Below are 55,574 nucleotides of genomic sequence, written 5' to 3'. Positions count from 1 at the left end.
GTTAGCTTCTAAAATTTCCACACCTTTGTACTCACACAGCTTCCTTAGGATCACTCCTATATCCGCTTTTATTTTTCCATATATCACCTGTCTACGATATTTTGGTGCAAATACTGATATTTGCACCGCCATTTACTATGTGCTAAACTCTTAGTATCATCCATTGGATGCGCCTCCTTTGTTTAGAGTTATGCGGTCGGCAAATCTGCATTTATTCTAACAAAAGAGGCTGTTTTTTTCGACGTATAGCTATAAGCTTTTTGGAACCACATGCATAGCATGTGGTATTCGCTTACGCAAAAGAAAAGAAGTCATTGCAAATGCAATGACTTCTCTGTTTGCATAGATAATTATTTATGTTTTACCGTGAATTTCTTTCTAAGATAATCTCTTACTTCATCAGCATCGTTCATCGCCAAAACTTCGTCAAGAGTTTGTTTGCACTGTTCCGACGAAAGCTTCCGGACGATTTCTTTAACACGTGGTATAGCCGGAGCGCTCATGCTCAATTCATCCATGCCCATAGCTACCAATAAAGCGGTTGCCAGCGGGTCACCAGCCATTTCGCCGCACATGCCGGCCCAAATGCCATGATCATGGGCAGCCTTAATGGTGTTGGCAATCAGTTTTAATACTGCCGGATGGAATTGATTATACAGCGGACTTACCTGCACATTGCCACGGTCAACAGCCAGGGTATATTGAACCAAATCATTGGTACCAATACTGAAGAAGTCGCATTCCTTAGCCAGCAAATCGGCTGTAACAGCCGCTGCGGGAGTTTCAATCATAATGCCCACCGGCACGTTGTCGGCAAACTCTTTGCCTTCTTTTCTCAGCTCTTCCTTGGCTTGTTCAAGAAACGCTTTGGCCTTGCGAATTTCACCGATACCGATAACCATCGGTAACATAATGGCAATCTGACCATATATGGCAGCCCGCAATAAAGCTTTTAGCTGCGGAATAAACACATCAGGACGCTGCAGACTGATACGCAATGCCCGGTAGCCCAGGAACGGATTTTCTTCCTCTTCTACCTGAAGATAGGGCAACGGTTTGTCGCCACCGATATCCATGGTGCGAATAACGCAAATGTGTTCGCCGCATTTTTCAGCAACTTGCTTGTATGCGTTAAATTGTTCTTCTTCGGTCGGAATGTTTTCACGACCCATGAACAGGAACTCAGTACGAAACAAGCCGATCCCTTCACAACCGAATTTCAAGGCGTTATCCATATCAGCCGGACCGCCAATGTTAGCCGCCAACTGTACTTTGACACCATCGGTCGTAACTGCCGGAAGCTTAACATTTTCAAGGTCACGACGCCGTTGTTCCTGCTGTTCTTCCAACATGGTTTTATATTCGGACAGGCGTTCCTGCTCAGGCGAAAGAATAACCTCACCGGAATAGCCGTCAAGAATAATCTGTTCACCATCGGTGATATCACCGAGGAACTCAGCCAAACCTACCACGGTAACCAAGCCGCGGGACTTAGCGATAATAACTGCATGAGAAGTCGTACTGCCTGTGCCTAGAATAACCCCTTGCACTTTCTCAATCGGAATGTCGGCCATAACGGACGGTTCGATTTCGGCGGCACATAAAATAATCGGTTCATCACCGAACTCTACGCCTTTAATCCCGAGAATGTGCCGGACAACCCGCTTGCTGACGTCACGGACATCGGCTGCCCGTTCTTTAAAGTACTCATTATTCATCGACTCAAACATCGATGCGTATTCTTCCCCGGCAGCCAGCATCGCCCGCGGCGCTGACATGGATTTCTCAATCCGGTCAAAAATACTGGTTTCAAACACAGGATCATTCAATATTTGAATATGTGCTTCCATAATAGCGGCTTGGTTTTCCTCGCCGGCTTTATGCGCTTTATCAACAATCTTTTGTATTTCCTCTGTTGCAATTACTATGGAAGCTTTTAATTTTTCAATTTCTTCAGCAGGCGTACCTGCATTATAGCTGTCAAGATAAGCTGTCAAATCCGTTGTTAATATTTTTACTTGACCTACTGCAACGCCCGTTACTACCCCTTTACCATGTAAAACTTTAGCCACAACCAGACCTGCCTTTCAAACATTAATTTAGCATTCCAAGGATGATTATTCGCCGAAATTGCTGTCAACCAATTTCTTCAATGCAGCCAGACATTCTTTTTCATCCGGACCGTCTACCGATACATTGATCGTAGTTCCTTTGGTTACGCCCATAGCCATTACGGACAGAATGCTTTTGCCATCGGCAGTTTTGCTGTTTGCTTCGATTTTTACTTTGCTTTTGAAGCTGGAGGAAGTTTTTACGAATTGTGCAGCTGGTCTTGCATGCAGTCCTGCAGGGTTGTTAATTGTCATTTTTGCTTGTACCATAATGATCATTCTCCTTTTATCTTTTCATTTATTATTAGCGATAAGCATACGGGGAGAATCCTTGGTTACACTTTCCCCAATTCATCACCTCAATATTCATATGCAAAAACCATGCCAATCGCACGACCCCAGTTCTCACAAAGGTTTTGCTGACAGCGCACCGCCCTCTTGGTAAAAAGTATCAACTCTTTTTTCCTTTGTTGATACTTTTTACTAGGTTACCCCTTTTTCTCCCAAAGAATATTCTTTTCAATTCCATATTTTTGGGCTTTAGCGGCTACCGTTTTGTGAGTAAGCCCCAGTGCCTTAGCAGCGGCATTGTAACTTCCATACTTTCTTAAGGCCATTTGAATAATCTGCTTCTCGTATTCCTCCCAGGGAAGTATGCTTTCCTGGGAAAAGGTATGGTCGATTAAAGTTGTGGCTGATGAAACATTTTCCCGCAAATAGATAGGAAGGTCACGGCTTTCTATGTATTTGCCATCGGTTAAGGTTATGGCTCGTTCAATGATATTTTCCAGTTCCCGTACGTTGCCTGGCCATCGATACTGTAGCAACACCTCCAGTGCATCCTGTCTAATTCCTTTTATTTCTTTGTTGATTTCACCATTTATTTTATCAATAAAATGTTCAATCAACATAGGAATATCTTCCTTACGCTCCCGCAGTGACGGCAAAAGAATGGGGATGACGTTCAGGCGGTAATATAAATCTTCCCGGAACTCACCGGCAGCCACCATCTCCTCCAAATTCCGGTTGGTCGCCGCAATAATCCTGACATCCACCTTAAAGATATCTTCGCCACCTACCCGGCCAATTTCCTTCTCCTGAATGACACGCAGCAACTTGGCCTGCATGTTTTTTTCCATTTCACCGATTTCATCCAAAAAGATAGTGCCTTTATGGGCCAGTTCAAACTTCCCAAGTTTCTTTTTTATGGCACCGGTGAAAGCGCCCCGTTCATGACCAAACAGTTCGCTTTCCAGCAAAGTGGCCGGTATAGCCGCACAATTCACCCGGATAAAAGGTCCTCCGGCCCTGATGCTGGCACAATGAATGCCCTCCGCCACGAGTTCCTTACCGGTGCCGCTTTCCCCGCGGATCAACACCGTAGCCAGCCCTTCCGCCGCTTTGGCAGCAACCGCCAGAGCATCGAGGGCTTTGCCGCTGCGGCCAATAAATTTGGCAAAAGCACGGGCCGGTCTTTTAATACGCCATAGCTCCTGTTCCAAATATTCGGCTCTGGCTGAAACGCGATTTAATTTTTCCACCAGCCCCTGTACCTCGGAAACATCCTTAACAATCGAAACAGCACCGTCCACTTCGCCGTCCACGACAATAGGATTTACATTAGCCACAATAGTGACACCATTTTGCTTGGTACTAATGCTGCCCAATACCTGTTCCCCGGTGTTAAGCACCTTGTTGCGGGCCCCCTTGGGCGATATGATTTCAATGCTGTGATTGACAAGATCTTCTCTCGCTTCACCGACAATCCGCAAATAAGACGGGTTGACATAGGTAATATAGCCGTCTTTGTCCAATACGCAGATACCGTCATGCACCGACTCCAGGACCAACTGCAGCTTTTCTTTTAACTGTTTGACTTCCCGCAGCTCTCCCGCCGTCTTTTCCATCGCCGAAATATCTTCAAAAATGGCGACTACACCCTTTGACTGGCCATTGACGATAATCGGGCTGCGGTTGGTCACAATGATGGAATTGCCGATCAATTGGCGACAGCCCAATTCAGGTTCCATCTTTTTATTGACAATATGCATCCGGGAACCGGGTATGATCTCACACACCGAATTGCCGATTGCCTCCACCGCGGCAATTCCCATGATTTTTTCAGCCGCCGGGTTAAAAATAGTGATAATATCGTTTTCATCGGTAACCACCAGACCATTGGCCATGCAGCTAAACACCTGTTCTGCCGTAAAGGTGTTTTCATGAATCAGGTTGTCCACTTGCGTAAACGTGCGAAAATCGGCAATCTGAAAATCGCTCTCCAGAAAACCGACCATTTCATTCACTGCCGCCTCAGCCAAAGCCCCCTCGCCCGATACTTGAACAATATCGCCCACCTTAATCCGCAGCGATACAATCAGCATCAAACTGCTGGCAGTCACTTTCTCCCGGCCTGGGCAGTGCAAATATAACGGTACGTTATATTTGTTCTTTATTTCATAGGATTTTTGCACAACCATCGCGGCAACTCTGGCATGGAGCCCGCTTTTATGCTTAATAACGGCTTTTTTTATAATATACAAACTTCCACCTCCGTCTCCATTCTTATTATCAACCTATTTTGCAAAAATATCGTCGATAATAAGCTGTTTGGAAACAGGTCATTTTCCAGCTAAATAATCGCGGCGCAGCCACCATGAGCTATATATCTTCGACGGCTGCGCTTAATTTCCTCTCATCGGGACGCTTATCCGTCAAAAAGAAAATAAGTGCGGCTTTCGTCGAAGCCGCACCCAAAGGTCTGTTATTTTCTTCTTTTTTGCAGTTCCGCCAATAATTCGCTGGGGCCAATATTGTGATAGCCCAGCAGCACCAGGCAATGGTACCACAAGTCGGCCATCTCGTACAGAATTTCCTCTTTACTGTTATTTTTGGAGGCAATAATGGTTTCCGCGCTCTCTTCGCCGACCTTTTTCAGGATTTTATCCTGCCCTTTAGTGAAAAGATAGTTGGTGTACGAGCCTTCCTTCGGATTTTCTTTCCGGTCCATAATAACCCCGTACAACTCATGCAAAACAGTGGAAACCGATTGTCCGTATACCTTGCTTGCATCAACCAGCGCTTTCATCTCTGCCGTGCCGCCCAGCTTCCGGCTAAAGCAGGAATAGGTTCCCTCATGACAGGCGGCGCCTGTTTGCTCCGCTTTAATCAGCAAGGTATCGGCATCGCAGTCATAATAAATATCCTTAACGGTTTGAATATGCCCCGAAGTTTCCCCCTTTTGCCACAAACGGTTCCGGCTGCGGCTGTAAAACCAGGTGACACCGGTGGCCAGCGTTTTTTCAAGCGCTTCCTGATTCATATAGGCCAGCATCAGAACCTCATTAGTGGCTACATCCTGAATAATAGCCGGCACCAGTCCCTGCTCATTAAAACGAATCATCGTAATGTCGATCATAATCGTACCTCCACACCCCTGGATTTCAAATATTCCTTCACCTGACGCACAGTAAACTGTCCATAGTGAAAAACGGAAGCAGCCAGCACGGCATCGGCCCGCCCGGCGGTAAGCACTTCATAAAAATGCTCCAGCTCGCCGGCGCCGCCGGAAGCGATGACGGGCACATCAACGGCCAGCGACACCGCTCTGGTCAAGGCAATATCATAGCCATCCTTGGTTCCGTCTTTATCCATGCTGGTCAACAGAATTTCTCCGGCTCCCAGTGCGACTGCCTGTTTAACCCATTCCAAAGCATCAATCCCGGTCGGCGTACGCCCGCCGTTGATAAATACTTCCCAGGCATCCGGTCCGGTCTGTCTGGCATCCACCGCCAGCACGATGCACTGGCTGCCGAAACGTTTTGCTCCTTCCTCAATCAAGCCGGGATTTTTAATGGCCGCCGTGTTGAGTGATACTTTGTCGGCGCCGGCCTTCAGCATTCGTCGAATGTCTTCTACCGTTCTGATGCCGCCACCCACAGTAAAGGGGATGAATACCTGCGACGCCGTATTCTCAACGACCTGCACCATGGTGTTACGTTCCTCGTGGGAAGCAGTAATGTCCAGAAATACCAATTCATCGGCTATTTCCTTATCATAAATGCCGGCCAGTTCCACCGGGTCGCCGGCATCGCGCAATTGCACAAAATTGGTTCCTTTAACCACCCGGCCGTCCTTCACATCCAGACAGGGAATGATTCTCTTTGTATACATGCGTTCACTCTCCCCGCGCGACTTTTAACGCTTCCGCCAAGCTCAGCTTGCCTGTGTAAATAGCCTTGCCGACAATGACGCCTTCCACGCCTGCCGCTTCGGCTTCTTTTACGGCAGCAATATCCGCCAGGCCGCTTACGCCGCCGGAAGCAATGACCGGAATCCCCGCCGCCTTAGCCAGCGAGCAGGTCGACGGCACATTCACCCCGGACAGTGTGCCGTCGCGGGATATATCGGTATAAATAATCCGCGCCACGCCAACGGCGGCCATTCGCTTCGCCAGTTCCTCCGCCTGGATGCCGCCGGTAACACCCCAGCCTTCTACAGCTACCTGTCCGTCCCGCGCGTCAATACCAACAACAACACGGTCGCTATATAACCGGCAGGCTTCTTTTACCAGGTCCGGCTGCCGGACGGCAATGGAACCCAAAATTACCCTGGCCACACCTTTATCAAAAAGAGTCTCCATATAATCAAGCGTGCGAATGCCGCCGCCTAACTGCACCGGAATATCCACCGCCTTGACAATCGCCGCAACAAGATCCAGATTTACGGCTTTTCCCTCTAAAGCGCCGTCTAAATCGACTACGTGCAAATATTCCGCTCCTTCGCGTACCCAACGCAGCGCCATATCAACCGGTTGATCGGCAAACACAGTCTCCCGGTCAAACCGCCCCTCCGTTAAACGTACACATTTCCCGCCACGAATATCAATCGCCGGAAAAATAAGCATAAGCATCTCTCCTTTTATCAACAACCCTGTCCGATTCAACCATTGTGGGCAACAAAATTCTGCAATATGCTAAGTCCGGTACGACTGGATTTTTCCGGATGAAACTGAACGGCCTGCACATTGCCACGCCCCACGGCAGCAGTCACCGGACCGCCGTATTCAGTCACCGCGGTAATCAGCGTCGGGTCTGCCGGCACGGCATGGAAACTATGAACAAAATAAGTATAGGAAACCTCGTCAAGACCAGAAAATAAAAAGCTCGGCGTACGGTACGCCAGACTATTCCAGCCCATTTGCGGAATTTTCATGCCCGGAGCCTGTATTTTACGGACCATACCCGGAAAAATCCCCAGACCGGCTACGCCGGGATTTTCTTCACTGCCCTGAAACAATACCTGAAGGCCCAGGCAGATTCCCAGCAGCGGTATGCCGCTGGCAGCCACGGAACGAATCACCTCAACCATGCCATGCTGCTGCAAATTATGCATACAGTCGCCAAAAGCCCCTACACCAGGCAGAACAACCTTATCTGCCGCTGCGATAACCCGGGGATCACCAGACACGGTGACATGGGCGCCCAACTTAACGAATGCTTTTTCCACACTAAAGAGATTTCCCATTCCGTAATCTATGATTGCGATCATCTTCGCGCCTCCTCTTATAGCATCCCTTTGGTGGACATGACTCCTACAATCCGTTCATCCTTCCGGGTTGCCTCATCCAAAGCCCTCCCCAGAGCCTTAAACACAGCTTCTACCATATGATGAGCGTTTTTGCCGTACAAAATCCTTACATGCAAGGTTAAACCGGCATGCACGGCCAAAGCCCTCAGGAATTCTTCCAGCAGTTCGCTGTCAAATTCACCGATTTTAACCGACGGCGGTTCTCCTTCAAAAACCAGGTAAGGCCTGCCGCTGATATCCAGCGAAACCATGGCCAACGCCTCATCCATAGGAACAAACACCGTTCCATAACGCTTGATGCCGGCTCTATCCCCCAGGGCCTTGAGTAAAGCCTGCCCTAATACAATGCCGGCATCTTCTACCGAATGGTGTCCGTCCACATACAAATCTCCCTGCATGCGTACCGTCAAATCAAATAAGCCGTGCCTAGCCCATAGTGTCAGCATATGATCGAAAAAGCCAATGCCTGTGGCAATATCGGTTATACCCGAACCGTCAAGCTGAACACTGACGGTAATATCGGTTTCCAGTGTTTTACGTGATACGGTTGCTGCGCGCTGCATCTGTCCATTCCTCCTAAATAGCTCCCCTGTCTTATGATCGAACCTGAATCGCCCGGGCATGGGCAGTCAGTCCCTCGGCCTCAGCCAGCCGGATAATGTCCGCGCTGACCGCCGCCAGCGCCTCCGGTGTATAGGAAATAATACTGGTTTTTTTCATAAAGGTTTCTACGTTAAGCACCGAATAGAAACGGGCTGTCCCGCCGGTTGGCAACACATGGTTAGGTCCGGCAAAGTAATCCCCCAGCGGTTCCGGTGAATAAGCTCCCAAAAACACCGCGCCAGCATGCCTCACATAAGGCAACAGGCGAAAAGGTTCGGCCGTAATGATCTCCAGGTGCTCCGGCGCCGATAGATTAGCCAAGTCCATCGCTGCCTGGAGCGTATCGGTCACAATAATCAACCCGTTTCGTTCTAGCGCCAGTGCTGCAATTTCCTTGCGCGGCAGCAATTCCAACTGAGCCTCTACGGCCTGCCGCACCGCATCGGCCAGTGTGCGGCTGTCGGTAATGACGATGCTGGAGGCCAGTACATCATGCTCAGCCTGACTGAGCATATCCGCCGCAATATATTGCGGATCAGCCGTCTGATCGGCAACAATCAGAATTTCGCTGGGGCCGGCCAGCATATCAATATCACAGTAGCCATAAACGGCTTTCTTCGCCAGGGTTACAAAAATATTGCCCGGACCGGTAATCTTATCCACCTTGGGTACGGTGGCCGTACCAAAAGCCAGTGCCGCAATAGCCTGTGCTCCGCCGGCTTTAAAAATCCGGGTGACACCGGCCTCCCGGGCGGCTATCAGATACAGAGGGTTAACACTGCCATCCCGGGCAGGCGGCACAACCATGATAATTTCTTTGACTCCGGCCACTGCCGCCGGTACGGCATTCATAACCACCGAAGAAGGATAGGCCGCCGTGCCGCCGGGAACATACACCCCAACCCGTTCCAAAGGGATGCACTTTTGGCCAAGCATCGAACCATATTCGCGGGTAGTCAGCCAGGTTTTCGGCAACTGCTCGGCATGGAACGAGCGAACATTTTCTATGGCTTTGCGCAGGGAAGCCAGAACATCGGCATCCACTTGCCGGTAAGCAGCGTCAATCTCCGCTGCCTTAACTTCCAAATCCTGCGCATCCAGCCTGACTCCGTCAATTTTCTCCGTATAGGCAAGCAGCGCTTGGTCGCCCTTCGCCCGAATATCGCCAACAATTCGTTCCACCACCTGAGCGGCAGTCAGTTCCTCGCCAAAGGCAGCGGCAATCCGCGCCTTGGCTTTTTCACCTAATTCCACCGTATCAAAGGCAGGCTTTTTTAACAATGCCTCCAGCTCTGCGTTACTCAGCTCCCCGGCAAATACAGTTTTCACTTTACGCCACCTCTCGTGACCAGTTCCTGCAAGTCTTTGGTCAATTGATTAATGCGGTCAAATTTCATCTTAAAGCTGACCCGGTTGGCGATAAAGCGCGCCGTTGCCGGTTCGATCTGCGCCACTTCGATCAATTGATTTTCCTTTAACGTACGGCCGGTTTCTACAATGTCAACAATCATTTCCGCCAGCCCGACCATCGGCGCCAGCTCGATTGATCCGTTTAATTTAATAATTTCCACCTGAATTCCCATACTATGAAAAAAGCGTTCCGCAATATTGGGATATTTCGTCGCTACTCGCATATGAGCGTAATCACTGAATTTTTCCTGTTTTAACGCCTGCGGCACAGCCACCATGAGACGGCAATAGCCAAATTTCAAATCAACCAATTCATATACATGCTTTGCTTCTTCGAGCAATACATCTTTCCCGATAATTCCGATATCAGCGGCGCCATATTCCACATAAGTCGGTAAATCAGCCGTTTTGGTGATGATAAACTTTATTTTTTTGGTTTCATTTACGATGACAAGTTTACGTGAGTTTTCGCTTAAGCCTTCCGCCGTATAGCCCAACTCAGCCAGCAATTTAACCGAAGGCTCAAACAGTTTGCCTTTGGGCAAGGCAATCGTTAAGTATTCCATATCACTGGATGTCATATGCAGCCCCTCCAGACGCTTTAGTTATTTAAAGTATTAATATGATAAATATGCTATCACATTAATTTTATTCCGTCAATAAAAAACTGCCGGTTAAGTCAATTTGTTTTACCGGCGACAAAAGCACAGTAGGATTTTGCCAAACCAAACGAGAAGTGTTTTTATATTAAAAATCAGACACAGGAGGTCTTCATTGTGCCATTCAATATTTTAGTCTTAAACCAGCTAAAAGAAAATCATATGGCAGCCATCCAGGATGCCGCGCCAGGCAGTTCAATCATCACGGCCGATCTGGCCACAGCCGGTCAGCATATCGCCAATGCAGACATTCTGGTAGCCTGGGGCAACCAGGATATCCGCCAGCTCTACGCTGCCGCGCCGCAGCTTCGCTGGGTCCACGCGCTGAGTGCCGGTGTGGAGGACTGGCTATTTCCCGAATTGGTCACCAGTTCCACTTTGTTAACCAACTCCAAGGGAATTCACGGTATCCCTATATCTGAGCACGTTCTGGCCCTTATGCTCGCCTTTACCCGCGGACTTAACCTGCTGATTCCCCAGCAGCGCAATAAACAATGGAAACGGGTCCGGGTCGACGAAATACACGAAAAGACCATCGGCATTGTCGGACTCGGCAATATCGGGCGGGAAATTGCCAAAAAGGCAAAAGCGCTGGGCATGCACGTAGTAGCTACCAAACGGGAAGCAACCACCGAATTATTTGTCGATGCGCTGTACACACCCGACTATCTGGCAAAAATGCTGAGCATCTGCGATTTTGTTGTAGTCTCACTTCCCTTAACAGACGAAACTAAGGAAATGTTCAATTTGAACTATTTCTCCGCTATGAAACGAACAGCCTATTTCATTAACATCGCCCGCGGCGGTGTCATTGCCGAAGCCGACCTGATTACCGCCCTGGAACAACAGCTAATTCAAGGTGCCGGCCTGGACGTTTTTGCCGAGGAACCGCTGCCGGATAGTTCGCCGCTTTGGAATATGCCCAACGTCATCATCACACCCCATCTGGCCGGTCTGTCACCCAGCTACTTAGACCGCGCCATCCAGTTGTTTGCCGATAATTTAACCCGGTTTATCGATAAAGATCAAATCCTTAATATAGTAGACAAGCAAAAGGGGTACTAATTGATATTGTCGGCCTCTCGGAGAAAACAAAGCTCCGGCGGATCATCCTTGGCCGGAGCTTTATGATGGCGCCTTACGATTTCAACAATTTCGGGCTCGGTCCCGGCCTGACTCAGTAACGAAGCTCCCCGCTCGGCATGATTAAAATAAATATAAAAGGCATGCCGCAAATTGGCGGGAAAAGCTCCCCGCCCCTGCCTGCCCCAGGCTTCGGCCCAGCCAGGAGCCAGAGAATGAGCCAGCACCGCCATAATTTTACCGGCTGTGTTGATATCACCCTGCCGCTTCCCCACATCGTGCAGCAAAGCGCAGCGAATCAAACGCCGTATGTCAATCGCCGTCTGGCCGGAGAAGCCAAGCGCCGTATAGGTTACATTCAGCGCATGCCGCTGTTCGGCCAGACTCATACCCCAAAACAATGCCTGTTCCCCGGGGTGCAGATAACGGTTCACAAATTCTTCCTCTTGTCTACTGATCCTGGCAGTAAGAGCCGAAATCACTTGTTTCACCCGTGAAAACATGACCGTCTGCTCCCTTAAATTAAATATAGATGAGTTCTTTACAGCCTTTAGCCTTTTGGCTCATGGCAGCTTCCTGGCGCGACTGGGGGAATAGAGCCAGTTCGACGGACTGTCCCTGCATTCTTAGTTCAGAAGCTTTTTGAATCGCTTCCGTCAGCTTGCCGGGTTCCCAGCCCACATACCACTCGCGAAAATCAGCGTCCAGTGAAATACCCTGCCGTTCCAGAGCCAACAATACCCGCTCTATTCCTAAGGCAAAACCGGTGGACGGGCAGTCAACGCCGAAGGACGACACCATCTTATCATAGCGGCCGCCACCGCACAGCGGAAATCCCAGCCCAGGCGTATAGCCCTCAAACACCATGCCGGTATAATACTCAAAATCCCGGATGATCCCTAAGTCAAAATTGACATACTGCTCCACACCGTACCCTTTCAGCAGGCAGTAAATATCGGCCAGATTGTCCAGCGCGGCCCGGCTGACCGGATTGGTAACCATCGCGTAGGCTTGTTCCAGCAATTCCTCTTTGCCGTACAACAGCGGAATCTGCCGCAGCAAAGTCTGAACGTCGGAGCTTAGCCCGCTGGCCGTCAGAATTTCCCCCAGACCGACCACATTGCGGTTTACCATGCATTGTTTAACCTTTTGACGCTGTTCGGCGGTCAGGCGGCTTTCTTCCATGATTCCATTGATAAATTCCACCTGGCCAATATTGACCTGAAAGGTTTGCAAACCGGAATCCTTCATTGCCTGTACGGCCAAAGCAATCACCTCTGCATCGGCCGCCGGTCCCGGAACGCCCAACAGTTCCACTCCCGCCTGATAGAATTCGCATTGCCGCCCGGCCTGCGCCTGCTCATAGCGAAATACATTGGTTAAGTAGAACAAGCGGAGCGGCAAACTGTTTTCTTTAAGCCGGGTAGATGCCACCCTGGCAATGGGAGTAGTCATATCCGGACGCAATGCCAGAATGTGATTTTTTTTATCAAAGAACTTAAACATATTCTGTGCCATCTGCTCGTCACTGCCGGCAGACAAAGTTTCCAGATATTCAAAAGTGGGCGTGACCACCTCGTCATAGCCCCACTTGGCAAATAATCCGGCCAGGGAACCTTCCACAATTCGTTTATATTTTGCTTCCCGCGGCAAAAAATCTCTGGTGCCGTAAGGAATCTGCGGTACAAATTCATTTGTCTTCATTAAATGGTTACACTCCGTTTCAACATGGATTAATAAAAACTTACTCTTTTTTCTTTTCGTCAAGCCGCGAGAGAACTATACCATATCCGTCGGCGCCATAATTCAGGCAGCGTTTGACGCGGCTGATGGTAGCCGTACTAGCGCCTGTTCTTGCCACAATATCATCATAGGTCGCCCCCAACTGCAACATCCGGGCAACCTCCAAGCGCTGCGCTAAAGACTTAAGTTCCCCTATAGTGGAAACATCTTCAAAAAACTGATAACACTCCTCTTCATCCTGCAACAGTAAAATAGCCTGAAACAGTTGATCAATCAACGGATCTTTTAGTTTAGGATTCACCGACATAGCTAGTGTCACTCCTTATTTTCCCATACTGTATATCAATATATTATATATTCGTGCAGTTAGATAGATTTCCTTCTTTATCCCTTTTTTTCTTTAATCTATGAAAACTTTATTAAAATGTCCGTTTAAGAAAGATATTATCCAAACAATCTTCTTGACACATACAAAAAACCGTGATAGGATTTAAAAAATGAATGATATTATTATCATCTAGAGTTGGCTGAGGGACTGGCCCAATGAAGCCGCGGCAACCATCCGGAAGGAACGGTGCCAATTCCTACAGGATTTTATCCTGGCAGATGAGAGAAGCCCAAGAGTATGTGTTGGTCTCTTCGCTGCGAAGAGACCTTTTTATTTGCACGAAAGGAAGGAACCTCATTGATTAGTTTAAACGGGATTGAAAAAATATACCACAGTCAGTCCGGTCAAATCCATGCTTTGCGTGGAATTAATTTGGAAGTCAAGGCCGGTGAAATTTTCGGAGTGATCGGTAAAAGCGGCGCCGGCAAAAGTACGTTGATCCGCTGCATCAACCGTTTAGAACAGCCTACGGCCGGAACAGTGATCGTCGACGGTCAGGACATCACAAAGCTGACGGAAAACGAACTTAGGGAATCGCGGAAAAAAATCGGCATGATTTTTCAGCATTTTAATTTACTCTCCTCCCGCACGGTTTTTGACAACATCGCTTTCCCTCTTGAATTGGCCGGCTACACTAAACATGATGTTGAAGATACGGTGGTCCGTCTCTTAAAACTGGTCGGTTTATCGGACAAACGTGAACAATACCCTTCACAATTAAGCGGTGGTCAAAAACAGCGGGTAGGTATCGCCCGCGCCTTAGCCAATCGTCCCAAGGTACTGTTGTGCGACGAGGCCACTTCGGCTCTTGACCCGCAAACTACCAAGTCCATTCTAGAATTATTAAAAAACATTAACCGGGAGCTTAAATTAACCATCGTCCTTATCACCCACGAAATGCAGGTTATCAAAGAAATCTGCGACCAGGTAGCAGTTATGGAAAATGGCCTGATTATTGAGCAGGGACCAATTCTGGATATCTTTACCCAGCCTCAGGCGGCTATTACCCGGGAATTTATCGGCACCATCATGAATCATGATTTACCGGATCATTTTAAACACATGCCACTTTCACGGACACCGCTTCCCGACAGCAAGCTGCTGCTGCGGCTTTCGTTTATCGGCGATGCTGCCGGCGAGCCAATCATTGCCGGTATGATCCGGCGTTTTGATATCGATGTAAGCATTCTCTATGGAAATATGGATCATATCAAAAATGTCTCCTTCGGTACTTTAATCGTTGAATTATCAGGCAGTCAGGATGCTATTCATAGGGCGCTTGAATACACCAGGGCACACGAAGTGGGAAGCGAGGTGATCGGCTATGTCTCAAGACATGCTTATGCTGCTGTTTGAAGCCCTGCTTGACACAACCTATATGGTTGCTGTCTCCACCTTGATTTCCACCCTCCTCGGGATACCGCTTGGTGTCATTTTGGTTGCTACGGATAAACGAGGAATCCTGGAAAATCTGTACATCAATCGTATTTTAGGCAGTATTGTAAACGCAGCCCGCTCTACTCCCTTTATCATTTTAATGGTGGCTATCATTCCCTTAACCCGCCTGTTAACAGGCACCTCGATCGGCACTAATGCCGCCATCGTCCCGTTAAGTCTGGCGGCCATTCCCTTTGTCGGCCGGGTTGTAGAAGCGGCGCTGAAAGAAGTGGATTACGGAGTGGTCGAAGCCGCACAGGCCATGGGCGCCTCACCATTTGAAATCATCCGCAAAGTATTGATACCGGAATCGCTTCCCTCTATTATATTAGGAATCACCTTAACCATCATCAACCTGATCGGTTACTCCGCCATGGCCGGTGCGATTGGCGGCGGCGGCTTGGGTGATTTGGCCATCCGCTACGGTTATCAGCGATTCCGCGCCGATATTATGCTGGCCACAGTAGCCATTCTGATTGCTCAGGTCCAAATCGTGCAATCCTGCGGCGACTATCTCGCCCGCAAGGTAAACAAAAGATAAGTACTATTGTTTTCCAAGCAAAATCACATATATATTATTTTAGGAGGATTTATTATGAAAAAACTGGTTTTACTCATGGTTTCTCTATTGGCATTGACGGTTCTTTTCGCTGGCTGCGGCAGTAATGATAAAAAAGAACCTAATGCTACCGCTGCCAAAACGGTATTAAAAGTGGCAGCTACCCCCGTACCGCATGCTGAAATTCTGCAAGTAGTCAAACCCATATTGGAAAAAGAAGGAATTGACCTTCAAATTGTGGAAATGAACGACTATGTTCGTCCAAACATTGCCGTTGCCGAAAAAGAATTGGATGCTAACTTCTTTCAGCATACGCCTTATCTGAACAAGTTTGCCGCAGAGCATAACCTGCAATTAAGCAATATTGCCGGCGTACATATTGAACCGATGGGTATCTATTCCAAGAAAGTAAAAACACTGGCTGACGTTGCTGCCGGTTCGCAGGTAGCGATTCCTAACGATCCCACCAATGGAGGCCGCGCACTTGCTTTATTGGAAAAGGCCGGTCTGCTGAAACTGAAACCGGGAGTCGGCATTAACGCAACAGTAGGCGATATTGTTGAAAATCCTAAAAATTTAAAAGTAGCTGAACTGGAAGCGCCTCAACTCCCCCGTGCTTTGGACGATGTAGCCATTGCTGTTATCAATACCAACTATGCTTTGGAAGCAAAGCTGGTGCCGACCAAAGACGCTCTGTTTATTGAACAGAACGACTCGCCGTTTGTTAACATTTTAGTAGTTCGCAAAGGTGATGAAAATCGTCCGGAAATTCAGAAGCTGGCCAAGGCCTTAACGTCTGACGAAGTGAAGAAATTCATCAACGACAAATATCAGGGAGCCGTTGTTCCTGCCTTCTAAGCCCTGTTAAACCGCATGCTTATGAGACACCCCGGAGAAATTCTCCGGGGTGTCTTTAGCTTTGCCACAGAAAAGGAAAAGGGAAAGCCTCCGCCGGCAGCCGGAGCACTTTCCCGCTTTCTCATCCTGCTCTTTATAAGGTTTTTGAACGTTTCCGATGGAATAGCCGCAAAAGAAGATTTTGCAGCGAAGCAAGAAAAGAGTGTTTTTCAAAAAACAGAAAAATAATGGGAATACCGATTAAGGTGAAGAAAGTCGAGGAAGCCAGACCACCGATAACTACCCAGGCCATGCTGACCCTTGTCTCCGCGCCGGCGGTTACGGCCAGAGCGGTGGGCAGCATCCCGGTAATCATCGTCAGTGTAGTCATAAATATCGGCTTTAAACGGGTTTTGCCGGCTTCAATAATAGCGTCCTGCGCGTTCATCCCCCGTTCCATCAACGTCAGCGTATAATCTAAAAGCAAGGTACCGTTTTTAGCCACCACACCATCCATAACCAAAATACCAATCAAAGAGTATAAATTAATGGTATTTCGGGTAATTGCCAAAAAGAGTAGCGATCCGATCAAACCAAAAGGCAGCGAAAACATACGGATAAAGGAGGTTGACAGCGATTCGTACAAGGTGGAAAGCAACATATACACTAAGACCAGAGATAATCCCAGGGCCTGGGCCATTTCGCCAAAGGTAGTGTTCATGTTGTCCGCCTGCCCGGTAAAACGATAGGTTACGTTAGTCCCCAAATCCTCCGGCTTTATCCTTTTGCTGATATCGTTTAGCACTTCCTGCAACGGACGATCTGTGACATTAGCCGCTATGTTAATCGATTCCTGTTTATCTACCCGCCGAAGCATGACCGGTCCGACACCATCCTGCAGGCGAGCCACATCGCTCAGCTTCACCAAACCATTACCGGCTTTTACCGGTATGGAACTTATGTCGGAGGCCTTAAAACCATCACTGTTCTTAAGACGTACATAAATATCCGTATCCTGTGCATCATTAGTCGGATCATTGGCATAATAACCGGCCAGTGTTCCGGCCACCGCACCGGAAAATACGTTGTTGACTTCATTAACCGTCGTATTGAAAAATTTCAACCGTTCCCGGTCTACCGTCAGCCTTAGTTCAGGCATGCCTTCACTATAGGAGCTGCGGACATCCTTAACACCGGGCACCTTGGCAATGATATCCTGTATCCGGTAGGAGGCTTTGATAATATTATCTAAATTGGCTCCCCGGATTTCAATCTGCACCGGCGAATTATTGGGGCCGCCGCCTCCCGTACCGGTCCCACCGGAGACACCGGCGACAGAAGATTGCGTTTCACTGACCTGTGCCGAGGCTTGCGGGAAGTTTTCCTTGAGAAAACGCCGTACTTGTTCGGTCACCTGCCAGACAGTTAAGCTCCTCTCTTTCCGGTCAACCATTTGCACACTCACCCTGCCGTAATTGCCGGCAGGAGTACCCACGCTGGATAGGTAATAGCTAACTTCCGGAATGGTCGTAAGATATTCCTCTATTTTTCTTACTTCCCCGTTTGTTTGATCTATATTCTGCCCTACGGGAAACTGAACAAAAATCTGAAAACTGCCTTCATCGGTTTTAGGCATATATTCAGAGCCGATCACTCCCAAAGGAATAAGTGAAACAGCAACGAAAAAACAAACGGTAATAGCACTGATAATCTTGACCGGATTGATCAGACTCCACCGCAATATTCGTTCATATTTTTCAACAGCCCCCTGTTCCAGGCGATTCATAAAATCCCAAAGCCGTCCCTGCGGTTCCTTGAGACCGTTCTTAAAGAATTTTGAGGCCAGCATGGGAGTTAAAGTAAATGACACCATAAGTGAACACAGGGTAGCAAAAACAATGGTCAGACCAAACTGCCGGAAAAATTGTCCGGTCATGCCAGTCATAAAAGCAACCGGCATAAACACAACTACATCGCACAGCGTAATCGCCAGAGCCGCCATGCCAATCTCATTTCGTCCCTCTTCCGCCGCCGTCTTGGCATCCTTGCCCATCTTCAAATGGCGATGGATATTTTCCAGCACGACTATCGAATCATCGACCAAGGTACCGATACATAACGACATGCCCATCAGTGACATCATATTAAAAGTAAAGCCAGCCATATACATAACAAAAAAGGTAGAGATCAAAGACGTGGGAATAGCAATTAAAACAGCAATCGACGAACGCCAGCCCCGCAGAAAGAGATACAGCACCAGTCCGGTCGTAATCAGCCCTTCAATCAGCGCCTCCAGCGTATTATGCAAGGAGTCCTCGACATATTGAGAAGCATCGGTAATGACCACAAACTGATAATCCGGGTATTCGGCCCGCAAGCTTTCCAACTGCGCTTTAGCCGCCTTGGCCGTATCCACCAGATTGGCATCGCTATTTTTGTAAACTGTCATAGATACAACATCCTGGCCGTTAGTCCGGGCATAGCGGGTAACCCGCTGGTCCTGCTCTTTGACTGTGGCAAGATCGGTCAACGGAATATTAACACCGTTCGAATTGGTAACATGAATGCCGGCTAACTCTTCCGGTGAAGCATATTGAGCAATCAACCGTACATTGGTTTCCTTTTTGTCATCAAATACCGAACCGGCCGGCGTCAGGACATTTTCCTGCTGAATCCGGCTCACAATGGAGCTTAAGGAAATGTTGTAGTAAGACAGCTTATCCTTGTCCACCTCCACGGCCACTTCCTTATCCCGCCCGCCAAACAGCGACACGTCGGACACACCGCTGGCCCTTTGCAAACGCTCGGAAAATACATCGTTAGCCAGGGTATATACCTCTGACAGGGGTTTGCCGGAAACAATAGAAACCTCCAAAATCGGCGAGGCATTAATATCCCGTTTGATAACCGATGGCGTTTTCACACCGGTCGGCAATTTGCTTATAGCCGCATTGACATATTGTGTGGCATCAACGGCTGCCGTGTCCACATTGGCCCAGAATTCAAATTCCAGCGTAATTTGAGCTCTTTCCGGTCTGGCAACCGAAGTGATATGCTTTAAATTGGCTAAGGAAGACAGTGAATTTTCCAGGGGTTTTATGACGTCCTGCTCCACCTGTTCGGTCCCGGCTCCCGGGTAATCAACCGTTACCGTGACATAAGGAATATTGACGGCCGGCAACAGTTCCACACCAATCCGGTAAAAACTGAATAAACCCAGCACAACAAACAACATGACAATCATGGATATGCCGATAGGTTTTTGGATGGAAAAACGAGTTATATTCACGATTGGCCACCTCGGTTAGCCAATGTGACCGGATTGACCTCAATTTGCAGACCCGACCGCAGGCGCGAAAGATTGCTGACAGCCACCCGCTCGCCTTCGTTAAGACCGGCTATGATTTCAACATTTTCATCACCACTGGCACCGACCGTCACTTCCCGCTCTTCTGCCTTATTCTGCGCATCGATAATAAATACATGACTTTTACCGTTCTTTTCGATAATGGCATCTTTGGGTAAAACCAGGGCCTGCGGCCGCAGTATACTGTTTACAACCGTCCTGGCAAACATGCCGCCTCTAATATCCGTTGTCGGATTGTTGAGCTCAATGCGCAGAGAAAAAACCAGATTGGTGCTGTCGCTGGCCGGACTGATATAAATAATAGTGCCCGGCACTTCCTTGCTTAAGGCTTCTAAACTTACGTTAACCGGCATCCCTAAAGTAAAAGCCGGCAAATCCCGCTCGGAGACTTGACAATCAACATAAATCTTGCTGTTATCAACGATGGTTAACAGTTTTTGTCCGGCTGAAACAATGGCTCCAACCTCGGCCTGACGATAACCGACAATGCCGGAAAATGGCGCCCGCAGGAGAAGATCGTTTCTTTGTTTCTCGGCAGCACTTACACTGCTTTTAGCCTTTGACGCTGCCGCCTGAGCCGACTCCACCGTGGCCGGTACAGAATTGGCATTCATCTGATTAACCAAGGCATCCAACGATGCCTTGGCGTCCAGCATTTGCTGTTCGGCGCTCTCCAGCGTATCCTTGGCAATGCCGCCAGCCTCGTAGAGAGTTTTGTAGCGCTGATAACTGGCCAGGGTCCGATCATAGTCAGCCTTGGCCTTATTATAATTTGCCTGGTAAGCCACTCCGCTGTTTACCGCATCCGCCAGGGCCTGCTGATAAGCCGCCCGGTTCTGGGCCACAGCCAATTCGGCATCACCGGTATCCTGTTCAATCAACACCTGTCCAGGAGCAACCGACTGTCCCAATTCAGCATTTACCGCGACCAGCTTCCCTTGATACTTTGCGGCAATATCCACCTGAGCCTTTGGCACAGTCTGACCGGTCAAAACTATGCGTTTTATCAAATCCGTCTTCCCTACCGTTACTACATCCACGGTTGTCTGTGCCACACCATTACCGGTTCGTCCGGCGGAAGAACTGTGCATGACCCGGAAATAAAGAACCAATCCCAGACACAGTATGATAACCGCTCCGGTAGTCAGCAGAAATCTTCCCCGTTTATCGCCTTTTATGAACTGTCGCATGCTGCTTTCCCTTCTTTCCAATATCCCTGAAATTCACTGATGGTCCGTTAACTTTGAAAGTACAAATTAAATTTACGGAAACATCTTCGTAAGGCAAGGCGCAAGTCGACACCAACGAAACCTTGTAAAAAAGATTCGTAAAAAAATTGTGCTTTCAGAGTTGCCGGACCATTCACTTCTCTACGGCCCAGCTGCCGGCAAAGGACAAAAATGCAGTACAGCTAATGATTGAACCAAATGCCTTCATTATATTCCACAGCTATGACAAAACTGTGACAGCCTCCCATTTTCTGTATAAGACCGCAATAGCAGCATCAATTCACGCAGTCCTCCAATACTGCCTTCATTATTCAAAAAAGGCTTGAGTTTATATTGGAATAAACTCAAGCCTAAGGGGTAAAGACCTAACCGAAACACTGAATCACGGATAAATTATTTTTTTCGCGGCGGCAGGCTTTGAATCATGGCGAGTAAGCCTTTCGCCGATTCTTCCGGTCCCTTTTGTTCCCAACCTTTAATACTTAAGCGGGTACGCATCTGCCCCACAAACACATCCTTGGCAAAGAATTGATCAAAATATTTCTGGGCAATAGCCTCATGGGTTTCCCGGTACTGCGGCGGTCCAAATACATTGGCGAAATAGGTATGCACCAATCCGCTCGAAGTTGTCGTTCCTTTGCTCATAACGGCACCTGAACGGAACACATTAATGGCCTCGGGCGCCGACGTAAACCGTTCAATGACCGGATGGTCCTCATCAATTTCCTCAAAGTTATTGCAATATAGCACAAAATCAATCTTATGCCCTTTAATGACATTCTCATAGGAAGTAACCGGCAGGATGGTTCTGGCATTCTTTTGGCTCGGGTTCATAATAATAGCCCGGTCAAGCTGGCCGAACGCATAACCCGGATTCAGATCATCCAATCGTACGTAAGCACCGATTTCCGTACCATAGGCAAGAATATCCCCGTCTTCATCAATAGCCAGTGACCCCATATCATCGGCCACAACCACAATGTCCTGAATAAATTCCTGACCTAGTACCCGAAAGGCCTCCAGAGTTTCCGATTTGCCGGCGCCGGTATCTCCCATGACCAGAATATTAGCCTGCTTATCACCCTTTAACACAATCCTGAACATAGCGCCATGAAAAGGCATCTTGCCAGCCCGCATCATGCGGATGTTATGCAGCGTTAACACCATTTTCTTTAAATAGCCGAAATAACCGAACTGATCCCGGTTGGGAATGGCCGCAACAAACATATCATTCTCTTCATCGTCATAAAATACGGTCGGCAGCGGCGCCAATTCGTCAATGGCATTGCCGGGAACACCACACAAATAAACAGCGTCCGGCTTTTTAGCCAAGTCAGCGTCATTAGCCAATTCAAAGAGATTACACATGGAGAAGCCCAAATCATAAAATTGTTCATGGAAGTAAACATGAATCAGCAAGGGGCCGACTTTAGCCGGAAAGCAAAGCCATTCGTCAGGTTCGATGGTAACAAGATCCAAAGGATTTTTATACACCCGTTCAAATTTACCGGTCCGCTTATTCATCGGCGGATCGAGTACTAACGGGGGATTCAACAGAATTTGACGGATAACGGCAATCTTGTCCAATTTTTTATACAGCTCACCGGTATAGGGAATGGCTTTGCGCTTGCCAATCGCAGCCAATTGTGCCCCGGCTTTAACCTGACGGAATATGTTGGGATGCTTGCCGGCAACATTGTCCTGCAAATCCCGGTATACTTTACGCACCAAATTGGTAAGCTTCTCAACCGTAGCATTAAAGGTCCGGTAAGGACGTTTATCAATATCCTCATTTTCAGAAGTGCATACAACGAATCTGTCAAAATTGCGCCAGTAATTATACAGGTACTGGATAAAGTCATTGAGCAGCATCGGGTTTTTGGCGAACTGCTCCGAACCCTTAACCACATGCGTCACCAGATCAATTTGCATTTTGGTCGCGTAAACTAATGTATCGATAAGAACCTGAACATCCTCATCGGTAATATTGTTTTTATCAGCAAAAATATCCAGCAAAATAGAATTTCGCTTTTTCAGATCACGGATAGCCAGTTTTAAAACCCGGCTAAATAAATCACTGGACAACATTTCTTCACCAGTATCACAAATCCAGTCATTCACTTTAATAATTACTTTCTTCTCCAATATCTTACTAGAAATAACATTCATCCATACATCACTCCTTTTGGTCTTCAGCCTTATCAAATTCCTGCATATTGTAGAGTCAAGCATACATCCCTATTTTTCCAGTGTAGCATATTTTACAATAGTTCTCAATAAGCGAGGTATAAATATACAGTATTATAAGGACGGTCATTCCAGCATATTGTATGCAGCGACAACGCTCGGCATTCAACATAACCGGCCCTTCCTTGAGAACCATTGATTAGGCAAAAGGAAATCCAGCCAAGGCTGGATTGTTTAATAAGCTTGATAAATGCGCTTCCCTTCCGGTAGACATAGCCAATCGCCCTTGGATTGCCTCACTGCTTAGCCACCCCATATAAAAACATATCGGCAATCATTTGGGCGCAAGCCTCCACATCACCGGTTATTTTTTGAAAGGCTAACATGACAATTACGCTAAATAGACCATGAGCACATTTAACGACATCACATTCCCTAAATACACCCTTGCTGACCCCTTCCGCCAGTACCTTCTCCAGCATACCTATCGTATCATGAAAACCTTGGTGATATTTTTCCCGTTGTTCCTGCGTAAAACTCGAAGTCTCATCATCATGGCCAAAGCCGCGCACTTCGTGCATCATGACCCGCCATAAATCGGCATTAACAATATAGAATTCAAGAAACACCTTGATCATTGCCTTGATTTTTTTTATTGGCGGCTCCTGGGAAACAACAATTTCCTCCAAAGCTCGTTCAAAAGGTATACTCCGTTCTTTGATCAGGGTATAAAAAAGCTGCTCTTTATTTACAAAATAATTGTATACCGTACCCTTGCCGGTATCTGCCAAAGCAATAATTTCATCTACTGTTGCCCGGTGGTAGCCGTTGCGTGAAAAAACAATATAAGCGGCTTCCAGAATTTGCTGCCGCTTGCTTCGCGACTCTGAACCTAAGGCGAGCCCATCTCGATTATAACTCATAGTAGCCTCCATGCTATCTGTCAGGTAAGGTATGACCCTGCGGCCGATTGTTCCATTGGTAAAATACATTCTACAAATTTTGCTTTTTTCCTTTTTACCACCAGGCATAAGTAAGACTCCGGGAAGAAAACCGGAGCCTTACCAAACTGTACCGTCTACCTGACAAAACCAGGGAACCGCTGACTTAATGAGCCTGCCAGCCTGGTAAGAGATTTTTTCGGCGGGCAAGAAAGCAAAAACGCAGGAATAGCGATTCCTATTTCAAGGTTTGCTGACGCAGTCAGGGGAAAAGATCAGGCTGCGCGGTGTGAATAAATTGGTGTTTCCTAGCGAATCATTGCCCGATAGGCAATGTCCTTGCGATATTGGACGTCTTTAAAATCAATGTGTTTCACTGCGGCATAAGCTTTCTGTACCGCCGCCGGAATGGTTCCGGCAGTTGCCGTAACCCCCAGAACCCGGCCGCCGCCGGTTACCACCGTACCACCAAGCAACGCTGTGCCGGCATGAAACACATAAGCCCCCTCTTCAGCGGCGGCCCGCAGTCCCCGGATAGGCTCTCCTTTAGCATAGTCTCCCGGATAGCCACCGGCGGCCATAACCACACAGACTGCCGCCTGATCCAGCCAGTCAATGTCGCACTGAGCCAGTCTTCCTTCCACACAGGCTTCCATAATATCCACCAGATCGCTGGACAAAAGCGGTAAAACGACCTGGGTCTCGGGATCACCGAAGCGGGCATTGAACTCAATAACCTTCGGCCCCGTTTCGGTAATCATCAGCCCCGCATATAGACAGCCGCAGTACAGCCGCCCTTCCTGGCGCATAGCATCCACGGCAGGCTGTAAGATATCTTTTACTATATCCGCCTGCAGCGCTGCTGTAACCACCGGAGCAGGAGCATAAGCACCCATACCGCCGGTATTGGGGCCCTGATCGCCATCAAAAATCCGTTTGTGATCCTGAGCCGCCAGCATCGGCACAACCGTCGTGCCGTCGGTAAACGCCAGCAGTGATGCTTCCTCACCCTGCAGGAATTCCTCAATAACCACCTGACTGCCTGCCGCGCCAAAGGCATGATCCCGCATAATGGAATCCACCGCCCGCAGGGCTTCTTCCTCCGTCATGGCTACAATCACACCCTTGCCGGCAGCCAGCCCGTCGGCTTTCACAACAATGGGAGCCTTATGTTCCCGAATATAGGCAGTTGCCTGATCGGGATCACTAAAAACGGCATAGCGGGCGGTAGGAATCCCGTATTTTTGCATTAGCTCTTTGGCAAACGCCTTAGAGCCCTCCAATTCCGCAGCGGCCTGGGAGGGGCCAAACACCTTTAATCCACGGTCGGTAAAATAATCGACAATTCCATTGGCCAAAGGGGCTTCCGGACCCACAACGGTAAGAGAAATTCCCTTTTCCCCGGCAAATTTGGCCAACGCTTCATTATCCCCAATCCCGACATCCACACATTCTGCCAGTTGGGCTATTCCCGGATTTCCCGGAATGGCATAAATTTTTTCAACCCGCGGACTCATCGCCAGTTTCCAAACCAAGGCATGTTCACGACCGCCGTTTCCAATAACCAAAATTCGCACAATGTCACCTCTCAAACTCGCTAGATCGTACTGACCGTCCGGCTGCGCCAAGCAGCCGGCTTAATGTTTAAAGTGCCGCATACCCGTAAAGATCATAGCGATGCCCTGTTCATCGGCGGCCTGAATGGATTCGGCGTCCTTCACCGATCCACCGGGCTGTATAATCGCGGTAATACCGGCGGTCACGGCGGTATCCACCGTATCCCGGAAAGGGAAAAATGCGTCGGAGGCCAAAACGGCGCCCCTAGCCTTTTCACCAGCCTGGGCCAGAGCAATTGCAGCCGCACCGACACGATTCATCTGTCCGGCGCCGACCCCCAGTGTCTGATTGTTCGCTGCCACTACAATAGCATTGGATTTCACATGCTTCACCACACGCCAGGCCAGCATTAACTGCTCCCATTCAGTCTGGGTCGGCGGACGTTTGGTCACAACTTTCATATCTTCAATTTCCGCATCCCTGGTATCCCTGTCCTGCAGCAAAATACCACCGGATACCTTTTTAATGTCAAATTCCGCTACGTCTGCGTCAACCGCGTCGGCCGTCAACAGCCGTATATTCTGTTTCCTGGTGAGAATGGTCAGTGCTTCCGGAGTAAAGGAAGGAGCAATAACGGCTTCAATAAAAATCTTGCTGATCTCTTCCGCCGTAATCGCGTCCACTTCACGGTTTAAACCGACAATGCCGCCATATGCGGAAACCGGATCGGCCTCATAGGCCTTTCCATAGGCTTCGGCCAAAGTCTTGCCAATCCCCGTACCACAGGGATTGGTATGCTTGATGATGGCAGCCGCCGGCTGTTTAAACTCTCCGACAATTCCATAAGCCGCTTCCACATCAACAATGTTATTGAAGGAAAGCTCCTTGCCATGGAGCTGTTTCGCATTGGCAATACCAAAGCCATCACCGTACTTTTCCCGGTAAAAGGCAGCCTGCTGATGAGGATTTTCCCCGTAACGCAATTCCTGTACTTTCTCGTACACGGCATGCATGGTTTCCGGAAATTGCCCGTTATCCAACTGTTTGCCCAAATACTGGGCAATGCAGGCATCGTATTCCGCCGTATGATGGTAAGCCTCCTGAGCCAATGCCATGCGGAATTCAGCACTGATTTCCTGCTTGGCTGCCAATTGGTCGATAATTTCAGTATACCGCTCAGGATTCACCACAACGGCTACATACTGGAAATTTTTTGCCGCAGCCCGGATCATGGCCGGTCCGCCAATATCAATGTTTTCGATAGCATCTCCCAGCGTCACATCAGGCTTGGCTATAGTCTGACGGAACGGATAAAGGTTGACCACAACCATGTCAATCCCTTTAATATTGTGCCGCTCCATGGCTGCTGTATGCTCCGGATTATCCCGCAGGGCCAGGATGCCGCCATGGATATAGGGGTTCAAGGTTTTTACCCTGCCGTCCATGATCTCAGGGAAACCGGTTACATCACTTACATAGGTCACTGGAATACCAGCTTCCCGTAAGGTCTTCATGGTCCCCCCTGTAGAAATAATCTCAACTCCATAATTTGCGAGCTGACGCGCAAACTCTACAATACCTGCTTTATCAGAAACGCTGATAAGCGCTCTTTTAATTTTCATGAATACCCTCACCTTTTTCCAAAATGGTAACCCGGCGACCTTCCACTTTTAGCCGGCCCTCGCAATACAGACCAATAGCCCGTGGGTACAGCACATGCTCCACATGCAGAATGCGTTCGGCCAACGTTTCCGGCGTATCCCCTTCTTCCAGCGGCACGGCCTCCTGTAAAATAATCGGCCCCGAATCCATTCCTTCATCAATAAAATGTACTGTACAGCCGGAAACCTTCACTCCGTGATTAACGGCCTGTTCCTGCGCGTTGCGTCCGGGAAAGGCCGGCAGCAGCGACGGATGAATATTCATTACCCGGCCGGAGAGCCGGTTGACAAAATAGGGACTTAAAATGCGCATGAAGCCGGCGAGCACCACCAACTCTGCCTGATGAACATTGAGTTCATCGGCAATGGCCGTTTCCCACGCTTCCTTACTCTCATACTGCTTTCTTTCGATACAAACCACCGGAACATCCCATTCAATAGACCGTTTGATCACATTGGCCTCCGGATTATCACTGATGACAACGCCGATTTTGGCCGACAACCGTCCGGCGTCTATCGCATCCAGGATGGCCTGCAAATTACTGCCACGCCCTGATGCCAAGACCCCCAGCACCATTTTACTCACCAAACACTCCTCCTTTGAGCACCACAGTCCGAGATCCTCCCGTAATTTTCCCGACCACATAGGAAGTCTCACCACGGGCCGCCAGATCTTCCCGCACCGGCTGCACCTGCTCCGGCGGTACGACCAGGATCATACCGATCCCCATATTGAAGGTCCGGTACATTTCAGGCCAGGCCACATGTCCCCATTCCTGCAGCAGCTTGAAAATCACAGGCTGAGGCCAGGTTGTGGTATCCACCTCTACAGCGCAGTGTTCCGGTAAAATCCGAGGAATATTGTCATAAAATCCGCCACCGGTAATATGAACCATGCCTAATATAGGAAAATTCTCCACGAGCGGCAGACATGCCTTAGGATACAATGTGGTCGGTGTCAGCAACTCTTCACCAAGAGTTTTGCCAAGTTCCGGCACGTAATCGTTAACAGACAGCTTTTTTACATCAAAGCAGATTTTTCTAACCAGCGAATAGCCATTGGAATGGAGACCGCTGGAGGGAAGTCCAATAAGCACGTCACCGGGAGCAATGTTTTCGCCGGTAATGATGCGAGATTTATCCACTACCCCGACAGCAAAGCCGGCAATATCATATTCGCCTTGGCTGTAAAAGCCGGCCATTTCGGCGGTCTCACCGCCAATCAAGGCACAACCGGACTCCCGGCAGGCTCTGGCAACGCCGCCAACAATATCGGCCACTTTCTCCGGCTCCAATTTCCCCACGGCCAGATAATCCAGAAAAAACAGCGGCTCGGCGCCCTGTACCAGAATATCGTTTACACACATGGCCACGGCATCCTGACCAATCGTATCATGCTTATCCGTCATAAACGCCAGACACAGTTTGGTTCCTACCCCATCCGTACCCGATACTAAAACAGGTTCTTTATATTTTGCCACCTGCAGGCCGAACAAACCGCCAAAACCACCAATATCACCTAATACTTCCGGCCGATAGGTTGATTTAACCTGCCGCTTGATTAAATCAACGGCCCGGTTGCCGGCATCAATATCGACACCGGCTTCCCGGTACGTCAATTCCTGCTTTAACTTGGCCTTGGAAACCGAATCTTCTTTTATACTCACATTGATCCCTCACATGTCTTAGTATACCTACCTAAAAACGTCACATCAGCGAGCACGCATGCGTTGTTCAAATACAAATTTGTTGCTGCCGCAATGGCTTTCACAGGGGGTGCTGGCCGGATACTTGCTGTTAAAGCAAGCATAGCACATATTGTCATACTTAATATTGGCAACAGACCGGTACAATCCTTCCAGGGATAGATAATGCAGCGAATCGGCACCAATATAGTCCCTGATTTCATCCACTTGCTTGGTCGCTGCAATCAGTTCCTTACGCACCGCGGTATCAATACCGTAGTAGCAGGGATAAGCAATCGGCGGCGAGCTGATACACATATGAACGGCCGTGGCCCCTGCTTCTTTTAACATATGAACGATTTTTCCGCTGGTTGTACCCCGGACAATCGAATCATCCACCATGATAATCGATTTGCCTTCGACTACCGATCGTACCGCATTCAGTTTAATCCTGACTCCTAAATCACGCTTTTTCTGCTCCGGCTGAATGAAAGTACGCCCGATATAGCGGTTTTTCATGAGTCCTTCGGCAAACGGAATACCCGCCTCCCGGCTGAAGCCTAAAGCTGCCGTCGTTCCCGAGTCGGGTACGGATATAACAATATCCGCTTTGTAGCCGCTTTCCCGGGCTAATTGCCGGCCCATTTCCAAACGGGCCTGATATACGCTCTGTCCGTCGATAATGCTATCAGGACGGGCAAAATAAATATATTCAAAGATACATAAGGCCTGTGCATCATTTTCAGCAAACCCGTAGGAATGCAAACCTGCCTCATCGACCACCACCATCTCACCGGGAGCAACATCACGAATCAATTCAGCGCCCACTGTATCCAAAGCACAGGATTCCGAAGCAATAACCCAGCCGTCGGCGGTTTTGCCGATACATAAGGGACGGAAGCCATGGGGATCGCGCACACCAATTAACTTGTCTTCGGTCATGACCACCAGGCAGTAGGCTCCTTCGATTTTGGTCAAACTTTCCATCATTTTTTCTTCAATGGTAGGTTTTCGCGAACGGGCAATCAAATTTACGATGACTTCACTGTCAATCGAAGTCTGAAAAACACTGCCCGTTTCCTCCAAAGTACAGCGCAGCTCCTGAGCATTGGTCAAATTGCCGTTATGAGCCATGGCAATATGACCACCCGAATAAGTTACCATAAGGGGCTGCGTGTTAATCAGTAAACTGGAACCAGTCGTCGAATAACGGACGTGACCGATGGCGATTCGCTGGCCCTCCATATGCGGCAACTGATGACGGAATACCTCACTCACCAAGCCCATGCCTCGGTGGACATCCATCCAGGCACCGTCGGTTATAGCAATCCCGGCACTTTCCTGGCCCCGGTGCTGCAACGCGTATAAACCCCAATAAGTGCTTAACGATACATTATCCTCACGCGAGTATATTCCAAAGATACCGCACTCCTCGCGGGGTTTATCCATTTCCAGTGCCTCATAATTCATAGAACTTCTCCTGTAAGACGTTGTAATACTTCTTGGTACGCTTCCTCCACGTTGCCAAGATCACGGCGGAATCTGTCTTTGTCCATTTTTTGACCTGTCTCGGTATCCCAAAAACGGCAGGTATCGGGCGAAATTTCATCCCCTAAAATGACTTCTCCGTTATGAACACCAAATTCCAATTTAAAGTCAATCAGCTCCAGTTTTTTATCTTTCAAATAGGTAGATAAAATGGAATTTATTTGAAGAGCATATTCCGACATAGTTTTGACCTGTTCTTTTGTAGCCAGCCCCATTGCTTCAATATGGTATTCATTGATCAGCGGATCGCCCAGTTCATCATTTTTGTAATACAGTTCCAATACGGTGGAGGGAAGCTTCGTGCCTTCTTCCCAGCCGATTCGTTTAGCTAAACTGCCGGCGGCAATATTGCGGACAACAACTTCCACCTGAAGGATTTTTAATTCCTTTACCAACATTTCTCGATCGCTGATCATCCGGATGAAATGGTGAGGAATCCCCTTATCACCAAGGAGTTTGAAAAAGAAGCTGGAAATTTTATTGTTTAAAACACCCTTATCAGCAATGGTGCCTTTTTTCAGACCATTAAAGGCCGTAGCATCGTCTTTGAAATAAACAATATATTCACCGGGATTATCGGCAGCAAAGATTTGCTTTGCTTTTCCTTCATATAATGGTTGCTTTTCCATGATTACCCCTCCTGATTATATATAATACAAATTATTGTTTTGCCAATAATTTAGCAGCCTTTTTCTCCACTTCAATTGCCATGGTTTCACGGTGGCGCCGCAAAGCTTCTTCGACGGTCGCCTCGCTGACTCCCAGGATTTGCGCCGCAAAGATAGCTGCATTTTTAGCACCGTTGATCGCCATAGTAGCTACCGGAACGCCTGACGGCATCTGTACAATGCTGTATAGCGCATCGACCCCGTTGAGCGGCGTGCTGTTGATTGGCACACCAATCACCGGCAAGGTTGTATAACTGGCTACCACGCCCGGCAGATGAGCTGCCGCACCGGCTGCGGCGATAATGACTTTCACACCCCGTTCCCGGGCAGACGCAGCAAAGTTGTGAACCTTATCCGGCGTCCGGTGGGCCGAAGCCACCATAACTTCCGTAGCAATACCAAATTCCTCCAAGGTTTTTACCGCTGTTTCCAGAATGGGCCAATCGGAATCGCTGCCCATGATAATTGTTGCCTTCATTATACCCCTCCTGCTCTTTTATCCGCTTACGGCCTCTCTCGCGCGACGGTCATTCTCACCCTAGTATTTCTACAATAAATGAGACTTATTTCCGTCGGTTGGCCCTTAAGCAAAATATATGGCCTATCTATTCCATTAGTATTAAACCCAGACATCAGAACTTCTGATGTCTGGGTTTATTTGTTTCCCAGCAACTACTCGGCAAGGAATACAAACCGTGCTATAACCAGCACTGCCAAGACGTATATAATCCAGTGAACCTCGCGCCCCCGGCCGGTAATCAGCTTAACCAGCGGATATACAACAAGCCCGGCGGAAACACCGTTGGCAATACTGTACGTGAAAGGCATCATAACAATCGTAAGGAAAGCCGGTAAGGCTTCCGTAAAATCACCAAAATCAATGTGACGGACAGACTCCATCATCAGTGCACCGACAATAATCAACGCCGGTGCCGTTGCTGCGTCAGGAATCAGCCCGGCCAAAGGACTGAAAAACAAGGCCGCGAAAAACAGCAAACCGCAAACAACTGCCGTCAACCCGCTCCGGCCGCCGGCACCAACACCTGCCGCGCTTTCCACATAGGCGGTAATCGTACTGGTACCCAGCAAAGCACCCAGACTGACACCGGTTGCGTCTACCAGCATGGCTTTGCCGATGCCGGGAAAATTACCCCTTTTATCCATCAGGCCGGCTTTCGTCGCTGTACCAACCAGTGTTCCCATGGTGTCAAACAATTCAACAAAGGTAAACGTGAAGATAATGGTCAACAGTCCCATATGGACAGCCCCCATAATGTCCAGCGCGAAAAATGCGTTCTGACTAAAATCAGGAACCGCAACCGGACTGAAGCCAGCCGGAATTTTAACAACGCCCATAACAACACCCAGAATGGTTGTTACCAAAATACCGATCAACATGGAACCTTTGATATTGCGCGCTATGAGAACCCCAATAAACAAAAGACCAAACACAGCCAATAGAACCTCTTTGTCGGCCAGTTTCCCCATTTCAATAATGGTCTCAAAACTCAGCGGAGTACCATTGCCGTGGGCAGCTACCAGTTTTTCCAAAGTCGGCGGAATGAGCGACAGACGAATAGACATCAAACCGGAAAGCTTCAGGCCAATAATTGTAATAAACAAGCCTATCCCGACGCTGATCGCGTGCTTCAATGAGGCCGGCATGCCTTCCACTAAAAGCTGACGCACTTTCGTAACGGTTAACAATATAAAGATAAGACCCGAAATAAACACGGCACCCAGTGCCACCTGCCAGGAAACACCCATACCGATAACAACGGTGAAGGCGTAGAACGCATTCAGACCCATCCCCGGGGCCAGGGCAATCGGATAGTTAACAAAAAGTCCCATCATGATGGTAACAGCACCGGCACCAATAGCGGTAGCCAAGAGTACTGCATTCTTGTCCATCCCTGCTGAACCAAGAATGCTTGGATTTACAAATAATATGTACGCCATAGTCATAAACGTGGTGATACCGGCCATAACTTCCGTATTTACATCGGTTTTGCGTGCTTTCAACGCAAATAATTTTTCTAACATTTTATCGCTCCTTAAAAAATAAAAATACCTGTTTTTGTGCTGCTATTGATACTTGATTCACCTCCAAAAATAAAAAAGAACGGAGAAGTTTCACATCGTTCCTGAGCGAAACTCCTCCGTCCGGGCTTTTATCCCATCGGTGTAACGCAACACTGCGCCTATGTCGCTCGGTCCTGCCACCACAGTAAAAGAGACCTCCTCCTGTTATGCGGAACCCTAGACATACTTTCACTCGTAGTCAGGTAATTTACGGTTGCCTGGTAGATACTTTTGAGCCTTATCCTCAAATTTATACGAGCACTATTCGTTTACGCTATTATTTTAACAGTTGATGTCAAAGCATGTCAATAAAAAATATGAACTATAAAAGTTATCTAGTTGTCAACGTTCGGATTTTACAGCTTATCGCCTGTAAAAACAGCCTTATTCAACACTAAAAAGCCGTTAAAGGCGAAGCCTGCTTTGCGCTAATACATACGGTCTTAGTCTGATATAACATACCGCTTCTTATGCATGTCAAGCAATGAAGCGCTGATTTAATGAGCCTGCCGTTATGACGAAAAAAATCCGTTAAGGGCGGGCAGTGCGAATCAGTCAGTGGCTTTTTAGGCAAAACCGAAGCATAAGCGACCAGATTACGAGACAATCCCTCCAAAATGACTCTGCACTTTATCCTACTCAAAAGGCAAACGGTCCTGCTGCAGACACCACATTTGCCAAAACATTCCCTGCTGCGCCAGCAGTTCCCGCAAAGTGCCCCGTTCTACAATTTCTCCCTGATAAACAACCAGTATTTCATCCATCATTTCAAGGCCGGTCAACTGATGGGTAATCCACAAAGAGCTACGCTCCCGCAAGGCCTCTTGAAGTCCTGCCAGCACCCGACCGGCTGTCAGCGTATCCAAATGGGCGAAAGGTTCATCCAGCAGCAATACGGGGGCCTCCTTTAACAAAGCCCGCGCAATGCCAATCCGCTGCCGTTGTCCGCCTGACAACGCTTGCCCCTGCTGCCCCACCAATGTATCAACACCTTGCGGCAGCGAATCAATCAGTTCGCCAAGAGCAGCCTGAGAAATAACAGCTTCCAGTTCAGACTGACTTGCCGTCGGTTTAGCCAACAGGATATTTTCTTTTATACTGGCGTGAAATAAATAAACCTGCTGCGGCACAACACTAAAAAGTTCCCGCACTGCCTCGGGGCTGAAATAAGTACTGTCTTTCCCAGCGAACGTGATGCAGCCCTTGTCGCAGTAACCAAACTGCAGCAATGCGGCTATTAGACTACTTTTTCCCGCCCCGCTTGGCCCCACTACGGCAATCCGCCGCCCCGGCCGCAGGGAGAAAGAGATATTTTTCAACACCGGTGAAGCGTCCTTGCTGTAGCGGAACTCAACCCGCTCTAAAGTCACGGTTCCATTGAGTCTATCTTCGCGCTGCGCCCTTCCCTGGCTGACGGCAGATTCCGGTAAGGAAAAAAGGCGTTTTGCCGCCGCAGCGCTTTCCGGCAGATAACGGCTGGCCGCCGTCAGGGGAAGAACCGCTTCAAAACCGCTTTGGACGGCAAAAACCAGAACAGCCAGATACACGCCCGGTAATTGACCTGTTTCAACCAGCCGGACTGCCAGGTAAAGTACACACCAGACACTGCCATGCAGCGTAAACAGGCCAATAGCCTCGGTGGTTGCCTGTCCCCAGGCAATGCGGGCCTGCAAAACCGTCAACCGCTCTCCGGTACTGATCATTTGGCCCGTCAGCTTTTCACCGTATTGGAAGGCGGCCAGCTCGGTCATACCGGCAATTCCGTCCACAATATGCCCGTTTAGGCTGGCCCTGGTCCGCAGTAATTGGCCGGCATTGCCAAGCTGCCAATAATACATCCCAGCCGGACATAAAACACCGCAGATAAAAAAGGCAGTCACCAGAACATACAAAAAAGCAGTATCAAGTTCAGAAAGCAGGCGTAAAGCCGCCAATAAGATTATACCGGCAACGGCCGGGGGCGCCAGCAGCCGCAAATAGAAATCTCTCATGGTTTCCACATCCTGCATAAGCAGGGTTAATAGTTCCCCGTTATTTCGCTGCACCTCAGCCGGTAATAACGGTTCGATTCTGGCATATACCCAGGTCCGCAGCATCCCCATCAGTGAGAAAGTGGCCGAATGCGCCGTGTACCGTTCCAAATAACGCAATAAAGCGCGGACTATACCAAAAAAGCGTACGCCCACAATAGCGGTCGACAAGGCCACCAACGGCGGATGCAGCGCCGCAAGTGAAATCAGATAGGCTGCCAGAGAGAGCAGGCCCACATTGCCGGCCACAGCCAGACAGCCCAGTAAAACAGCTAACAGCATCATCGGTCCTGCCGGCTTTATATAAGTAAGTATTCGCCACAAAAATTTCATAAGCTTCCCTGGAATCCGTTCAGCATAGTATAATAAGCTCCCTTTTGTTCAATGAGTTCGTGATGGGTTCCACTTTCCTGCACCTGGCCGCCGGCAAGAACCACAATTTGATCGGCGGAACGAACCGTCGAAAGACGATGCGCTATAATAAGAACCGTTTTATCCTGCATCAACCGGTCGACACTCTCGTCCAGCAGCTTCTCATTATAAGGATCCAGGCCGGTAGTTGCTTCATCCAGTATTAAGAGTGGAGCATTCTTTAGGAAAGCCCTGGCAAGCGCGATTCGCTTTACTTCACCGCCGCTCAAAGCTTGCCCGCCATCGCCCAATATCGTATCGTATCTGGCTGGCAAAGCCTGAATAAAGTCATGGGCACCGGCAGCCTGCGCCGCTGTTACAACAGCCGCCAGCGTCGCTGTTTCGTCCCCCATACGAATATTATCGGCCACCGAGCAGCAAAAAAGATGCGGCGTTTGCGGCACCAAAGCAATTTGTTTTTGCCACTCCAACAGACTAAAGTCCTGCAACCTGACACCGTTAACCTTGATACTGCCTTCCTGCTGCACCAAAAAACCAATAAGCAGATTCACCAAGGTGCTCTTTCCCGCACCGCTAGGCCCAATCAGCGCCGTTTTCTCACCGGGCTTCAAGACAAAGGACACTCGCTTTAAGGCCGCCTTATCCCTGTCGGGGTAGCAAAAACTTACTGCCTCTACCGCCACAGTACAGTCTGCCTCCTCGGCAAAAGTCCGGTCACCAAACTTTGCCGGCGTAAAGTCCCTGTTTAGCAAGCCATAAATACGTTCAGCCGCCGAAACTCCGGAAAGGCCGGCATGAAACTGGCTGCCAAGCTGCCGCAACGGCAGGAAAAAATCAGGTGTTAACAGCAGGACGAACAGAGCCTCTTTAAAATAAATCTGAGAATATAACAACCTAAGACCAATCCCAACAGCGACCAGGGCCGTGCTGATTGTCGCTACCAATTCCAGGACCAACGCCGAAAGAAACGCAATCTTCAACACGCTCAGCGTTGCAGCACTAAACCCCTGACTCATGGCGGCAATCACCTTGATTTGCTCCCTGCTGCGGCCAAACAGCTTCAATGTCGTCAGACCTTCGAGCACATCAAAAAAATGACCGCTGACCCGCGACAGATACTCCCACTGCTGTTTTGATTTCTTTTCCGCCAGTTTGCCAATCAATATCATAAATACAGGGATCAGCGGCGCCGTAATAAGCAGAATGACCATGGTAATTTTATCCCGCAGAAAAACACTGACTAGAATAGTTAAGGGAATCAGTGCCGTTACGCATACCTGTGGTAAATACCTGGCAAAATAAGGCTCTATATTCTCAATGCCCTCCAGAAGAAGATTAGTCAGCTCCCCTGTTTGCTCAGACGCACCGGCAACAGGTCCCATGCGCAATATTTTATCAAGCAGCCGTTGACGCAAGTCCCGCTTAATCTCAAACGCCAGTTGGTGTCCTGCCAGTTCCAAAAACCAGCCGCTAAGCACCCGTCCACCGGCAATAACCAGCAAAATCGACAGCCAGTCCCTCACGTCCTGCAGCCTCAGTCCTTCCAAAAATACCCCGCTAATAATCCGGGACAAATAATCAGCCTGCAGGGTCGCACAAATCCCGACCGCCAGGCCCAAAAGAATAATCAATAAAAACCATTGGCTATGCCGCCGCGCTTCCCGCAGCAACCGTTTATCAATCATGGTCAACCTCCAAAAAAACCTGCACGATAAAACAGGCTATACTCCGGTTAATCCGGCAATATAGCCTGTTTTACGTTGATAAAAAATATGCTTAATATTCTAAGCTTTTAGCCGTTACCCGTTTTCTAAATACCCAATAGGTCCAGGCCTGATAGACCAGCACGACCGGCACCAGTAAAAGGGCCGCCACGGTCATGATTTTCAACGTATAGATGCTAGATGACGAATTATGGATAGTCAGACTCCAGGCCGGATTTAAACTGGAAACCATAAAACGGGGGAACAACCCGGCAAAAAAGGCAACCGTAGTTAGTATAATCGACAGGCTGCTTGTGGCAAACGCCCAGCCGTACTTACGCTGCCAGGCAAGAATATAGCCCAGGACGAAAATAATTGCGGCTCCCCAAAAAGCGACTGCCGCCAGCGAGCTGGCAAATAAATCGGTCTTTGCATAGCTCAAGCCCAATAGGCCCAGAAAGACTATTGCTGCCGCTGCGCCGCTGCTTAACGCGGTCCGGCGAATTCGCTCCACTAGCTTGGTATCCACCTTCAAAGCAAGGTATAGAGCGCCATGAAACAAGAATACCAGCAGAAATGCCAAGCCACCGGTCAAGGAGTAGGGACTGAGCAAATCGAAAAAGGTTCCCACATAATGCATCTTCTCGTCAATTGGAACGCCCTGAATCAAATTGGCGACCGCCACACCCCATAACAAGGCCGGTACGGCACTGCCGATAAAAATCATCCAGTCCCAGGTGGCGCGCCAGGTTCTATTTTCATCCTTGCTGCGGAATTCAAAGGCCACCCCGCGCACAATCAGCGCCATAAGCAATAAAAACAGAGCCATGTAGAACCCGCTGAACAGGGTGGCGTATACATGGGGGAAAGCGGCAAACAAGGCCCCGCCCGCCGTAATCATCCAAACTTCATTGCCATCCCAGACAGGACCAATAGTATTAATGATAATCCGCCGTTCCGTATCATCCTTCCCTAGAAAAGGCAGCAACATACCTACGCCATAATCAAACCCTTCCAGAAAGAAAAATCCGGAAAATAATACGGTAATCAAAATAAACCACAGTACATTCAGCTCCATAATGTCGCCTCCTTTACCGTCCCCGTTTTGACCGGCTGCTCCTTCTCCGGCCCTTTCAATATAAACTTACGGGCCAGATATATTGCGGCAATAGCCAGTACGCCATATACCAAAGTAAAGCCGGTCAGCGATATCCAAAGCTCGGTAGCCGTCACATTAGGCGAAACAGCCTGACTCACCTTCTGCAAACCATAAACAATCCAGGGCTGACGTCCGCCTTCCGTGACAAACCAGCCGGTGGAATTGGCCAGATACGGCACCGGCAGGCTCCAAAGCACCGCCTTTAATAGGTACGACGACGATTCCAGACGTTTTAAATACCAAGCCAAAACACTGACTACCGCCAGTAGCAGCATCCACATGCCTGATACGATCATGATACGGAAACACCAAAAGAGCTGTGTCACAGCCGGTATGTAATTGCCCGGTCCGTATTTATCCGTATAAAGCTGTTGTAACTCCTTGATACCCTTTACTTCTCCCGTAAAAGAATCATGGGCTAACACGGTTAGTGCATAGGGCACCGCAAGTTCGGCGGGATTTTCCTGATTCTTTTCGTCAATGACGGCAGCTATGGCAAAAGGAGCCGGATCGGCAGACTCCCAAAGGGCTTCCATCGAAGCCAGTTTCATTGGCTGTACCTTGGCAACATATTGTGTCTGCAGATGCCCTGTGCCCATAACCAGAAAGCCACAGAGCAAGGTACAGATTACCCCGATTTTATAAGAAGAACGGAAAAAGTCCAAATGTGTTTTCTTCAGCAAATGGTAGGCGCTGATTGCCATAACGAAAATTCCTGCCGTTACCAGCCCTGCCAGAACTGTATGGGGAAACTGGTTCCATACATAAGGATTTTTAATTAAAGCCATAAAGTCCGTCATTTCAGCCCGGCCATTTTTTAGGGCATACCCAGCCGGCGACTGCATAAAAGAATTAGCCGTTAATATCCAGAAGGCCGACAAATTGCTGGATAGCGCGACAATCCAAATACAGAGTGCATGGAGCTTGGAGGACAACCGGTCCCAGCCGAAAATCCATATTCCCAGGAAGGTGGATTCCAGGAAAAAAGCGGTTAACGCTTCCAGCGCTAAGGGTGCGCCAAAAATATCCCCCATGAACCGGGAATACTCGGACCAATTCATACCAAAATGGAATTCCTGAACAATACCGGTGACGACACCTACAGAGAAGTTGACAAGAAATAATTTGCCCCAAAACTTAGCCATTTGTTTGTAAATAGGATTATTGGTTCGTACATAGGCTGTCTCCATCAATGCCACCAGAATAGACAAGCCCAGTGTAAGAGGTACAAACAAAAAATGATACACCGTAGTAATGCCAAACTGCCAGCGCGCTAAAAACACTTCGCCCATCATTCAACCTCCTTGTACTGTTAATACTTTTACTCTAATCTCCTTTGAAAGATTTGTCAATTATTTTCCACTAATAATTATTATCGGACAAAATAACTATTCTGCAGAAAAGCACCTGCCATATTTCATAGATTTAGTTGCATCCAGCTATATCATGCTTATTTCTACAAAGCCTGCCCTATTCTTTGTATGGCAGACCATGGGGAATACAGAAGAGTTCTCCCGGCAGTCCCCTCTGATTATTTCGCTAAGAACAGCATATTGTGCTAGTACTTCAAAAAAATAACCCTGTAAAACCATTGACGCTCGGTCTCACAGGGTTATTTTTTATTGCCACTCAACCGAATTTAGTCAGCTTACCATTACTTCTCTTTATCTTCTCTATCTCCCAGGGGCTTCATTGCCGGTGCCACATTCGTTCCGTATGACGATTTGATTTCTCCATAAAGCAATTTATTTGTTGTATAAGCCAGTGCAAGACCATATACAGTCGCTCCGCTAATATTTAGTATTGCTGTCTCAACTGAAGTCGGTGTAGTCCCAACTACCTTAAATATAGTTGAGATTGCATAAGCGCCAAGCCAAACTACTAGGGAAAATACCCATCCTTTTAAATAAATTTTCTCACGCTTTATCAAGGGCAGCAAGTAGGCAAAAAGAATTCCTAATACCCCGCAAAAAAATACATTGACGATCATAGCTATAATAGTTTCTATTAATTCAAAAGCGGGGGGATGAGCAAATATCATAATGGCCATCCAATCTACATTACGCAAATGAGAAATTTGCAACACCGCTCCTGACAAAAGACTCCAGGCCAGCATCGCAATACCTCCGCTTATACCTGCTAAAAACCCTCTGCTAAATGTATCCCTTTCCAAATTCAGGCCTCCTCTTCTCATTAAGAATAATATGATTAAACCGTTCGCAATTTATTCGATAAAATCTCCCACCTTGAAAAATCAGAGACAGAAACAGACGTATAAACAAAAGGTAGTAAGATAAAAAGAGCAAGCATTTACTTATAGACGCTGCCCTGCCTACATTAAGACGGCTCAATAGAGTCATCTTGTACAATCTATCTATTTTTCATTTTGATTTTCTTGTACTAATGGTTTAAGTACTGGCTGTGGAATGAGATTCGCACTTGTTTGTTTATACGCTTTGACTAAATAAGTATAAACATAGGCGGTAGTTGTTCCATAGATTAATCCTCCTACTAAATGTACCGTCGATGTCACGAAATTAGTAGGGTACAATCCTTCAATCCTAAATGCTGTGACGAAAAACATTGATTAAAAACCAGTATAAAACACCAAAAAGAGTACCTTTCAATATAATATTTTGTCTACCCAAAACCTTCAGCATCATTATAAAGACTATCCCTAGAAATCCACAAAAAATATAAACAATTGACTCCGCAATAACGGCTACTAATAAACTATCTGGTATTTGGTTAAAGTTTATAATCCCTGCAAAATCCATGAACCGATATTTAGTTAACCCAAATCCGTAATACATAGTAAGAGTAAAAAACATTTCAGCCATAGAGCCAATTAGTCCAGCAAGGAACCCCTGGATCGTATGGTCCCGCATGTCCATTAAAATCCCCCTTAATCTTTCTGCTAAATCTATTTTAGTATGTCCCAATACATAGCAATGTAGCATACAAAATAAACACAATTAAATGACAAGGCTTATTTAGCTCCCTGAGTATAAGAATAATATTTCTCTGCCGGCAGCGGCTCACTCAAAGCTGATAATTCCCTCAAACGCCAAGTATTCTTTACTGCTCTATATCCCAATCCTTTATTTAGCCTATAGCTTGCGGTATCAGTGTTAAGTGATTTTGATGCAGTCCACAAAGCCAGAAATTCCTTTAGTGCGCGGGGTAGAAAAAGAGCCTATAAACCCCGACTTTATAAGGGTTTATAGACTCTTTATTCTTGGGGCACTGCCATTTATTCTTCAAAGGGCATTTCCCTGTATTTACGCTGGTTGAGGATAAAAAAAGACCTTGCACAAACTTCGTAAAAAGCTTTAATGCAAGGTCGTTTTTTCGATGTCGGCAGGCTAAGCCATTTATGCTCCAAAGGGCATTTCCCTGTATTCTCCCTGACTTCGCCAGGAATGCCCGCCACTCCATGGTGACCGCTCTTTTTAGCAGGCAGAAATCCCTGTGTTTACGCGGGTTGAGGATAAAAAAAGGACCTTGCACAAGCTTCGAAAAGCTTTAATGCAAGGTCGTTTTTTCTATGTCGGCAGGCTAAGCCATTTTGCCCTTTGGCGGATAAATGGCAGTGCCCTACGACATATTCTTTATTCCCACTCAATCGTGGAAGGCGGTTTGGAGGTTATGTCGTACACAACCCGGTTGACCCCTTTCACTTCGTTAACAATCCGGCGGGAAATAGCATCCAGCACTTCGTACGGCAACCGTACCCAGTCAGCGGTCATACCGTCCTCGCTGGATACGATCCGCAGCCCTACCGTATAGGCATAGGTGCGCTCGTCGCCCATGACTCCGACGCTTTTCATGGCCGGCAAAATGGCAAAGGATTGCCATACCTTACGGTACAAATCGGCCTTTTTGATCTCCTGATGCACAATGGCATCAGCTTCTCTTAAGATATCCAGACGTTCTTCGGTGATTTCACCGATAATCCGGATAGCCAGTCCCGGTCCCGGGAAAGGCTGGCGCCAAACAATATCTTCCGGCAGTTCCAGTTCTCTGGCCAGAGCCCGCACTTCGTCCTTGAACAGATCACGCAGCGGCTCGACAAGGGCAAACTGCATGTCTTCCGGCAAACCGCCCACATTGTGGTGGCTTTTAATCACCGCTGCCGTAGCCGTACCGCTTTCCACAACGTCCGGATATAAAGTGCCTTGTACCAAGAAGTCAATTTCGCCTAATTTTTCGGCTTCCGCTTCAAAAACCCGGATAAATTCTTCACCGATGATTTTACGCTTCTGTTCGGGATCGGTAACGCCTTCCACCCGTTTCATAAAACGGTCCACCACATTGGCATAGACCAGATTCATATGGAAACCGTCACGGAAGGTCTTCACTACCTGTTCCGGCTCTCCCTTGCGCAGGAAACCATGGTTTACAAATACACAGGTGAGCTGATCGCCAATGGCCCGGTGAACAAGCACAGCCGCCACCGAAGAATCAATGCCGCCGCTCAGGGCGCACAAAACACGCTTATTGCCCACCTGCGCCTTAATGGCCTGAATCGCCTGATCCACAAAGGACCCCATATTCCAGTCGCCCTTACAGTCGCAAATACTGAACAGGAAGCTCTTTAGCATCTTCATGCCTTCCGGCGTATGTACCACTTCCGGATGGAATTGCACACCATAAATGCGCTTTTGTTCATCAGCCATAGCCGCCACCGGCGTGCTCTTAGTATGGGCAGTTACGCTAAAACCGGCCGGAGCCGCTTCAATGTAGTCGCCATGGCTCATCCACACCTGCGTTTCCTTCTCTGTTTCACTGAAAATACCCTGGTTCAAGTCGACATACAGCTTAGTATTACCATATTCCCTGGTATCAGCGTGAGAGACTTTGCCCCCCAGCGTATGGGCCATAAATTGCATCCCATAGCAGATTCCTAAAACAGGAACGCCCATTTCGAATACTTTCGTATCACAGACAGGAGCCTGTTCACTATAGACACTGGATGGGCCTCCGGAGAAAACAATCCCTTTTGCATTCATGGCAGCCAATTTTTCAATAGGCGTATTGAAAGGCACGATCTCGCAATATACGCCGCATTCGCGAACCCGGCGGGCAATCAGTTGGCTGTATTGGCCGCCAAAATCCATAATTATTACCAATTCACTATGTTTCATAAATGTAACAATCCCTCCTACTTAGAGCGTACTATATCATATCCGCCTACTTATTGTAAATAGTTTTTAGCAAGGTTTCCTTCCTTAATTCGCTACAGCCACAAGTTCCCTCCACCGGCATTTGACGAATGGTATCAATAAGTATCCGGCCAATCAGCGGCGCATCATCGTAAAAAATATCGCTTAATTGCTGATGGGACCAATCCTTGACCACACCTTCACCATAATTGACAACGAAATACAATCCGGCATAGCAGGCTCCAATTTCCCGGGCCAGATAGACTTCCGGGCACAGGCTCTGACCTACAATATCAGCATGTCCCTGCAGCATGGCAATTTCCGCCGGACTTTCAAAATGACGCCCGTCGGTCACGGCATACACGCCGCGTTGAAAAATACGCCCCTCGTAGTGCTGCCGCGTGTGTTCCAACAATTGCGAACGGATTTCGGGGCACAGGGAATCACGCATAATCAGTAAATACCGTCCCTCCAGCCCGACATCCTTCCGCAGCGACATATCTATATAATCGTGAGGAATAACGAAATCACGGGGATCAAGCAGATGGTTAACCGAACCGACCCCGCCTTCGGAAATAATCCGTTTGACTCCTGCTTCCCTGAACACCCAGAAGATTTGCCGGGAGGCATCAGCCCGGCTGACGCCGCTGCGCCAGCCGTGCATTTTGCAGGTAAGCACCTGTTTATCATCCACACGAAACAGCCGGAAGGCCGGACTTACGCCATAAGGAGTTTCAAACTCCAGATTGTCGTCCAATATTGTAATGTTATCCTCTTGCATGCCGGCCGGGAAATCACTGGACAAAGTCCCGGAACCGCCGATAATTGCATAACTTGCTTTTACCATAGTCATGGTTTCACCTCGGAAAAATGTTTTATGATATGATAGGCCGTATCACGCTGCGCCGGCTGTTTGCCGGCCGCCCGGATCAAGCCGGTCATCTTGTCAATAGACATTTGATAAGCCGTACCGGCCGCCCTGACCACATTCTCCTCCAGCATGATACTGCCCAGATCATCCGCACCAAAGGCCAGGGTTAACTGCCCGACCCGTTCGCCCTGAGTCACCCAGGAACCCTGTATGTGACGGACATTGTCCACATACAATCTGGCAATCGCCAGCGTACGCAAATATTCCCAGGCTGAAATTTTCTCACCGCCCAGCTTAGTGTTGCCCGGCTGATAGGACCACATAATAAAGGCCCGAAAACCGCCTGTTTTTTCTTGTAAATTGCGGATTTTATCCATATGTTCTATCCGCTGAGCATAGGTCTCTCCCATGCCGATCACCATCGTTGCCGTCGTTTTCAACCCAACCGCATGGGCCGTTTCCATTACCTGCAGCCATTCGCCGGCGCTGATTTTTTTGGGGCTGACTCTTTGCCGCACTTCATCGACCAGGATTTCCGCCCCACCGCCCGGCAGGGAATCCAATCCCGCCGCCTGCAGCCGTTTTAAGGTTTCACCGACGGACAAGCCTTCTTTTCTGGCGACATACAGCACTTCGGTAGGCGTAAAGGAATGAATGGTGATAGGGTACCGCTTTTTGATTTCCTGCAAGAGACCGGTATAATAGTCGAGGCCCAAAGCAGGATTAAGGCCGCCTTGCAGCATAATTTGCGTACCGCCGGCCTCCATGGTCTCACTTATTTTATCAAGAATCACCGTGGTGGGCAGCAAATAGGCTTCCTGGTGGCCAGGCTGCCGGTAAAAGGCACAAAAATGACATTCACTGGCACAAATATTGGTATAATTAATATTCCTGTCCACAATGAAAGTAACTACATTATCGGGATGCAATTCTTTTCGTCTGGCATCAGCCGCCAGACCTAACGCTAAAATATCTTCCTTTTCCAATAAAGCTTGTCCTTGTTTTGCCGTCAAGCGATCCGTCATAGCATTACCTCCGCCATTCTCAATTCCGGAACAGTCGACAGCAAGCCAAGCGTCTGGGCACGCCTGTAATAAGTAAGCAAAGCCTCCTCATGCTGCGGCGTAAAGCCATAGTTCAATAGCTTTAGATAATCAGAGATTTGCCGCGCACTGAACGGAGCGTGCCGTTCCCTGGCCGCAGCAGCTTCCTCAACATGCGTTAAGCCATAAGCGAAAGCACCGGTTACCTGTTCATAAGCATATTGCACAAGCGCTGGATTTTCTTGGGCAAACTTACGGTTAACGACCCATACGGCATATACCATGGAAAGATTCGTCAACTTACGCCACTCGGCCCCCATATCATAATAATAGTAGCCGTCCTGCCGGTTCAAATAGGCATGCAGCGCATCATCGCCGATAAACAATACCGCGTCGGCCGTATCCAGCACGCCTTCCGCCAAAGAAAGCGCACTGACAGCATATTGCGGACATAGATGATAAGCTTGCTCAAGCACAATTTTGAGCTGCACATGGGAAGTGGCCGATTTGGAAGTCAAAGCTATATGAGCGCCGTTCAGTTCCTCAATTGGACGTTTGGCTACCAAAAGGATACTTTGTAAGCCACCGGCCGCACTAATAGACACGTTGGGCAGCAAGAAAAATTGATCGGCATGCAAGGCATACATAATAGAAGAAACCGGGCTTATATCCAGTTGACCTGCCACAATAGCCTCATTCAAAGCCGAAGGAACCTGGGGATAAATATCCATTCCCCGGGCAAAACCGCCCTGCGTCAGCCCATAATCCAACGGCAGGCAGTTAATAAAATTAATGTGTCCAAGTTTAGGCTTTAGCATGATCAGAGCCATCCTCTCCATATACCTTTACAGGATGGTAGAAGGTATCCCTCTCGACCGGAACATAGCCGGTTTCCCGTATCAGTGTAATTAGTTCCTGTTTGCTTATCCCCTTTTGGGTAGTCGCTCCGGCGGCATGGATGATTTTTTCCTCCTGAACGGTACCGTCCAAATCATCAACACCAAAATGCAGTGCCAGTTGAGCAACCGGCAGGCTGAGCATCATCCAAAACGCTTTGATGTGGTCAAAATTATCCAATACCAATCTAGCCATAGCAATCAGTTTTAAATCTTCCCAGCAGCTCGCTCTTCTTGCCTTGCTGCTCAGCCCTGTATTCTCAGGGTGAAAAGGAAAAGCAACAAAGGCCTGAAACCCGCCGGTCTCATCCTGTATATCACGCAGTGTCAGCAAATGCCTGATTCTTTGCTCCGCGGTTTCAATATGGCCGTATAACATCGTGGCATTGGTCGGGATATTCTGACGGTGAGCTTCCTTAATAACGTCAATCCATTGTTGCGTAGTTGCTTTAGCGGGGCAAATAACCTGTCGCACGGCGTCATCCAAAATTTCCGCTCCGCCGCCAGGCAGCGAATCCAGACCGGCTGCTTTTAACTGGGCAAGCACAGCCTTCACCGGTAAACCGCTAATTTTGCTAAAATGAACAATTTCCACCGGAGTAAACGCTTTCAGATGAATATGCGGCAAGGTCCGTTTGACTGCGGCAATCACATCTAGATAATAGCTAAACGGAGTTGCCGGATGCAGTGCGCTTACCATGTGCACCTCGGTCAGATCAGGATTTTCCCGTCCGGCGGTTTCCACCAGCCGCACCACCTCGGAAATATCCATCAGATAGGCATCGGCACTATTCTCCAGACGGGCAAATGCGCACAACGGACATTGCGATACACAAATATTAGTCAGATTTACATGCCTGTTTACATTAAAAAACACTTGGCGGCCTGATCTGGTGTGCTTCACCGACCGGGCCAAATTAGCCAAATGCAGTAGATCTCCTTGCTGGTATAAAGCCATCGCTTCATCAAAATCCAGCCGCTTGCCGGAGATGATGTTAGCCGAAGCCGTTGTTAGCAGCGAGTTCATATGAGTTGCACCTTCATTTCGTGTTCCCTTGTAATTTTGAGCAGTACTTCTTCAAATTATGTAACTCTTTTACTTTCGCCGGAAACAGCTCATTTCCTTCTAGGACATAAAAATTGCACAGGCTTCCATGCAAAACGGGCAGTTTTCACTGCCCGACCATAGCTTTCATCAATGCTTCAAAATTCCCTGCCCGGCATAGTTTTGCAGTAAATCACCGACCGTCACAAAGGTGTAGCCTTCCGCCTTGATCTTTTCCAGCAAAATAGGCAAAGCCTCCGCCGTTTGCACCGGTGTATCGGAAGCATGCATCAGAATGATAGCGCCCGGTTTAAGCCGTTTCATGACCCGTTCCACAATAACATCTCTTCCCGGATTTTTCCAGTCCAGCGAATCGACATTCCAGATAATCGTTTTATAGCCCAGTTCATCGGTAGTCTTCAAGGAACTTTGGGAATAGTGCCCGTTCGGCGGACGCAACAGTACCGGTTCCACACCGGTAACTTCCTTGATCTGGGCATGCGCTTTTTGAATATCCTCACGTACCCAGTCAGCACTCCTGTCGCCATAATTTTCATGCCGGTAGCCGTGACTGCCTACCTCATGGCCGTCTGCAACGATGCGCTTTGCAACGTCCGGATATTTTGTCGCCCAGGGTCCCATAATGAAGAAAGTCGCCTTTACATTATATTGTTTCAGTGTATCCAGAATCGACGGAGTAAATTTATTGCCCCAGGAATGATCAAAGGTTAGCGCCACAACCTTTTGATCCGTCCTGGTCCCGGCAATGGCAATCGGACCGGTATGAATCAGATCGGCAACCTGAATATATACCGTACTAATCGCCAGCAAGCCGACTACGCTGTAAAATAAATGCCGGAATGTTTTAAACCGCCGCAAATCAAAAATCATCTTTTCGCCCCCTTATCCGCAAGAACCTCGCCCAATACTACTTATGCAGCAAAGCTCTCCAATATGCCCGACGGAGCAAAAAGATCGATTCATATCGCCGCTCCTTTCCATACCTGCATAAAACTCTCCCCCCTAAGGCACCATACTATAAAATACTGACAAGAAGGGAACAAACCACGATGGAGCTTGTAACACTTTTGTTTTACCCAGTATATTTGCTTGTGACTTTTTCCTTCACTTTGATTTTTATTCCGAAAAAAGATTATAAAGAATATTTTATTTACGGTTTTCTATTAGGAGCGTTTGGCGATGTTCTTATTGTTAGTCTGTTTCAGAACGTTCTTCATATTATGTGGTTTAAGAATATGGGACTGTTTGCTGCTTGGGGCCAGAATTTTCTTTCTCCGGCAAGCTGGCTTACAACTGTCATGTTATTTCTTTACTTTTTCCCCAAAAAGAAACTTTTCCGTTACCCCTATATTTTCACTTTTTCCTGCGCCAGCGTTGGTTATGGACTTTTGGTAAGGAATGCAAACTTATTTGATTTCCGATCTTGGCTTTACCCCTATGTTTCGCTTTTTGTGTTTTTCCTTTGGTGGTCTTGTATCACCTGGATTTTCTTAAAAACAAGCTCTTTTTTCAATAGCGAAAGAAAAGTGTAAGGCATCTGTAGACATATAAAAGAGCCTCACAAAAGTTTTTCACTTTGTGAGGCTCTAAAAATAAGGATCAATCCGGCCATAAATAATAATATATTTCAATAATAGCGCGAGTCATAGCACCTAAAGGCAAAATTAATTCTCTTCCTGCTCTGTCTACTGTTCGCATTTTACACTCATCACCAAGGGCGGAAAGTAAATTAATTGCAGTATAAAACTTAATTCTCACAATAATATCGTGTAATGATCGTATTTGTAAAAAATTCGCAATAAATGTAAATTTTGACCGGACTATCTGCAGGCTGTTTCTTAATAGCCATGTTCGTCTGCCTCGGCATCAGCCTTTGTAACATGCACGGTTCCTTGGGGATGTTGAGGTGGCGCATAAATTGAATACAGTTTTAAGGAACCTTCTCCCTTATTAATTAAGTTATGCCACGTCCCTGCCGGAATAATAAATGCATATCCAGCACCGATATTCCTCTGGAAGCACAAATCATTTTTGTGGATGCCCATTTTTACAAGACCTAACCCCTTTTCAATACGAATGAACTGGTCAAGATGCTGATGAATCTCCAGTCCGATCTCACCGCCAGCAGGGATACACATTAGAGTTAACTGCATAAAATCGCCCGTCCATATCGTGGTGCGAAATGTCTTATTTTGTTTTGTCGCCTGTTCTATATTTACAATAAAAGGTTTCGGGCCATAATCAATTATATTTGGCGCTTTATTCCAGCGATATCTGGGATAATTCATATTGTCCCTCCTTTTCGGTCCTTTGTTACCATTATATGAAGCTACACGAAATTAGTGTATATGCACTATGTCTTCTTATTATCATATGACCCCAGCTCTATTAACCGTAAGCTTAAGAAAAAACAGAACGTGAAATGTTGCGACTATTAGGACAACCATTTACATGCCACCAAGACAATGAAAAAGAGGTCGCCCACAAGTTTTGTCAACTTATGGACAACCTCTAATATTTTTTACAAATCTCGTTAACAAATCGTTAACATTGGAGTTATGGGAGCAACATACCCAGCTTATTTACTGGTTTGTAAAGCGCACCTTACATCATGCCGCCCATACCGCCCATGCCACCCATACCGCCCATAGCAGCGGCAGCAGCAGCACCGTTATCTTTTTCCGGTTTGTCAGCAACCAGGGTTTCCGTAGTCAACACCATAGCAGCAATGCTGGCTGCGTTTTGCAACGCGGAACGGGTAACTTTGGCCGGGTCAACGATACCGGACTTAATCATGTCAACATATTCCTCAGTCAACGCATTGAAGCCAATTCCTTTGCCGGATTTTTTCACGCCTTCCACAACAACCGAGCCTTCCAAGCCGGCGTTGTTAGCAATCTGACGGACAGGTTCTTCAATGGCGCGTTTCACCAGTTCCATACCGGTCTTTTCGTCACCGATGAGGGTCAGGGAATCCAGTACAGTCTGAATATCAATGAATGTAGTACCGCCGCCTGCGACAATACCTTCTTCAACAGCGGCACGAGTAGCATTCAATGCATCTTCAATGCGCAGTTTCTTTTCTTTCAATTCTACTTCGGTAGCAGCACCTACTTGGATAACCGCCACACCGCCAGCCAATTTAGCCAGACGTTCCTGCAGTTTTTCTTTATCAAAGTCGGAAGTGGTTTCTTCGATTTGTGCTTTAATTTGATTTACACGGGCTTTGATCTCGTCGGAGGAACCGGAACCGTTAACTACAGTGGTTTCTTCTTTAGAGATGCGAACCTGACGGGCCCGGCCGAGGTCGGTGATTTCCACGCTGTCCAGCTTACGGCCTAGCTCTTCGGTAATAACGCTGCCACCGGTCAGGATAGCAATGTCTTCCAGCATGGCCTTGCGGCGATCGCCAAAACCGGGAGCTTTAACAGCCACGGCTTTAAAGGTGCCACGAAGTTTATTTACTACCAACGTAGCCAGTGCTTCGCCTTCAATGTCTTCGGCAATAATGAGCAACTCGCGGCCCTGTTGAACCACTTTTTCCAGTACAGGCAGTAAATCAGCAATAGCGGTAATCTTACGGTCGGTGATTAAAATGTAAGGATCATTCAGCACAGCTTCCATTTTATCGGCATCGGTGATCATGTAAGGAGAGATATAGCCGCGGTCAAACTGCATACCTTCTACTACTTCCAGATCAGTGCCCATAGTCTTGGACTCTTCTACCGTAATAACACCGTCTTTACCTACTTTTTCCATCGCTTCGGCGATCAGCGTACCGATCTCTTCATCGGCGGCGGAAATCGAAGCAACCTGAGCAATGGCGTCTTTCGTTTCTACCTTTACGGCGTTCTTTTTAATTTCAGCTACCAAAGCTTCTACTGCTTTTTGGATGCCTTTTTTCAGGATCATCGGATTAGCGCCAGCCGCTACATTGCGCATACCTTCACGAATCATAGCCTGAGCCAGCAAAGTAGCGGTTGTGGTTCCGTCACCGGCTACATCGTTAGTTTTTGTGGCAACTTCTTTAACAAGCTGAGCACCCATATTTTCAAACGGATCTTCCAGTTCAATATCACGGGCAATAGTTACACCATCATTGGTAATGGTCGGTGCACCAAATTTTTTATCAAGAACAACGTTACGGCCTTTCGGTCCTAAAGTTACTTTTACAGCATTAGCAAGCGCATTTACCCCTCTTTCGAGTGCGCGGCGTGCTTCTTCGTCAAATATAATTTGCTTTGCCATTATGTATTACCTCCCATAATTGATTTTTATTATTCTACAACAGCAAGAATATCTCTTTCACTGAGGATGAGATAGTCCTGTCCATCAAATTTGACCTCTGTTCCGCCGTATTTAGCAAAAATGACTCTGTCGCCTTCTTTCACATCAAGCGCAACCCGTTGGCCGTTATCCAATACCTTGCCGGTGCCAACAGCAATCACTTTACCTTCCTGCGGTTTTTCTTTAGCAGTGTCCGGCAATACAATACCGCTTTTTGTCTTTTCTTCTTTTTCCACAACTTTAACAATTACTCTGTCGCCTAATGGCTTAATCATGAAAATGACCTCCCTTTATCGTGTTTGTCATTTATAATTTTTTTGTTAGCACTCACTAAGGTTGAGTGCTAATTCCATAAATTATAATATATAATTTGCACAAAAAAATCAAGAGCTTTCTGGGGGAAAATCCACTTTTTTTATAACTTGAGCATAATTTTCCTATTCTAGCACCTTGTCAGCCTTAAAACACCAGGAGAATGATAAAGCTATTTGCACAGCCCCCCAAGACGGGCAAGCGGGACATGCCGGCAGCAGGCTGACTGACGAGAAGGAAAAAGGCTGGAAATTCACTCCCCCTTAGAGTATAATTCGCCGGGCGTAAAAATCATTCGGCATCAATCATTCCATTAGTTTGATTACATGCCCTAGTATGACCCCGTCTGGAAAATTTATTCATTTATTCAAATTGCAAAAGAAACTCTCAGAGATCCTAACCGGACTTCCCTGAGAGTTACACACTCGCCGCTAAACAGGCAGGCAATGCTCGCAAGGCGGCCTATGAGATAAAACCCAGCAGCAGCCTGCCGGGTTTACTATCTTTTTTTTGTGACGGACTCTACAATCGCCTCAGCCACTTCCCTTATAGATTTCCGTTTACTCATACTATACTGCTGAATACGGCGGTATGCTTCACTTTCATTCAAATTATAGGCATCCATCAAAATACCCTTAGCCCGGTCTAAAATTTTACGGGTCTCCAAAGAGTTTTTAACGCCTTCCAGTTCCTGCTCCAGTTCGGTAATTTCCTGGAACCTTGAGAGGGCAATTTCCATTGCAGGAAACAAATTCACCTCTTTGACCGGCTTGACCAGATAGGCTAACACACCTGAATCTTTTGCCCTTTCCACTATTTCTTTTTGACTAAATGCAGTAAGCAGCAAAACCGGTGAAAGTTTTTCGTTGGAAATAACTTTTGCAGCCGCAATTCCATCCATCTCCGGCATTTTTATATCCATGATCACCAGGTCGGGGCGCAGCTTTCTCACCAATTCCACCGCTTTCACCCCGTCGTTGGCTTCACCGATCACGGTATGCCCGGCTTCTTCCAGTATTTCCTTCAAGTCCATGCGGATAATCGATTCATTGTCCGCTATCACAATGCGCAAAGGTTGCATATGATTATTTCCCTCCTTCCACTTCGCGGGGTATGGTAATGCACGCATGAGTCCCATTATTGGCGTATAGCTGAAAACTGCCGCCAAGATCGTCTTCTATCAAAGTGCGCACAATCTGTAACCCCAGGCTGTTTGAATTTTGCGGGCTAAAGCCTTCAGGCAGGCCAATGCCATTATCATATATATCCACTTGATACGTTTTTTCCAACGTGGCAATATCCACACCTATCATACCCTCGCGACGGCCGATAAAACCATGTTCAATAGAATTTTGGATTAATTCGTTGATGACCAAAGCCAAACTGCTGGCTTTTTCTGAAGCCAGAATGACTGTATTCCCGTTAAAAATTGTTTGCAGGTTAAAATCCGGCTCCAGCATATTTTGAATCACCATATCCAGAATATTGCGCGCGACTTCCGCCACATCAATAAATTCGGCATCCTGTTGCGATAAAAATTCATGCACGACAGAAATACTAAGAATGCGGTTGACACTTTCCCGCAAAGCTGCTTTAACCGGTTGCGACTTGGTCCGGCGGGCTTGCAATCTAAGCAGACTGGCAATCGTTTGCAGATTGTTTTTAACCCGGTGATGGATTTCCTGAATAACAGCCGCTTTGATCAAAAGCTCTTTTTCTTTTTTCTTTATTTCCGTTACATTGGCGACAATAACAACTACCCGGGCGACCAGCCCGGCATCACTGACAATCGGAATCACCCGCTGTACCAGCGTCATTCCTCCGGCTTCCACTTCAACCTCACTGGGTTCTTTGCTGCGAATCGCCTTTTGAACCAACCGCATATCCACATGGCGATCATAGAAACGCCTTCCCACAATATGCGAGATACCTAAAACTTTAAAAATACTGGTAGCGGCCGAATTGGCAAAAATTATTTGTCCCTTCTCATCAATTACCAGGATGCCATCACTGGCTGAGAGTGGCCGAAACAGCTTGCGGTTGGACCTTTCCCGCAAAATTGTCTGCAGCATGTACGCGCTTTCCACTAAAATGCCATGGCCTTCTGCCCGCACCTCATCCGAGCTGGCCTCAAAGCTGATAACCGCAATAATATCGTCATCGTTATCAAAGATCGGGTAAGTTCGCATTTCCATCCACATGCCCAGAGCCCATTCACGCTGTCCGCAAATAGACTGGCCGGAAACAAAGGTACGGGCAACCAGCGGCTCTTCCGCAATATGTACGGTCGACCCAAGCAAGCTGGGTTTACGCTGAATAAAACTCGTATGTGGTTTGACCTGAGACAAAATAACAACAAAATTATTGTCACTCGCCTTAGCATATACGGTGACCTGCGCATGAGCCAAATCTGCCATGAGTCCCATATTGGCAGTGATATTTTCTAACAATTCAATCTGCGTTGATTGCAGTGTAGTTATTTTTCTGCATATATCTCCTACTACACTCATGGCTATACAAGTACCTCCAAAAATGGTTCAAAGTATATCTATTCTACCTACCGGTTAAAAATTCCTTGTTTCCTAGGACAATTTAAAACAACAAAGCTTCAATTTTCATAAATATTTACCACATAAGTCCGCCACAAGAAAACAGTCAATGCAAACATCTTTCTTCTTCAAGCGTCTAAGCGACCACAGGTGTATTTTGACCGCTCATCCTGACGGACCTTCTTCCACCTGGCGGCGTCAGCAAGCCCCTAAAACAGCTCCAGCCTTTTCCCATTTTACTGCTTTACCAGGCAAAAAAAATCTCGCTCAGGTCAATAGTCTTATTACTTCAGCGGTTCCCTAATTTCAAAGCAGGCCGGGCGTTTAGGTGCAAATCTGCCAAGTCATCCTGTAAATACTGATAATAAGCACGACAAGCAATCATCGCGGCGTTATCCGTACAAAGAATGGGGTCGGGATAGTATAATGCCAGTCCTGCAGCGTCACAGGCTTCCTGAAGAGCACTTTTAAGAGCGCTGTTAGCGGCTACGCCGCCGGCTACAACAACTTGGTTTACCTGACACTGCCGGACGGCCTGCATGGTTTTATTAACCAATACATCGACAACCGCCGCCTGAAAGCTGGCCGCCAAATCAGCCTGCGGTATTCGTTCTCCTCTCTGTTCGGCGTTATGAATGTAATTAATAACCGCCGATTTCAAACCGCTGAAGCTAAACTCGAAATTTTTCTGGCCTGTAAGAGCCCGGGGAAAGGCAATGGCCGCCGGGTTTCCCTGCTGAGCCAGCCTGTCGATGTGAGGACCACCCGGATAAGGCA

The 55,574-nt window shown here is 47.7% G+C and carries 48 protein-coding genes, 1 pseudogene and 2 riboswitches (1 of these 51 running past the window's edge); of the genes and pseudogenes, 5 read left to right on the top strand and 44 right to left on the bottom strand.

Going from position 1 to position 55,574, the window contains the following annotated elements; translation table 11 throughout:
- The 11 genes and pseudogenes from F3H20_RS03260 to hisG form a co-directional block, all read right to left on the bottom strand.
- Nucleotides 1–164, bottom strand: a pseudogene (locus tag F3H20_RS03260) (transposase); the annotation flags it as partial.
- A gap of 186 nt (nt 165–350) precedes the next feature.
- Entirely contained in the window at nt 351–2,072 is a 1,722-nt protein-coding gene (gene ptsP, locus F3H20_RS03255) for a phosphoenolpyruvate--protein phosphotransferase (protein ID WP_149733530.1), read from the bottom strand.
- A 45-nt stretch (nt 2,073–2,117) separates the two neighbouring features.
- Nucleotides 2,118–2,381, bottom strand: a complete 264-nt coding sequence (locus F3H20_RS03250) for an HPr family phosphocarrier protein (protein WP_091745158.1) — start codon at nt 2,379–2,381, stop codon at nt 2,118–2,120.
- A gap of 218 nt (nt 2,382–2,599) precedes the next feature.
- Nucleotides 2,600–4,654 (bottom strand): sigma 54-interacting transcriptional regulator, encoded by a 2,055-nt coding sequence (locus tag F3H20_RS03245; RefSeq protein ID WP_149733529.1) that lies wholly within the window; start codon nt 4,652–4,654, stop codon nt 2,600–2,602.
- Between the two features lie 221 nt (nt 4,655–4,875).
- Nucleotides 4,876–5,529, bottom strand: coding sequence for a bifunctional phosphoribosyl-AMP cyclohydrolase/phosphoribosyl-ATP diphosphatase HisIE (hisIE, locus tag F3H20_RS03240; RefSeq protein ID WP_149733528.1), 654 nt, complete (start codon nt 5,527–5,529; stop codon nt 4,876–4,878).
- Nucleotides 5,526–6,284: an imidazole glycerol phosphate synthase subunit HisF gene (gene hisF, locus F3H20_RS03235; RefSeq protein WP_091745164.1), complete on the bottom strand. Its 759-nt coding sequence runs from the start codon at nt 6,282–6,284 to the stop codon at nt 5,526–5,528. The genes hisIE and hisF overlap by 4 nt, the downstream gene beginning before the upstream one ends.
- 4 nt (nt 6,285–6,288) lie before the next feature.
- Nucleotides 6,289–7,017 (bottom strand): 1-(5-phosphoribosyl)-5-[(5-phosphoribosylamino)methylideneamino]imidazole-4-carboxamide isomerase, encoded by a 729-nt coding sequence (hisA, locus tag F3H20_RS03230; RefSeq protein ID WP_149733527.1) that lies wholly within the window; start codon nt 7,015–7,017, stop codon nt 6,289–6,291.
- A 35-nt stretch (nt 7,018–7,052) separates the two neighbouring features.
- Complete coding sequence (hisH, locus tag F3H20_RS03225; RefSeq protein ID WP_149733526.1) at nt 7,053–7,661, bottom strand: imidazole glycerol phosphate synthase subunit HisH; 609 nt, start codon at nt 7,659–7,661, stop codon at nt 7,053–7,055.
- 14 nt (nt 7,662–7,675) lie between these two features.
- A complete protein-coding gene (hisB, locus tag F3H20_RS03220) occupies nt 7,676–8,263 on the bottom strand; it encodes an imidazoleglycerol-phosphate dehydratase HisB (protein ID WP_149733525.1) in 588 nt (195 codons plus the stop codon).
- A 31-nt stretch (nt 8,264–8,294) separates the two neighbouring features.
- Nucleotides 8,295–9,632 (bottom strand): histidinol dehydrogenase, encoded by a 1,338-nt coding sequence (hisD, locus tag F3H20_RS03215; RefSeq protein ID WP_149733524.1) that lies wholly within the window; start codon nt 9,630–9,632, stop codon nt 8,295–8,297.
- Nucleotides 9,629–10,294 carry an ATP phosphoribosyltransferase gene (gene hisG / locus F3H20_RS03210; RefSeq protein ID WP_149733523.1) on the bottom strand — a complete coding sequence of 222 codons (666 nt, stop codon included), beginning with the start codon at nt 10,292–10,294 and terminating at the stop codon, nt 9,629–9,631. The genes hisD and hisG overlap by 4 nt, the downstream gene beginning before the upstream one ends.
- A gap of 195 nt (nt 10,295–10,489) precedes the next feature.
- Between hisG and F3H20_RS03205 the strand changes: the two genes are divergently transcribed.
- Nucleotides 10,490–11,437, top strand: a complete 948-nt coding sequence (locus F3H20_RS03205; RefSeq protein ID WP_449421254.1) for a D-2-hydroxyacid dehydrogenase — start codon at nt 10,490–10,492, stop codon at nt 11,435–11,437.
- On the opposite strand, the gene F3H20_RS03200 is transcribed toward F3H20_RS03205, so the two are convergent.
- The 3 genes from F3H20_RS03200 to F3H20_RS03190 are packed head-to-tail and all read right to left on the bottom strand — an operon-like array spanning nt 11,434 to nt 13,505.
- Nucleotides 11,434–11,958: an HD domain-containing protein gene (locus tag F3H20_RS03200; protein ID WP_149733521.1), complete on the bottom strand. Its 525-nt coding sequence runs from the start codon at nt 11,956–11,958 to the stop codon at nt 11,434–11,436. The two genes, F3H20_RS03205 and F3H20_RS03200, sit on opposite strands and share 4 nt — an antisense overlap.
- Before the next feature lie 19 nt (nt 11,959–11,977).
- A complete protein-coding gene (gene hisZ, locus F3H20_RS03195; RefSeq protein WP_149733520.1) occupies nt 11,978–13,159 on the bottom strand; it encodes an ATP phosphoribosyltransferase regulatory subunit in 1,182 nt (393 codons plus the stop codon).
- A 40-nt stretch (nt 13,160–13,199) separates the two neighbouring features.
- Complete coding sequence (locus F3H20_RS03190) at nt 13,200–13,505, bottom strand: YerC/YecD family TrpR-related protein (protein WP_149733519.1); 306 nt, start codon at nt 13,503–13,505, stop codon at nt 13,200–13,202.
- Between the two features lie 203 nt (nt 13,506–13,708).
- Nucleotides 13,709–13,811: riboswitch (SAM riboswitch) on the top strand.
- A 72-nt stretch (nt 13,812–13,883) separates the two neighbouring features.
- Here F3H20_RS03190 and F3H20_RS03185 point away from each other — a divergent pair.
- Genes F3H20_RS03185 through F3H20_RS03175 form a run of 3 tightly spaced genes read left to right on the top strand, consistent with a single transcriptional unit; the run spans nt 13,884 to nt 16,440 of the window.
- A complete protein-coding gene (locus tag F3H20_RS03185) occupies nt 13,884–14,942 on the top strand; it encodes a methionine ABC transporter ATP-binding protein (protein WP_149733518.1) in 1,059 nt (352 codons plus the stop codon).
- Nucleotides 14,911–15,564, top strand: a complete 654-nt coding sequence (locus F3H20_RS03180) for a methionine ABC transporter permease (RefSeq protein ID WP_149733517.1) — start codon at nt 14,911–14,913, stop codon at nt 15,562–15,564. Before F3H20_RS03185 ends, F3H20_RS03180 begins: the two co-directional genes overlap by 32 nt.
- 54 nt (nt 15,565–15,618) lie before the next feature.
- Nucleotides 15,619–16,440 carry a MetQ/NlpA family ABC transporter substrate-binding protein gene (locus tag F3H20_RS03175; RefSeq protein ID WP_149733516.1) on the top strand — a complete coding sequence of 274 codons (822 nt, stop codon included), beginning with the start codon at nt 15,619–15,621 and terminating at the stop codon, nt 16,438–16,440.
- Between the two features lie 133 nt (nt 16,441–16,573).
- Here the strand turns inward: F3H20_RS03175 and F3H20_RS03170 are convergent, their stop codons facing one another.
- The 24 genes from F3H20_RS03170 to pdaB all read right to left on the bottom strand — a co-directional run bounded on the left by F3H20_RS03170 (nt 16,574) and on the right by pdaB (nt 48,519).
- Nucleotides 16,574–19,708, bottom strand: a complete 3,135-nt coding sequence (locus tag F3H20_RS03170) for an efflux RND transporter permease subunit (RefSeq protein WP_149733515.1) — start codon at nt 19,706–19,708, stop codon at nt 16,574–16,576.
- Nucleotides 19,705–20,976, bottom strand: a complete 1,272-nt coding sequence (locus F3H20_RS03165) for an efflux RND transporter periplasmic adaptor subunit (RefSeq protein ID WP_149733514.1) — start codon at nt 20,974–20,976, stop codon at nt 19,705–19,707. Before F3H20_RS03165 ends, F3H20_RS03170 begins: the two co-directional genes overlap by 4 nt.
- A gap of 432 nt (nt 20,977–21,408) precedes the next feature.
- Entirely contained in the window at nt 21,409–23,184 is a 1,776-nt protein-coding gene (locus F3H20_RS03160; RefSeq protein WP_149733513.1) for a phosphoenolpyruvate carboxykinase, read from the bottom strand.
- Between the two features lie 314 nt (nt 23,185–23,498).
- Nucleotides 23,499–24,125, bottom strand: a complete 627-nt coding sequence (locus F3H20_RS03155; RefSeq protein ID WP_149733512.1) for a TetR/AcrR family transcriptional regulator — start codon at nt 24,123–24,125, stop codon at nt 23,499–23,501.
- A 326-nt stretch (nt 24,126–24,451) separates the two neighbouring features.
- A complete protein-coding gene (gene purD / locus F3H20_RS03150) occupies nt 24,452–25,720 on the bottom strand; it encodes a phosphoribosylamine--glycine ligase (RefSeq protein ID WP_149733511.1) in 1,269 nt (422 codons plus the stop codon).
- Nucleotides 25,721–25,780: 60 nt separating this feature from the next.
- Nucleotides 25,781–27,322, bottom strand: a complete 1,542-nt coding sequence (gene purH / locus F3H20_RS03145) for a bifunctional phosphoribosylaminoimidazolecarboxamide formyltransferase/IMP cyclohydrolase (protein WP_149733510.1) — start codon at nt 27,320–27,322, stop codon at nt 25,781–25,783.
- Entirely contained in the window at nt 27,312–27,947 is a 636-nt protein-coding gene (gene purN, locus F3H20_RS03140) for a phosphoribosylglycinamide formyltransferase (RefSeq protein ID WP_149733509.1), read from the bottom strand. The genes purH and purN overlap by 11 nt, the downstream gene beginning before the upstream one ends.
- Entirely contained in the window at nt 27,940–29,022 is a 1,083-nt protein-coding gene (gene purM, locus F3H20_RS03135; RefSeq protein ID WP_149733544.1) for a phosphoribosylformylglycinamidine cyclo-ligase, read from the bottom strand. The genes purN and purM overlap by 8 nt, the downstream gene beginning before the upstream one ends.
- 51 nt (nt 29,023–29,073) lie before the next feature.
- Nucleotides 29,074–30,516, bottom strand: a complete 1,443-nt coding sequence (purF, locus tag F3H20_RS03130; protein WP_149733508.1) for an amidophosphoribosyltransferase — start codon at nt 30,514–30,516, stop codon at nt 29,074–29,076.
- Nucleotides 30,513–31,223, bottom strand: a complete 711-nt coding sequence (gene purC, locus F3H20_RS03125) for a phosphoribosylaminoimidazolesuccinocarboxamide synthase (protein ID WP_149733507.1) — start codon at nt 31,221–31,223, stop codon at nt 30,513–30,515. The genes purF and purC overlap by 4 nt, the downstream gene beginning before the upstream one ends.
- Before the next feature lie 31 nt (nt 31,224–31,254).
- Nucleotides 31,255–31,740 carry a 5-(carboxyamino)imidazole ribonucleotide mutase gene (gene purE, locus F3H20_RS03120; protein ID WP_149733506.1) on the bottom strand — a complete coding sequence of 162 codons (486 nt, stop codon included), beginning with the start codon at nt 31,738–31,740 and terminating at the stop codon, nt 31,255–31,257.
- Between the two features lie 194 nt (nt 31,741–31,934).
- On the bottom strand, nt 31,935–33,305 hold the full coding sequence (locus F3H20_RS03115) for an NCS2 family permease (RefSeq protein ID WP_149733505.1): 1,371 nt from the start codon (nt 33,303–33,305) through the stop codon (nt 31,935–31,937).
- Nucleotides 33,306–33,520: 215 nt separating this feature from the next.
- Nucleotides 33,521–33,622: riboswitch (purine riboswitch) on the bottom strand.
- A gap of 357 nt (nt 33,623–33,979) precedes the next feature.
- Nucleotides 33,980–35,707 (bottom strand): thiol reductant ABC exporter subunit CydC, encoded by a 1,728-nt coding sequence (cydC, locus tag F3H20_RS03110; protein WP_149733504.1) that lies wholly within the window; start codon nt 35,705–35,707, stop codon nt 33,980–33,982.
- Nucleotides 35,704–37,431, bottom strand: a complete 1,728-nt coding sequence (cydD, locus tag F3H20_RS03105) for a thiol reductant ABC exporter subunit CydD (protein WP_149733503.1) — start codon at nt 37,429–37,431, stop codon at nt 35,704–35,706. Before cydD ends, cydC begins: the two co-directional genes overlap by 4 nt.
- A gap of 91 nt (nt 37,432–37,522) precedes the next feature.
- A complete protein-coding gene (gene cydB / locus F3H20_RS03100; RefSeq protein ID WP_149733502.1) occupies nt 37,523–38,527 on the bottom strand; it encodes a cytochrome d ubiquinol oxidase subunit II in 1,005 nt (334 codons plus the stop codon).
- Nucleotides 38,518–39,900: a cytochrome ubiquinol oxidase subunit I gene (locus F3H20_RS03095; protein ID WP_149733501.1), complete on the bottom strand. Its 1,383-nt coding sequence runs from the start codon at nt 39,898–39,900 to the stop codon at nt 38,518–38,520. The genes cydB and F3H20_RS03095 overlap by 10 nt, the downstream gene beginning before the upstream one ends.
- 362 nt (nt 39,901–40,262) lie before the next feature.
- Nucleotides 40,263–40,781 (bottom strand): DUF6789 family protein, encoded by a 519-nt coding sequence (locus F3H20_RS03090; RefSeq protein WP_149733500.1) that lies wholly within the window; start codon nt 40,779–40,781, stop codon nt 40,263–40,265.
- Nucleotides 40,782–41,169: 388 nt separating this feature from the next.
- Nucleotides 41,170–41,502, bottom strand: coding sequence for a hypothetical protein (locus tag F3H20_RS03085; protein ID WP_149733499.1), 333 nt, complete (start codon nt 41,500–41,502; stop codon nt 41,170–41,172).
- A gap of 717 nt (nt 41,503–42,219) precedes the next feature.
- Entirely contained in the window at nt 42,220–43,755 is a 1,536-nt protein-coding gene (gene guaA, locus F3H20_RS03080; protein ID WP_149733498.1) for a glutamine-hydrolyzing GMP synthase, read from the bottom strand.
- A gap of 46 nt (nt 43,756–43,801) precedes the next feature.
- Nucleotides 43,802–44,626, bottom strand: coding sequence for an MTAP family purine nucleoside phosphorylase (locus tag F3H20_RS03075; protein WP_149733497.1), 825 nt, complete (start codon nt 44,624–44,626; stop codon nt 43,802–43,804).
- Nucleotides 44,623–45,669, bottom strand: coding sequence for a cyclic dehypoxanthinyl futalosine synthase (mqnC, locus tag F3H20_RS03070; RefSeq protein ID WP_149733496.1), 1,047 nt, complete (start codon nt 45,667–45,669; stop codon nt 44,623–44,625). Before mqnC ends, F3H20_RS03075 begins: the two co-directional genes overlap by 4 nt.
- Nucleotides 45,666–46,505, bottom strand: a complete 840-nt coding sequence (locus F3H20_RS03065; protein WP_149733495.1) for a menaquinone biosynthetic enzyme MqnA/MqnD family protein — start codon at nt 46,503–46,505, stop codon at nt 45,666–45,668. Before F3H20_RS03065 ends, mqnC begins: the two co-directional genes overlap by 4 nt.
- On the bottom strand, nt 46,492–47,610 hold the full coding sequence (gene mqnE, locus F3H20_RS03060) for an aminofutalosine synthase MqnE (RefSeq protein ID WP_149733494.1): 1,119 nt from the start codon (nt 47,608–47,610) through the stop codon (nt 46,492–46,494). Before mqnE ends, F3H20_RS03065 begins: the two co-directional genes overlap by 14 nt.
- Before the next feature lie 168 nt (nt 47,611–47,778).
- On the bottom strand, nt 47,779–48,519 hold the full coding sequence (gene pdaB / locus F3H20_RS03055; protein WP_149733493.1) for a polysaccharide deacetylase family sporulation protein PdaB: 741 nt from the start codon (nt 48,517–48,519) through the stop codon (nt 47,779–47,781).
- A 179-nt stretch (nt 48,520–48,698) separates the two neighbouring features.
- On the opposite strand from pdaB, the gene F3H20_RS03050 reads away from it, so the two are divergent.
- Complete coding sequence (locus F3H20_RS03050; protein WP_149733492.1) at nt 48,699–49,181, top strand: hypothetical protein; 483 nt, start codon at nt 48,699–48,701, stop codon at nt 49,179–49,181.
- Nucleotides 49,182–49,487: 306 nt separating this feature from the next.
- On the opposite strand, the gene F3H20_RS03045 is transcribed toward F3H20_RS03050, so the two are convergent.
- From F3H20_RS03045 to tsaD, 6 genes are all read right to left on the bottom strand, one after another.
- Complete coding sequence (locus F3H20_RS03045) at nt 49,488–49,937, bottom strand: cupin domain-containing protein (protein WP_149733491.1); 450 nt, start codon at nt 49,935–49,937, stop codon at nt 49,488–49,490.
- 316 nt (nt 49,938–50,253) lie between these two features.
- On the bottom strand, nt 50,254–51,897 hold the full coding sequence (gene groL, locus F3H20_RS03040; RefSeq protein WP_149733490.1) for a chaperonin GroEL: 1,644 nt from the start codon (nt 51,895–51,897) through the stop codon (nt 50,254–50,256).
- A 29-nt stretch (nt 51,898–51,926) separates the two neighbouring features.
- Nucleotides 51,927–52,211: a co-chaperone GroES gene (groES, locus tag F3H20_RS03035; RefSeq protein WP_091745243.1), complete on the bottom strand. Its 285-nt coding sequence runs from the start codon at nt 52,209–52,211 to the stop codon at nt 51,927–51,929.
- Nucleotides 52,212–52,747: 536 nt separating this feature from the next.
- Nucleotides 52,748–53,329 (bottom strand): ANTAR domain-containing response regulator, encoded by a 582-nt coding sequence (locus F3H20_RS03030; protein WP_149733489.1) that lies wholly within the window; start codon nt 53,327–53,329, stop codon nt 52,748–52,750.
- A 4-nt stretch (nt 53,330–53,333) separates the two neighbouring features.
- The gene (locus F3H20_RS03025; protein WP_149733488.1) at nt 53,334–54,758 is read right to left on the bottom strand and encodes a sensor histidine kinase; all 1,425 of its coding nucleotides are present in this window, start codon (nt 54,756–54,758) and stop codon (nt 53,334–53,336) included.
- A 328-nt stretch (nt 54,759–55,086) separates the two neighbouring features.
- Nucleotides 55,087–55,574, bottom strand: partial view of a tRNA (adenosine(37)-N6)-threonylcarbamoyltransferase complex transferase subunit TsaD gene (gene tsaD / locus F3H20_RS03020; RefSeq protein WP_149733487.1) — the end only. The gene runs 547 nt beyond the window's last position; only the last 488 of its 1,035 coding nucleotides appear in the window; the start codon falls outside the window, past its right edge; its stop codon occupies nt 55,087–55,089.

Source organism: Propionispora hippei DSM 15287 (genome assembly GCF_900141835.1).
Taxonomy (GTDB): Bacteria; Bacillota; Negativicutes; order Propionisporales; family Propionisporaceae; genus Propionispora; species Propionispora hippei.
Note: the sequence above shows the minus strand (reverse complement) of the source record. Positions and strands in the feature narration are given on the sequence as shown.

Excerpts from the sequence above, each read along its gene's own strand:
- hisF (WP_091745164.1), bottom strand. The coding sequence starts at position 6,284 with ATGTATACAAAGAGAATCATTCCCTGTCTGGATGTGAAGGACGGCCGG.
- hisA (WP_149733527.1), bottom strand. The coding sequence starts at position 7,017 with ATGCTTATTTTTCCGGCGATTGATATTCGTGGCGGGAAATGTGTACGT.
- mqnE (WP_149733494.1), bottom strand. The coding sequence starts at position 47,610 with ATGAACTCGCTGCTAACAACGGCTTCGGCTAACATCATCTCCGGCAAG.
- F3H20_RS03075 (WP_149733497.1), bottom strand. The coding sequence starts at position 44,626 with ATGACTATGGTAAAAGCAAGTTATGCAATTATCGGCGGTTCCGGGACT.
- cydD (WP_149733503.1), bottom strand. The coding sequence starts at position 37,431 with ATGATTGATAAACGGTTGCTGCGGGAAGCGCGGCGGCATAGCCAATGG.
- F3H20_RS03095 (WP_149733501.1), bottom strand. The coding sequence starts at position 39,900 with ATGGGCGAAGTGTTTTTAGCGCGCTGGCAGTTTGGCATTACTACGGTG.
- hisG (WP_149733523.1), bottom strand. The coding sequence starts at position 10,294 with ATGACATCCAGTGATATGGAATACTTAACGATTGCCTTGCCCAAAGGC.
- F3H20_RS03065 (WP_149733495.1), bottom strand. The coding sequence starts at position 46,505 with ATGCTAAAGCCTAAACTTGGACACATTAATTTTATTAACTGCCTGCCG.
- hisB (WP_149733525.1), bottom strand. The coding sequence starts at position 8,263 with ATGCAGCGCGCAGCAACCGTATCACGTAAAACACTGGAAACCGATATT.
- F3H20_RS03200 (WP_149733521.1), bottom strand. The coding sequence starts at position 11,958 with ATGTTTTCACGGGTGAAACAAGTGATTTCGGCTCTTACTGCCAGGATC.
- F3H20_RS03030 (WP_149733489.1), bottom strand. The coding sequence starts at position 53,329 with ATGCAACCTTTGCGCATTGTGATAGCGGACAATGAATCGATTATCCGC.
- F3H20_RS03025 (WP_149733488.1), bottom strand. The coding sequence starts at position 54,758 with ATGAGTGTAGTAGGAGATATATGCAGAAAAATAACTACACTGCAATCA.
- groES (WP_091745243.1), bottom strand. The coding sequence starts at position 52,211 with ATGATTAAGCCATTAGGCGACAGAGTAATTGTTAAAGTTGTGGAAAAA.
- hisH (WP_149733526.1), bottom strand. The coding sequence starts at position 7,661 with ATGATCGCAATCATAGATTACGGAATGGGAAATCTCTTTAGTGTGGAA.
- guaA (WP_149733498.1), bottom strand. The coding sequence starts at position 43,755 with ATGAAACATAGTGAATTGGTAATAATTATGGATTTTGGCGGCCAATAC.
- hisIE (WP_149733528.1), bottom strand. The coding sequence starts at position 5,529 with ATGATCGACATTACGATGATTCGTTTTAATGAGCAGGGACTGGTGCCG.
- F3H20_RS03165 (WP_149733514.1), bottom strand. The coding sequence starts at position 20,976 with ATGCGACAGTTCATAAAAGGCGATAAACGGGGAAGATTTCTGCTGACT.
- F3H20_RS03155 (WP_149733512.1), bottom strand. The coding sequence starts at position 24,125 with ATGAGTTATAATCGAGATGGGCTCGCCTTAGGTTCAGAGTCGCGAAGC.
- groL (WP_149733490.1), bottom strand. The coding sequence starts at position 51,897 with ATGGCAAAGCAAATTATATTTGACGAAGAAGCACGCCGCGCACTCGAA.
- F3H20_RS03115 (WP_149733505.1), bottom strand. The coding sequence starts at position 33,305 with ATGTTAGAAAAATTATTTGCGTTGAAAGCACGCAAAACCGATGTAAAT.
- hisZ (WP_149733520.1), bottom strand. The coding sequence starts at position 13,159 with ATGAAGACAAATGAATTTGTACCGCAGATTCCTTACGGCACCAGAGAT.
- purF (WP_149733508.1), bottom strand. The coding sequence starts at position 30,516 with ATGAATTATGAGGCACTGGAAATGGATAAACCCCGCGAGGAGTGCGGT.
- cydB (WP_149733502.1), bottom strand. The coding sequence starts at position 38,527 with ATGGAGCTGAATGTACTGTGGTTTATTTTGATTACCGTATTATTTTCC.
- F3H20_RS03050 (WP_149733492.1), top strand. The coding sequence starts at position 48,699 with ATGGAGCTTGTAACACTTTTGTTTTACCCAGTATATTTGCTTGTGACT.
- pdaB (WP_149733493.1), bottom strand. The coding sequence starts at position 48,519 with ATGATTTTTGATTTGCGGCGGTTTAAAACATTCCGGCATTTATTTTAC.
- purE (WP_149733506.1), bottom strand. The coding sequence starts at position 31,740 with ATGAAGGCAACAATTATCATGGGCAGCGATTCCGATTGGCCCATTCTG.
- purH (WP_149733510.1), bottom strand. The coding sequence starts at position 27,322 with ATGAAAATTAAAAGAGCGCTTATCAGCGTTTCTGATAAAGCAGGTATT.
- F3H20_RS03190 (WP_149733519.1), bottom strand. The coding sequence starts at position 13,505 with ATGTCGGTGAATCCTAAACTAAAAGATCCGTTGATTGATCAACTGTTT.
- F3H20_RS03250 (WP_091745158.1), bottom strand. The coding sequence starts at position 2,381 with ATGGTACAAGCAAAAATGACAATTAACAACCCTGCAGGACTGCATGCA.
- F3H20_RS03085 (WP_149733499.1), bottom strand. The coding sequence starts at position 41,502 with ATGGACATGCGGGACCATACGATCCAGGGGTTCCTTGCTGGACTAATT.
- F3H20_RS03160 (WP_149733513.1), bottom strand. The coding sequence starts at position 23,184 with ATGAATGTTATTTCTAGTAAGATATTGGAGAAGAAAGTAATTATTAAA.
- cydC (WP_149733504.1), bottom strand. The coding sequence starts at position 35,707 with ATGAAATTTTTGTGGCGAATACTTACTTATATAAAGCCGGCAGGACCG.
- purC (WP_149733507.1), bottom strand. The coding sequence starts at position 31,223 with ATGGAAAAGCAACCATTATATGAAGGAAAAGCAAAGCAAATCTTTGCT.
- mqnC (WP_149733496.1), bottom strand. The coding sequence starts at position 45,669 with ATGACGGATCGCTTGACGGCAAAACAAGGACAAGCTTTATTGGAAAAG.
- F3H20_RS03175 (WP_149733516.1), top strand. The coding sequence starts at position 15,619 with ATGAAAAAACTGGTTTTACTCATGGTTTCTCTATTGGCATTGACGGTT.
- F3H20_RS03180 (WP_149733517.1), top strand. The coding sequence starts at position 14,911 with ATGTCTCAAGACATGCTTATGCTGCTGTTTGAAGCCCTGCTTGACACA.
- F3H20_RS03045 (WP_149733491.1), bottom strand. The coding sequence starts at position 49,937 with ATGAATTATCCCAGATATCGCTGGAATAAAGCGCCAAATATAATTGAT.